Annotated in this window: 59 protein-coding genes, 1 tRNA gene and 1 pseudogene (2 of these 61 running past the window's edge); 20 read left to right on the top strand and 41 right to left on the bottom strand. The window is 64.5% G+C overall.

What is annotated here, in order from left to right; all coding sequences use genetic code 11:
• Positions 1-25: the final stretch of an MFS transporter gene (locus tag HYG81_RS25920; protein ID WP_180842532.1), read on the top strand. 1184 nt of this gene lie to the left of the window's left edge; the window shows 25 of its 1209 coding nt (coding positions 1185-1209); its start codon lies off the left edge, out of view; the stop codon is at positions 23-25.
• Between the two features lie 42 nt (positions 26-67).
• Here HYG81_RS25920 and HYG81_RS25925 read toward each other — a convergent pair whose 3' ends face one another.
• Together HYG81_RS25925 and HYG81_RS25930 are read right to left on the bottom strand one after the other, a co-directional pair.
• A complete protein-coding gene (locus HYG81_RS25925) occupies positions 68-442 on the bottom strand; it encodes a VOC family protein (protein WP_180842533.1) in 375 nt (124 codons plus the stop codon).
• Between the two features lie 79 nt (positions 443-521).
• Positions 522-1184, bottom strand: a complete 663-nt coding sequence (locus HYG81_RS25930) for a helix-turn-helix domain-containing protein (protein WP_180842534.1) — start codon at positions 1182-1184, stop codon at positions 522-524.
• 213 nt (positions 1185-1397) lie between these two features.
• Between HYG81_RS25930 and HYG81_RS25935 the strand changes: the two genes are divergently transcribed.
• Positions 1398-1592, top strand: coding sequence for a cold-shock protein (locus HYG81_RS25935; RefSeq protein WP_180842535.1), 195 nt, complete (start codon positions 1398-1400; stop codon positions 1590-1592).
• Between the two features lie 276 nt (positions 1593-1868).
• Here the strand turns inward: HYG81_RS25935 and HYG81_RS25940 are convergent, their stop codons facing one another.
• The gene (locus HYG81_RS25940) at positions 1869-2231 is read right to left on the bottom strand and encodes a cell division protein SepF (RefSeq protein ID WP_180842536.1); all 363 of its coding nucleotides are present in this window, start codon (positions 2229-2231) and stop codon (positions 1869-1871) included.
• Positions 2232-2457: 226 nt separating this feature from the next.
• Positions 2458-2937 carry an RNA-binding protein gene (locus HYG81_RS25945; RefSeq protein ID WP_180842537.1) on the bottom strand — a complete coding sequence of 160 codons (480 nt, stop codon included), beginning with the start codon at positions 2935-2937 and terminating at the stop codon, positions 2458-2460.
• A gap of 166 nt (positions 2938-3103) precedes the next feature.
• Here HYG81_RS25945 and HYG81_RS25950 point away from each other — a divergent pair, with 166 nt between their 5' ends.
• Positions 3104-4540 carry a metallophosphoesterase gene (locus HYG81_RS25950; RefSeq protein WP_226376044.1) on the top strand — a complete coding sequence of 479 codons (1437 nt, stop codon included), beginning with the start codon at positions 3104-3106 and terminating at the stop codon, positions 4538-4540.
• A gap of 75 nt (positions 4541-4615) precedes the next feature.
• A complete protein-coding gene (locus HYG81_RS25955) occupies positions 4616-4909 on the top strand; it encodes a DUF7562 family protein (RefSeq protein WP_180842538.1) in 294 nt (97 codons plus the stop codon).
• Between the two features lie 47 nt (positions 4910-4956).
• On the opposite strand, the gene HYG81_RS25960 is transcribed toward HYG81_RS25955, so the two are convergent.
• The gene (locus tag HYG81_RS25960) at positions 4957-6981 is read right to left on the bottom strand and encodes a sensor histidine kinase (RefSeq protein WP_233289914.1); all 2025 of its coding nucleotides are present in this window, start codon (positions 6979-6981) and stop codon (positions 4957-4959) included.
• A 289-nt stretch (positions 6982-7270) separates the two neighbouring features.
• On the opposite strand from HYG81_RS25960, the gene HYG81_RS25965 reads away from it, so the two are divergent.
• Positions 7271-8569 (top strand): RNB domain-containing ribonuclease, encoded by a 1299-nt coding sequence (locus HYG81_RS25965; protein WP_180842540.1) that lies wholly within the window; start codon positions 7271-7273, stop codon positions 8567-8569.
• Between the two features lie 683 nt (positions 8570-9252).
• On the opposite strand, the gene HYG81_RS25970 is transcribed toward HYG81_RS25965, so the two are convergent.
• The 5 genes from HYG81_RS25970 to kdgK1 all read right to left on the bottom strand — a co-directional run bounded on the left by HYG81_RS25970 (position 9253) and on the right by kdgK1 (position 13239).
• Positions 9253-9822 carry a GNAT family N-acetyltransferase gene (locus HYG81_RS25970; RefSeq protein WP_180842541.1) on the bottom strand — a complete coding sequence of 190 codons (570 nt, stop codon included), beginning with the start codon at positions 9820-9822 and terminating at the stop codon, positions 9253-9255.
• A 126-nt stretch (positions 9823-9948) separates the two neighbouring features.
• Positions 9949-10287 (bottom strand): DMT family transporter, encoded by a 339-nt coding sequence (locus HYG81_RS25975; protein WP_180842542.1) that lies wholly within the window; start codon positions 10285-10287, stop codon positions 9949-9951.
• A 130-nt stretch (positions 10288-10417) separates the two neighbouring features.
• A complete protein-coding gene (locus tag HYG81_RS25980) occupies positions 10418-11920 on the bottom strand; it encodes a dihydrolipoyl dehydrogenase family protein (protein ID WP_180842543.1) in 1503 nt (500 codons plus the stop codon).
• 89 nt (positions 11921-12009) lie between these two features.
• Complete coding sequence (locus HYG81_RS25985) at positions 12010-12153, bottom strand: PGF-CTERM sorting domain-containing protein (RefSeq protein WP_226376045.1); 144 nt, start codon at positions 12151-12153, stop codon at positions 12010-12012.
• Between the two features lie 132 nt (positions 12154-12285).
• On the bottom strand, positions 12286-13239 hold the full coding sequence (gene kdgK1 / locus HYG81_RS25990) for a bifunctional 2-dehydro-3-deoxygluconokinase/2-dehydro-3-deoxygalactonokinase (protein WP_180842545.1): 954 nt from the start codon (positions 13237-13239) through the stop codon (positions 12286-12288).
• A 374-nt stretch (positions 13240-13613) separates the two neighbouring features.
• On the opposite strand from kdgK1, the gene HYG81_RS25995 reads away from it, so the two are divergent.
• Positions 13614-13862 carry a hypothetical protein gene (locus tag HYG81_RS25995; RefSeq protein WP_180842546.1) on the top strand — a complete coding sequence of 83 codons (249 nt, stop codon included), beginning with the start codon at positions 13614-13616 and terminating at the stop codon, positions 13860-13862.
• A 16-nt stretch (positions 13863-13878) separates the two neighbouring features.
• Here HYG81_RS25995 and rtcA read toward each other — a convergent pair whose 3' ends face one another.
• Positions 13879-14955, bottom strand: coding sequence for an RNA 3'-terminal phosphate cyclase (rtcA, locus tag HYG81_RS26000; RefSeq protein ID WP_180842547.1), 1077 nt, complete (start codon positions 14953-14955; stop codon positions 13879-13881).
• 360 nt (positions 14956-15315) lie between these two features.
• Positions 15316-17550, bottom strand: coding sequence for a DNA mismatch repair endonuclease MutL (gene mutL, locus HYG81_RS26005; RefSeq protein ID WP_180842548.1), 2235 nt, complete (start codon positions 17548-17550; stop codon positions 15316-15318).
• A 294-nt stretch (positions 17551-17844) separates the two neighbouring features.
• Between mutL and HYG81_RS26010 the strand changes: the two genes are divergently transcribed.
• Both HYG81_RS26010 and sugE read left to right on the top strand, forming a co-directional pair.
• Positions 17845-18675 carry a YihY/virulence factor BrkB family protein gene (locus HYG81_RS26010; RefSeq protein ID WP_180842549.1) on the top strand — a complete coding sequence of 277 codons (831 nt, stop codon included), beginning with the start codon at positions 17845-17847 and terminating at the stop codon, positions 18673-18675.
• Positions 18676-18798: 123 nt separating this feature from the next.
• Positions 18799-19122: a quaternary ammonium compound efflux SMR transporter SugE gene (gene sugE, locus HYG81_RS26015; RefSeq protein ID WP_180842550.1), complete on the top strand. Its 324-nt coding sequence runs from the start codon at positions 18799-18801 to the stop codon at positions 19120-19122.
• A gap of 63 nt (positions 19123-19185) precedes the next feature.
• Here the strand turns inward: sugE and mutS are convergent, their stop codons facing one another.
• Positions 19186-21906 (bottom strand): DNA mismatch repair protein MutS, encoded by a 2721-nt coding sequence (gene mutS / locus HYG81_RS26020; protein ID WP_180842551.1) that lies wholly within the window; start codon positions 21904-21906, stop codon positions 19186-19188.
• Positions 21907-22316: 410 nt separating this feature from the next.
• Here mutS and HYG81_RS26025 point away from each other — a divergent pair, with 410 nt between their 5' ends.
• The gene (locus HYG81_RS26025) at positions 22317-22760 is read left to right on the top strand and encodes a DUF6653 family protein (RefSeq protein ID WP_219628718.1); all 444 of its coding nucleotides are present in this window, start codon (positions 22317-22319) and stop codon (positions 22758-22760) included.
• Positions 22761-22820: 60 nt separating this feature from the next.
• Here HYG81_RS26025 and HYG81_RS26030 read toward each other — a convergent pair whose 3' ends face one another.
• The 5 genes from HYG81_RS26030 to HYG81_RS26050 form a co-directional block, all read right to left on the bottom strand.
• Positions 22821-23822: a TIGR03560 family F420-dependent LLM class oxidoreductase gene (locus tag HYG81_RS26030; protein ID WP_180842552.1), complete on the bottom strand. Its 1002-nt coding sequence runs from the start codon at positions 23820-23822 to the stop codon at positions 22821-22823.
• Complete coding sequence (gene thiD, locus HYG81_RS26035) at positions 23819-25180, bottom strand: bifunctional hydroxymethylpyrimidine kinase/phosphomethylpyrimidine kinase (RefSeq protein WP_180842553.1); 1362 nt, start codon at positions 25178-25180, stop codon at positions 23819-23821. The genes HYG81_RS26030 and thiD overlap by 4 nt, the downstream gene beginning before the upstream one ends.
• Before the next feature lie 101 nt (positions 25181-25281).
• Entirely contained in the window at positions 25282-25482 is a 201-nt protein-coding gene (locus HYG81_RS26040) for a hypothetical protein (protein ID WP_180842554.1), read from the bottom strand.
• Positions 25483-25577: 95 nt separating this feature from the next.
• Complete coding sequence (locus HYG81_RS26045; RefSeq protein WP_180842555.1) at positions 25578-26606, bottom strand: AIR synthase family protein; 1029 nt, start codon at positions 26604-26606, stop codon at positions 25578-25580.
• 91 nt (positions 26607-26697) lie between these two features.
• Positions 26698-27213 (bottom strand): GNAT family N-acetyltransferase, encoded by a 516-nt coding sequence (locus HYG81_RS26050; RefSeq protein WP_180842556.1) that lies wholly within the window; start codon positions 27211-27213, stop codon positions 26698-26700.
• 98 nt (positions 27214-27311) lie between these two features.
• On the opposite strand from HYG81_RS26050, the gene HYG81_RS26055 reads away from it, so the two are divergent.
• From HYG81_RS26055 to HYG81_RS26070, 4 genes are all read left to right on the top strand, one after another.
• On the top strand, positions 27312-28193 hold the full coding sequence (locus HYG81_RS26055; protein ID WP_180842557.1) for a dihydrodipicolinate synthase family protein: 882 nt from the start codon (positions 27312-27314) through the stop codon (positions 28191-28193).
• A gap of 119 nt (positions 28194-28312) precedes the next feature.
• Positions 28313-29416, top strand: a complete 1104-nt coding sequence (locus HYG81_RS26060) for a putative sulfate/molybdate transporter (protein WP_180842558.1) — start codon at positions 28313-28315, stop codon at positions 29414-29416.
• A 167-nt stretch (positions 29417-29583) separates the two neighbouring features.
• On the top strand, positions 29584-30063 hold the full coding sequence (locus HYG81_RS26065; protein ID WP_180842559.1) for a DUF7384 family protein: 480 nt from the start codon (positions 29584-29586) through the stop codon (positions 30061-30063).
• Positions 30064-30230: 167 nt separating this feature from the next.
• Positions 30231-30833 carry an HTH domain-containing protein gene (locus HYG81_RS26070; RefSeq protein WP_180842560.1) on the top strand — a complete coding sequence of 201 codons (603 nt, stop codon included), beginning with the start codon at positions 30231-30233 and terminating at the stop codon, positions 30831-30833.
• A 72-nt stretch (positions 30834-30905) separates the two neighbouring features.
• Here HYG81_RS26070 and HYG81_RS26075 read toward each other — a convergent pair whose 3' ends face one another.
• From HYG81_RS26075 to HYG81_RS26105, 7 genes are all read right to left on the bottom strand, one after another.
• Positions 30906-31460, bottom strand: coding sequence for an XTP/dITP diphosphatase (locus HYG81_RS26075; RefSeq protein WP_180842561.1), 555 nt, complete (start codon positions 31458-31460; stop codon positions 30906-30908).
• A gap of 155 nt (positions 31461-31615) precedes the next feature.
• Positions 31616-31900: a DUF5808 domain-containing protein gene (locus HYG81_RS26080; protein WP_180842562.1), complete on the bottom strand. Its 285-nt coding sequence runs from the start codon at positions 31898-31900 to the stop codon at positions 31616-31618.
• A gap of 100 nt (positions 31901-32000) precedes the next feature.
• Positions 32001-33698, bottom strand: a complete 1698-nt coding sequence (locus HYG81_RS26085; RefSeq protein WP_180842563.1) for a bifunctional N(6)-L-threonylcarbamoyladenine synthase/serine/threonine protein kinase — start codon at positions 33696-33698, stop codon at positions 32001-32003.
• 126 nt (positions 33699-33824) lie between these two features.
• Positions 33825-33959: a 30S ribosomal protein S27ae gene (locus tag HYG81_RS26090; RefSeq protein WP_180842564.1), complete on the bottom strand. Its 135-nt coding sequence runs from the start codon at positions 33957-33959 to the stop codon at positions 33825-33827.
• A complete protein-coding gene (locus HYG81_RS26095; protein ID WP_180842565.1) occupies positions 33960-34280 on the bottom strand; it encodes a 30S ribosomal protein S24e in 321 nt (106 codons plus the stop codon). It lies immediately after the preceding gene.
• 232 nt (positions 34281-34512) lie between these two features.
• Positions 34513-35583, bottom strand: coding sequence for a WD40/YVTN/BNR-like repeat-containing protein (locus tag HYG81_RS26100; RefSeq protein ID WP_180842566.1), 1071 nt, complete (start codon positions 35581-35583; stop codon positions 34513-34515).
• Positions 35584-35733: 150 nt separating this feature from the next.
• Positions 35734-36849: a lipid II:glycine glycyltransferase FemX gene (locus HYG81_RS26105; RefSeq protein ID WP_180842567.1), complete on the bottom strand. Its 1116-nt coding sequence runs from the start codon at positions 36847-36849 to the stop codon at positions 35734-35736.
• A 119-nt stretch (positions 36850-36968) separates the two neighbouring features.
• On the opposite strand from HYG81_RS26105, the pseudogene HYG81_RS45740 reads away from it, so the two are divergent.
• From HYG81_RS45740 to HYG81_RS26115, 3 genes and pseudogenes are all read left to right on the top strand, one after another.
• Positions 36969-37166: pseudogene (locus HYG81_RS45740) on the top strand (hypothetical protein); the annotation flags it as partial.
• 36 nt (positions 37167-37202) lie between these two features.
• Positions 37203-37586 (top strand): PD-(D/E)XK family putative nuclease, encoded by a 384-nt coding sequence (locus HYG81_RS26110; RefSeq protein ID WP_180842568.1) that lies wholly within the window; start codon positions 37203-37205, stop codon positions 37584-37586.
• Between the two features lie 168 nt (positions 37587-37754).
• Entirely contained in the window at positions 37755-38102 is a 348-nt protein-coding gene (locus tag HYG81_RS26115; protein ID WP_180842569.1) for a DUF7344 domain-containing protein, read from the top strand.
• Between the two features lie 75 nt (positions 38103-38177).
• Here HYG81_RS26115 and HYG81_RS26120 read toward each other — a convergent pair whose 3' ends face one another.
• From HYG81_RS26120 to HYG81_RS26165, 10 genes are all read right to left on the bottom strand, one after another.
• On the bottom strand, positions 38178-38411 hold the full coding sequence (locus HYG81_RS26120; protein ID WP_180843074.1) for a hypothetical protein: 234 nt from the start codon (positions 38409-38411) through the stop codon (positions 38178-38180).
• 417 nt (positions 38412-38828) lie between these two features.
• Positions 38829-38900, bottom strand: a tRNA-Ala gene (locus tag HYG81_RS26125).
• A 181-nt stretch (positions 38901-39081) separates the two neighbouring features.
• Positions 39082-39786, bottom strand: coding sequence for a rhomboid family intramembrane serine protease (locus tag HYG81_RS26130; protein WP_180842570.1), 705 nt, complete (start codon positions 39784-39786; stop codon positions 39082-39084).
• A gap of 242 nt (positions 39787-40028) precedes the next feature.
• Entirely contained in the window at positions 40029-40337 is a 309-nt protein-coding gene (gene rpsJ / locus HYG81_RS26135) for a 30S ribosomal protein S10 (protein WP_008160457.1), read from the bottom strand.
• The gene (gene tuf, locus HYG81_RS26140; RefSeq protein ID WP_180842571.1) at positions 40338-41603 is read right to left on the bottom strand and encodes a translation elongation factor EF-1 subunit alpha; all 1266 of its coding nucleotides are present in this window, start codon (positions 41601-41603) and stop codon (positions 40338-40340) included. It abuts the gene before it with no gap.
• A gap of 232 nt (positions 41604-41835) precedes the next feature.
• Positions 41836-42783: a homoserine dehydrogenase gene (locus HYG81_RS26145; RefSeq protein WP_180842572.1), complete on the bottom strand. Its 948-nt coding sequence runs from the start codon at positions 42781-42783 to the stop codon at positions 41836-41838.
• Positions 42783-43352 (bottom strand): amino acid-binding protein, encoded by a 570-nt coding sequence (locus HYG81_RS26150; RefSeq protein WP_180842573.1) that lies wholly within the window; start codon positions 43350-43352, stop codon positions 42783-42785. Before HYG81_RS26150 ends, HYG81_RS26145 begins: the two co-directional genes overlap by 1 nt.
• 203 nt (positions 43353-43555) lie before the next feature.
• On the bottom strand, positions 43556-43921 hold the full coding sequence (locus HYG81_RS26155) for a NifU family protein (RefSeq protein ID WP_180842574.1): 366 nt from the start codon (positions 43919-43921) through the stop codon (positions 43556-43558).
• A gap of 60 nt (positions 43922-43981) precedes the next feature.
• Positions 43982-45319 carry an LVIVD repeat-containing protein gene (locus HYG81_RS26160; RefSeq protein ID WP_180842575.1) on the bottom strand — a complete coding sequence of 446 codons (1338 nt, stop codon included), beginning with the start codon at positions 45317-45319 and terminating at the stop codon, positions 43982-43984.
• A 102-nt stretch (positions 45320-45421) separates the two neighbouring features.
• A complete protein-coding gene (locus HYG81_RS26165) occupies positions 45422-46399 on the bottom strand; it encodes an ROK family protein (RefSeq protein ID WP_180842576.1) in 978 nt (325 codons plus the stop codon).
• 274 nt (positions 46400-46673) lie between these two features.
• Between HYG81_RS26165 and HYG81_RS26170 the strand changes: the two genes are divergently transcribed.
• Entirely contained in the window at positions 46674-47108 is a 435-nt protein-coding gene (locus HYG81_RS26170; protein ID WP_180842577.1) for a hypothetical protein, read from the top strand.
• 97 nt (positions 47109-47205) lie between these two features.
• Here the strand turns inward: HYG81_RS26170 and HYG81_RS26175 are convergent, their stop codons facing one another.
• A complete protein-coding gene (locus tag HYG81_RS26175; protein WP_180842578.1) occupies positions 47206-47670 on the bottom strand; it encodes a universal stress protein in 465 nt (154 codons plus the stop codon).
• A gap of 146 nt (positions 47671-47816) precedes the next feature.
• Entirely contained in the window at positions 47817-48266 is a 450-nt protein-coding gene (locus tag HYG81_RS26180) for a universal stress protein (RefSeq protein WP_180842579.1), read from the bottom strand.
• A gap of 123 nt (positions 48267-48389) precedes the next feature.
• On the opposite strand from HYG81_RS26180, the gene HYG81_RS26185 reads away from it, so the two are divergent.
• Complete coding sequence (locus tag HYG81_RS26185) at positions 48390-49130, top strand: SDR family NAD(P)-dependent oxidoreductase (protein ID WP_180842580.1); 741 nt, start codon at positions 48390-48392, stop codon at positions 49128-49130.
• A 622-nt stretch (positions 49131-49752) separates the two neighbouring features.
• Here the strand turns inward: HYG81_RS26185 and HYG81_RS26190 are convergent.
• Entirely contained in the window at positions 49753-50445 is a 693-nt protein-coding gene (locus HYG81_RS26190; protein ID WP_180842581.1) for a hypothetical protein, read from the bottom strand.
• Positions 50446-50657: 212 nt separating this feature from the next.
• Here HYG81_RS26190 and HYG81_RS26195 point away from each other — a divergent pair, with 212 nt between their 5' ends.
• The gene (locus tag HYG81_RS26195; protein WP_180842582.1) at positions 50658-51125 is read left to right on the top strand and encodes a phosphopantetheine adenylyltransferase; all 468 of its coding nucleotides are present in this window, start codon (positions 50658-50660) and stop codon (positions 51123-51125) included.
• 43 nt (positions 51126-51168) lie between these two features.
• Here HYG81_RS26195 and HYG81_RS26200 read toward each other — a convergent pair whose 3' ends face one another.
• The 3 genes from HYG81_RS26200 to HYG81_RS26210 form a co-directional block, all read right to left on the bottom strand.
• Positions 51169-51966, bottom strand: a complete 798-nt coding sequence (locus HYG81_RS26200; protein ID WP_180842583.1) for a ZIP family metal transporter — start codon at positions 51964-51966, stop codon at positions 51169-51171.
• Positions 51967-52077: 111 nt separating this feature from the next.
• On the bottom strand, positions 52078-53331 hold the full coding sequence (locus HYG81_RS26205; protein ID WP_180842584.1) for a digeranylgeranylglycerophospholipid reductase: 1254 nt from the start codon (positions 53329-53331) through the stop codon (positions 52078-52080).
• A gap of 197 nt (positions 53332-53528) precedes the next feature.
• Entirely contained in the window at positions 53529-54059 is a 531-nt protein-coding gene (locus HYG81_RS26210; RefSeq protein ID WP_180842585.1) for a hypothetical protein, read from the bottom strand.
• A 273-nt stretch (positions 54060-54332) separates the two neighbouring features.
• On the opposite strand from HYG81_RS26210, the gene HYG81_RS26215 reads away from it, so the two are divergent.
• Positions 54333-54670: the start of an SDR family oxidoreductase gene (locus HYG81_RS26215; RefSeq protein WP_180842586.1), read on the top strand. It continues 682 nt past the right edge of the window; only the first 338 of its 1020 coding nucleotides appear in the window; its start codon is at positions 54333-54335; its stop codon lies beyond the right edge, outside the window.

Here is a 54670-nt window from a genome sequence, read left to right on the forward strand (position 1 = left end):
CGCGGCCGACGTCCCCGAGAAGTAGTCGCTCGAGCGGGACGAGCGCCCCATCGCGGCGCTCGCGTTCTCACTCGAGTTCTTCGACCAGTTCGACGACGTAGCCGTCCGGATCCTCGACGAACGCGACGCGGACGCCGATATCGCTCATCGTCGTCGGCTCCGTCTGGACGGTCGGCCCCTCCCGTTCGACCAATCGCTCGAAGGTCTCGTCGGTGCTGTCGACGCCGACCGCGACGTGTGCCATCGTCCCCGAATCGATTTCCGGTCCGCCCGCGGGGTCGTACTTGAACTGGAACTCCCCGTTCTCGCCGCCGATGTAGACGTTTTCGACGCCGTCGTCGGCTGTAAACGACCAGTTCTCCTCGAGTCCGAGCCCGTCGACGTAGAACTCGCGTGTCCGCTCGAGATCCGATACCCAGAGGGCCGTGTGAATAACGTCCATAGCTGCGAGAACGGGACGGGATGTCAAAGGGTTACTGGGACGGGGCGAGAGGGACCGGCAACGATTTCCTGCAGCGGCGTCACTGCTGACGATGGTCCGTCTCGAGGATCGCATCCATCAGCTTCGTCTGGGCCGCCGCGAGGTGTTCGGTGAGGGTCGATCGGGCGACGCCGAGTTCGTCGGCGACGTCGGTCGCGTTCGCGCCCTTGGGATAGTCGAAGTACCCCAGTTCGTGGGCTGTCTCGAGGATCTCTCGCTGTCTGGTCGTGAGCCGATCCCGGTCGACGACGATAGGATCGCCGGAGACGTCCTCGTGGTCCTGCGAGAGTTCCTCGACGACGACGCCGTCGAAATACGCGCGCAGTTCGTCGACGATCGCGGTGATTTCGGACAGCTCCACGGTCCGAAAGGAGAGGAGCAGCGCGCCGTCTTGGCCGCGGACCGACGAGACCGGCGTTCCCGTTCGCTCGATAACTTCGCAGGCACAGTTGGCGGCACTGTCCCGTTCGAATCGGTAGATGGCCTCCCGATCGTTGGACTGGATCGGCGTCAACTCGACGTCGTGGTCCCCGTCGACCGAGGCGTCCGCCGCGACACCGAACTCCTCGACGATCGTTCCCTCGGCCGTCGGCTGCGACGATCGGGAGACGGAGTCGACCGGTTCGTCGGTAGTTGCGGAGACGGTGGCGACCGGACAGTCCCCCGGACTGTGGACGACGACCGTTGCGCGAAATCCCGTCATACTCCGTGGTACGTCCGTTCGGGGAAAACCGGGATCGGGAATTCCCACCGGGTGAAAATTACTCGAGCGCCCGCAGTCAGACATCTTGACCAGTTTGAGGGCAGGCTGCCAGCAATCGTCGAACAGCACTAGCCGGTATTCGCGCGAAATGATGGTCGTGATACCACGACCCTCGCAAGTGTTATCCCTGATCCGGCTCTACGTATGGTTGTAATGGCAGAAGGTAAGGTCGATTTCTTCAACGACACAGGCGGCTACGGTTTCATTGAGACGGACGACGCGGACGACGACGTTTTCTTCCACATGGAGGATGTTGGCGGTCCGGATCTCGAAGAAGGCACAGAGATTGAATTCGATATCGAGCAGGCCCCCAAGGGCCCGCGCGCGACGAACGTCAAGCGCACGTAAACTCGACTTCAGTTCGTCGCGTCGAGCGACACTACACTAAATTTCATTTTATCGACGACCCAGATCGGTAGTGCGATCGCTGTCCTCACGAACGCTCACGAGAGACTCCTAGCGAAGCAACTGAGCCATGGCGACCGCCGAGAACTAACTGAGCGACGGCGACCTCCTTAAAGTAACTCAGCGACGGCAACTGCGGAGAAAGCGAACGAGTGGCTTCGACTCGAGCGTAGTTACAGTGCCGAAGCCGGGACGAGACTCGTCGTCCAGTGACCGACGCTAGAGCTTCTGGCCCAGTTTTTCGCGGCTGATGTGGACGCCCGTCGGCGTGATGATCATCTGATCGTCACCCTTCCGGACGATGTCGCCGTTGACCTCCTGGGCGACCTGCCGCAGTTCGTCGACGATGTGTTCGACGGTGCTATCCTCGGTCCGCAGGCGCGTGATATCCGCGATAACGATATCGCCGTCGTAGACGGCGTCTTTGATATCGATCGCATCGGCCTTCGTGCCGACCTCCGCGATATGTACCTGCATCGTCGCCTCGGCCGATCCCATGGAGGCGTCCTCGAGGTCCAGTTCGGCGTAGTCCTCGACGGTTCGGGACTGGTTCCCGCCGAGAATTTTGCTCATCAATCCCATACCGGAGAGAGTCCGGCGCTGTCTGTATAGTTCTTACGTCAGACGGGAGTGATCCCGTGACTGAAATACACTGTCAGCGGTTATTCTCCCTTCAGAGAGTGTCTTCATTTCTAAAAAGTAGTCGCGTGATCAGAGACGGTCGGCACGCTGCGTTACAGAGAGGAAACCGAAAGCCAACGAATACAACCGAGCGGTGGGACGAGACGTGGCGAAGGCGACGGATCGACTACCCGGTGAACTCGTAGAGTTCGTCGCCGACGTGGTGGAGCGAGTCCACTACTTTCCCCTCGTTGCCGACCATGTCCGCGCCGTCGACGCGGGCGCGGCCGACTGCAAGCACTTTTCCGTGAGACTCCTCGGCGATGACGACCAGATCGTCCGGCGAGACGTCGTCGGTCGCCTTGGTGATCCCGGGGCGCATCACGTCCGCACCGTCGCTGACGAACGAGACGGCCCCTGCGTCGACGGTGACCAGTCGCTTCTCGGGTTCGTATGCGTTTGCGCCGCGGACCGTCAGGAACGGCTCCTCGTCGAAGTACGCAACCCGCGGCTCGCCGTCGATGAGGACGACCTCCCAGTCGGTCTCCTCGAACTCGACGCGCTCGTAGTCGTCACCCTCGGGCGAGACGCCGAGTTGCTCCTCGAGCGTCTCCTCGAGCTCGGACACGGCGTCGCTCCGGAGGTGATGTCGCGATTTGACCTGCATACTCGTGCTACCGCCCGGACGCATTTAATAGATGAGATTCGATGTCGCGGATCGGGAGACCGGATGAGACAGGCGAATATGCCGTATAGAGAACTCGATCGGACGGACCATCGGGGACGGGGAAACCACTATCCCAGCCGGTCTGGTAGTACCCCGGACCCGTCCGATGGCCAGCGAGTACGTCTTCATCAGCGATCTCCACATGGGCGGCGACGAACAGCTAACGGCACTCGACTTCGAGGCGGAGCTCCTCGACTTTCTCGCGGGCCTCGAGGAGCGCGGTGGCGACATCGAGCTGATCATCAACGGCGACGCGTTCGGGCTCTGGGAGTACGCCGAGGTGACGGGGCCGGCGAAACTCGAGCGGGTCATCGACGATCACCCGCGCGTGTTCGAGCAGCTCTGCGCGACCGGTGCGGAGATCGACATCACGCTCATCCCGGGCAACCACGATTACGACCTCGCCTGTTACGACTCCCACGTCGATCGCCTCGAGGAGTTCAACGTCGCCCTCGAGCAGGAAATAGCGATCATTCGCGAGGTCGGCGACGGGGAGATCTGGATCGAACACGGCCAGCAACGCGACGCGAACAACCGGCTGCCGGACTGGGGAAGTCCCGACGCGCTCCCGGTTGGCTACTTCGTCGTCCAGCGGATCGTCGCCGCCGCCGGCCGCTACTCCGGCCAGGCGAGAGGCGACTGGCTGCGCGACATCCAGTCGGTCGCCCCGATGGAAGAGATCCCGCGCTGGCTCCTCTCGAACTACTTCTACCGGGAGATGAGCCCGTTCCTCCGCGCGATCGTCGTCCCACTGTTGGTGTTTTTCAACCTCACGCTCCTCTACCTGTTCGGCACCGTCCTCGAGACGGTCGGCCTCCTCCCGGCGCGGTTTTTCACCGACAATCCCGTCGTCCACGCGCTGGGCGTCGCCGCGATCGTCCTCGAACTCATCGTCGCCGTTAATCTCGTGATCATCGCCGTTCTGGCGTTGGTCGCGGTCCCCCTGTGGCTGTTCAGACGCGATCTCAAACGTACGCTCGAGCGCTTCGGCGTCGTCCTCTCAGGCGTTCGCGTCGGGCAGGGCGACGAGCCCTTCCTGAACGCGGCCAGGGAAGTCTTCGAGTCGAATCCTGACATCGCCGTCTTCGTCTACGGGCACACTCACCGCGCGTCGCTCACCCGCTGGGGCGATCGAGTCGTCGTCAACACGGGGACTTGGCTGAAGAAACTCCAGCACGTCGAGACATGGTTCTCGCGGCTGCCGGGGGTGTACTACCCCTCGTTCCGGTTGAATTACGTCCGTATCTTCGCCGAGGGAGATCGGATCGTCGTCGAGTACGAGGAGATCGAGACTGAGCAGTCGGTGGATCTTACCCGCATTCAACGGCTGGTCGCGCGCCGTCCGCCGCAACCGGAGCCGATCCCGGCGCGAACGGTAATCGATCCCAACGGGCGACTCGAGCTCCCCGAGGTGGAGTCGGATTCCGACCTCGATCGCGACGTCAGCGCTGACGCTGGGTCGCGGTCCCCATCCGTCGACGAAGGCGTCAAACGTGCGGACGAGGGCGGTCGCGTTGACGAGGAGCGCGAGCGACCCCGGTAGATCGGTTGCCCTGACCGTCAGGACGGGGTGACCAGTGTGCCAATCGCTAAGTGGGCCCACGCCGTCAGGTCGAGTATGTGGCCCTCTCGGACCCGCACGGAGACGGTGACCTGTCTCGCCTGTGGCACCGAGCGCCCGCGCGAGGAGGCCCGCGAGTACGACAAACACGGTGACCGCTGGGACCGCGACGACAAGACGTTCGAACACCTCTGTAAACCCTGTCACAGCGACCTCTGTCACCACCCGCGCGACGAACTCGAGGCGCTCCTGGTCGACCTCGAGGCCGGCGAGCGGGAGCGCGACGCGTTTCTCGCGAGCTATCTGTCGACGGTCGAAGAGCGATATGGCACGCTCGAAGAGGAATCCTGAGGGCGGTGCTCGGTGGTCCCGACAGTGCCAGCTCGGTCCGCGATGCGCTACCGACGCTCTCGCGGTCGGCGTCTATCATCGCCCCCTCGTTCCTCGTCGATTGTTTCCCGTTCCGCCGCAGCTGACCGGGACGCGCCGTCGGTGTCGAACTCGAACCGAGCACCGCCGTCGGCGCTCTCGGTAACCCGGATCTCCCAGCCGTGACCGTCGACGATCTGCCTGACGATCGCGAGACCGAGTCCGGACCCCGATGCCGCCGTGGTGTGGCCGTACTCGAGAACGGCCTCCCGCTCGTCGGCGGGAATCCCCGGCCCGTCGTCTTCGACGAAAAATCCGTCGGGGGTCGTGCTAACCCGGACGTTGACGGCGCTGCCGCCGTGTTCCACAGCGTTTCGGAACAGGTTCTCGAACAGGTGTAACAACCGGTCTCCGTCGGCAACGATCGCGCGATCACTCGAGACCGAAAGCGTCGCCGCGGCGGTATCGACGTTTGCCCACGCGCGGTCGACGAGCCGCTCGAGGTCGATCCGCTCGGTGTCGCCGATCGGTCGCCCTTCGCGAGCCAGAAGCAACACTTCCTCGATGATCGTCTCCATCCGATCGTGGGCGATCGCGATGTCATCGTGAGACGCACAGTCGACGGACTCTCTGGCGATCTCGAGATATCCCTGCGCGACGTTCAGCGGATTGCGGAGGTCGTGGCTGACGACGCTCGCGAACTGCTCCAGTTGCTCGTTCGCCCGGCGGATCTCGCGTTCGCGTTTCTTGCGTTCGGTACTGTCGCGAGTGTTCAAGACGACGCCTTCGACGAACGGGTCGTCGAGCAGGTTGCTGCCGATGGTTTCGACGTCTCGCCACTCGCCGTCGGCGGTCCGAAGCCGGTACTCCGCTCGGTCGACGACGATCGATTCGTCGAGTCCGGTTTGAAATTGCTCGAGGAGCCGCTCCCGATCGTCCGGGTGGACGAACTCGAACGCCGACTGTCCCACCATCGTCGACGGTTCGATTCCCAGAACGCTCCGACTCGAGGGGCTCTGGTAGCGGATTATCCCGCGGTCGTCGACCATGGTGATGAGATCGGACGAGTTCTCGATAAAGGACTGATATCGCTGTTCGACGGCGTGTTGCTGGGTGACGTCTCGCAGGAGGAGCAACCGAATCCCGTCGGCGTTCGAGAGACGTTGCACCTGCACGTCGAAGAACCGGCGGCCGTCGTCGGCGTCGACGACAATCTCGGTCTGCCCCGTCGACGCCTCGTTGCTAACGATCTGAGCGATCTCGGGGAAGACCTCGGTTACATTCCGGCCGACGAGAGGGGTGGAGCCGCCGCTCGAGACGCTGTGCCGAACGGCCGCGTTGGCGTCCCGAATGCGGTTGGTTTCGTCGATCACGAGAAAGCCGTCGCGCATATCCTCGACGACCGCAGTGCGGGCGATCGGGGCGATATCCAGCAGGTGATGTCGATAGATCGCGACGGCGAACGCGAGTCCGGAGACGGTGAAGGCGATCGGTGTCAGATCGAGGTCTCCCGTGGGCCCCAGACCGAGAAACCACACGATATTGGCGACCAGCGGAACGAGAATGGCGAACAGCACCGCGAGCGCCTGCTCCCGGTAGACGTGTTGTGATTCGTACACCGTCTTGAGCAGGAATCCGGCACCGACGACGAGGAGGCTGTACAGGAACAGGACGTGAATGATCGCCATCGGTCCGAACGTTCGATCCAGGACGACGAGGTCGCCGGCGACGACGGTCTCGAGCGGTTGCTCGTACAGGTGACGGTACTGTGTCGCGTACAGGACGAACGCGACGATAGGTTCAACCGCGAGAATGCAAAGCGTCCGCCAGGAGAGCCACTCCTCGTTGCCCGAGTACGCGACCGCAAAGGAGAAACAGGAGAGTGAGACCAGGACGGCACCGACGAAGGCGACGCCCAACCAGACGCGTTTCGTTTGGACGTCGACGCTCAGCAACTGCAGCGCGTACGCGCCCGACCAGAGTGCACACCCGACGTTCAGGCCGACGAACGCACGGACGCTCGGCTCGTCCAGCGCATCCGTCCGTTCGACCACGGTATAGACGGCTAATGCGGCCGAAATAAGCATCGCTGAAAAGAGAACCCCGATAAACGGAAGGAGCTGAGTAGTGTACTGCCAGGCCATAGTGTCGAACGACTCGTCTATTGCTCTCGACCATTATACCGGTTCTGGCTGGGTCACTGCTACCCCCTGACCGTCGGATCGCCACCTCACGATCCTGGGATCCCGTTCCAGACCGGGCTCACCCAGATATCGACCGAACGTCCACTGTCCGCGTTCCAATCCCGACACGACTTTCACCCTTACGTCCGTAGCCCTCGCTATGAGTGACGACGCACAGGCCGAGGCCGGAACGGTGGAAGGCCAGGGCCCTGTCGAAGTCTCGGAGGAGCTCGCGCGCCATCTCGAGAACAAGCGCGAGGAACTCTTCGAGAAGTTCGAGCTTCGCGACGAGTTCCCGCCCGAGGTCCTAGAGGAAGCCGAAGCCCGAACGGAGGGCGTGACGGCGGAGATACAGGACGAGATCGACGAACGGCAGGATCTACGCGATCTGACGACCTGGACGACGGACCCGATCGACGCCCAGGACTTCGACGACGCCATCTCGATCGAGGAGCGAGACGACGAGTATGTCCTCTGGGTGCACATCGCCGACGTGACCCACTACGTCAACCCCGATACGGCGATGTGGGACGAGGCCGTCGAGCGCGGGAACACGGTCTATCTCCCCGGCTACACGGTTCACATGCTGCCGCCGGTGCTGGCCGAGACGGTCTGCTCACTGGTGCCCAACGAGGACCGTCTGGCCCACACCGTCGAGATGCACCTCGACAAGGAGAACCTCTCCTACGAGAACATCGAGATCTACAAGTCGGTCATCGAATCCAACGAGCGACTCACCTACGCGGAGGCCGAGAGTCGACTCGAGGACCCCGACGCGCCGCTGCACGACGAGAACGCGCTGGTCTACGACCTCGCCGAGCAGATGCACGAACAGCGCAAGGAAGACGGCTCGCTCGTCCTCAACCCCGCCCGCGACCGCGCCCACACCATCATCGAGGAGTGCATGCTGAAGGCCAACAAGGCCGTCACGCATGTGCTCATGTGGGACCGCGGGGTCTCGGCCATGTACCGGGTTCACCCCCAGCCGAGCCCCGACGAGTGGTCCGAGGCCCTCCGGGAGATTCAGGACCTGGACGGCGTCTCGATCCCCGGCAGTACGTGGGACGACCCCCGAAAGGCCGTCAACGCGACGCTCGAGGACGCGCCGGACCGCCAGCTGGACAAGATCCAGTGGGCGGTGATGAAGGTGATGCCTCGAGCGCGGTACATGAACGACCCCTTCGGCGGCCACCACGCGCTGAACTTCGAGATCTACGGCCACTTCACGAGCCCCATTCGGCGGCTCAGCGACCTGATCAACCACTGGATCGTCTACCAGAACGACGTCCCCGAGAACCTCGTCGAACTCTGCGACCGGGCCAGCAACAAACAGAAAGACGCCGAGCAGTGCGAGCGCGAGTACAAGACCTTCCTCCAGGAGGTCGGCCTCGATCCGATGGCGGTCAACAACCGCGGGATCGAAGTCGTGGACGAAGAAGAAGCCGACAAGACGCTGTAAGCGAGCTCGAGTGAGCAACGCGAACGAGGCCTCGAGAGACGAGCGGCGAAGCCGCGAGGTGAGCGCAGCCTCGAACAAACGAACGATGAACGGAGTAAGCCGTAAGCAGAGCGAGGCTACCAAGACGCTGCGGGCAGACTCGTTTTTCTGTACAACCTACTCATGGGCACTCGCGCTCGAGGAACCGGCGTCGCTACGAGTATCGTCCCGACTGCAACGAGTGAAACACTGATTAGACTCTGTTGAAAGCCTTAGAACTTGATGGGTTTAGCATCCTCTGCGGTAAGTACAGGTGAAGGACATATCGAGTTACTCGGCTTTCAGCGGTCCGAGATGCGCTTCGTAACCCACCACGGTATGTCAAGCACGATAGCAAGTATAATTGCCATACCCAATCCTGCGAGAAATCCGTCTGTGATACGCAGTGAGATGTATATGGATAGTCCAGCCGCAATAACTCTGGAAACTCGGGCCACGTCCCAATCGAATAGTGCAGATCGAAGAGCAGACATTACTTCAAAAGTAGACCACTTTAAGCATGAATATGCTGACTGAATCGACACTACTGGAATCTACACCAAATAGTCAGTTCGCACATATAGTGAGCGTGCTTATCACGCTAAAATACATCTGAAGAATTGGATTTCAACAGAGCCACCGTTCGATCGAGCGTGCAGTAATGGTCAGCGATTGTGAGAGCCGTCCGAATTCGATAGCCGCCGTTCGTACACGTGTTCCTCGAGGTCCGCCGCCAGATCGGACGGTCGCGTCCCGATTCGATCGAAGCCGCGCGATTCGTAGAACGAGAGGCCGATATCGTTGGCGGCGAGGACGGCCAGCCGAATCCGGTCGAACTCCGCCGAGAGATCGACCTCGAGGCGCTCGAGCAACGCGGTTCCGGTCCCCTCGTTCCAGCTGTCGGGACGGACGTACAGGCGAGCGAGAAACGCCACAGCGGAGTCTTCCGGCCACGGGACGGCGTGGGCGAAGCCACGCGGATCGGATCGGCGCTCGGACCCGTCAGCGGATGGCTGTCCCGGCGCTCGCTCGGCGACGAGAAACGCGGCGTCCTCGCGGCCACTGGTGTCCGTGATCGCGGCCTCGAGATCGCCGATCGCGTACCAGTCGTCGACGACGTCGTCGACAGTTTCGGGGCCGAGTACGTCGTCGTAGGCGGCGTGCCAGCTTTCCCGTGCGATCTCGTGGATGGCCCAGATGTCATCGATCGTCGCCCGTCGAACGACTCGAGTCACGACGGTAGCTATCACGGCAGCCGCCAAAAAGCGGTGGCCGACCGCCATCGATCCGTTACCGTCGCCGTCCGCAACGAATCGAGCACGTACCGGTCTCCCGCAGTCGTTTCGAACGGACGGGATGGACTAATGTGCCGGGGAGTACGTTCCGGAGAGCACGTTGAGACAGATGACGCCGCCGATGATGAGTGCGACGCCGATCAGACCGGCGATATCGACGGTTTCGTCGAACAGAACGACGCCGATGAGAACGGCAGCGACGATTCCGAGCGCGGACCACGTGGCGTACACGAGTCCGATCGGGAACGCCTGGAGCGTAAGACTCAGGAAATAAAAGGAGCCGATGTATCCCGCAATAACGACGATAGTGGGGACGACGTTAGTGAACCCGTCCGAGAATTTTAGCGCCGTCGTGCCGGTCACTTCGGCCGCGATCGCGATTCCCAAGTAGAGATACTCTCTCATATCTGATTGGTGTTAGAAAATTAATGTAAATTCTCCGTTCTGCCGCAGATGTTCGTTGTCGTCACTCGAGTCAGCGACGAAACGGGACTAGCGACGTTCTCGAGTGACTCGGTTGCGGACGGTGGCGTGACTAGGGAATCATATCCTGTGAATCGGTCTCCGCCACGCAGTCCTCGCGCTCCGCCAGTTCCGCACACGCCGCTCGGAAGAGTCCGTCGAGGATTTCGGGCGTCGTCGGGTGGTAGGCCCGCTTCGGGACCTCGCGGACGTCCAGTCCCATCTCAACGACGACCTGCATCGTCTTGGCCATCACGTCGGCGTGACGGTGCAACCCCTGAAATCCCAGCACGGTGCCGTCGTCAGCGCTGACGATCAACGTCGCTCGCCCCTCGGAATGGCCTTTCGTCTCGAAGACGCCGTCCGACGACGCCTCGCGGGTGACGACGATCTCGTCCATGTGCGTCGCCGCCGCGGTCGCCGGCGTGTGCCCGATGCGGGCGAACGGGTAGACGCCCAGCCCCGAGAAGATCACGTGATGGGGAACGCTCGCGTACGGTTCGCACTCCGTCTCCCGCCAGTGGTTGACGATGTTCTCGCCGGCCGCGAAGCCCTGTTCCTTGGCGACGTGCAGGATCGGCTCGCGGCCGTTGGCGTCGCCGACAACGAACACGCGCTCGTCGTCGCGGGCCTGCATCGTGGACGTGACCCAGCCGTCCCCGGGCTCGAGTCGGGTGTTCTCCAGTCCCAGCCCGTCGAGGTTCGGTCGGCGGCCGGTAAAGCAGTAGAGTTCGTCGGCTTCAACGATTATCTCATCGCCGTCGCCCGCACCCTCGCTGTCCCCCTCCCATTCACCGTCGCCCGCCCGTTCGGCGACCAGCCGGAAACCACCGTCATCAGTCCGCTCGAGACGCTTCTCGTCCGTGTTCGTCAGCACCTCGATCCCGAAGTGATCGCGGTAGATGTCGAGAAGGGCGTCGCCGTATTCAGGTTCCATTTCCTCGAGCGGCCGTTCGTCGTGCTCGATCACGGTGAGATCGACATCGCCGACTTCGCTGAGGTAGGGCCCGAGTTCGAGGCTGATGTAGCCGTTGCCCAGCACGATCCCCGAGTCCGGAAACTCGGTCGTGTCGAGGACATCCGCACTGGTTCGAGTAGGGACCTCGTCGATCCCCGGCAGCTCGGGGATGTTCGGCACGGAACCGGTCGCGACGACGACGTAGTCGGGCTCGAGCCGCCGTCCCCCGACGTCGAGCACGCGGTCGTCGACGAAACGGGCGGTGTCGCGGACGAGTTCAACGCCCGCCTGATCGGCCAGGTCGTGGACGTGACTCCGGCGGTGTTCGGCGAAGTTCGAGACGTGCTCGTCCTTGCGGGCGACGATTCGCTCGGGATCCGCCTCGGGGACGCCCTCGAGTCGATCGTCGTGACGCGCCAGATACCGGTGTTCACCGGCCGAAAGGACGTCCTTGCTCGGCATACAGCCGCGGAGAATACAGAGCCCGCCGCCGGGATCCCCGTCGTCGATCAGCGTTAACTCGAGGTCGTCGGAGAGTTCGTCGCGGCGTTCGAGAAGTTCGTCGGCGACGGCAACACCCGCGCTGCCGTAGGCCCCGACGATCGCAACGTGTACCATAGCGGTCGTTCGGGGTCGACACAAAAAGACGTTTGTTCGGACTGTCCGTTCTGTAGCGATCGAAAAGGCAGAAAACCAGGGACGGCTCGTTATTGGCGGATCCGGGACGCGGCACCGATCAGCAGAGCGACCAGCGCAGCGCCGGCACCGAAGCCGGGCACGCTATCGTCGCTGTCGTCGCTGTCGTCACCGTCTGAATCGTCAGCGTCACCGTTAGCGCTCCGGATCGCCACTGCTCGCTTGCAGTGGGTGATAGCGAAATTTCTGACAGAGCCTTCCAACTGTCGTGCGCATCAAGTCGCGCCGAAACGTCGCGAGCCGCCAGCCGATACCCATCTGCAGTCCTCAGCCGTGGCACTGAGATCCTATCGCGAAATCTCTTCGCCGCCCTCTTTGACGAGGCGCTCGACCTCGTCGGCGGTGACGAGCGCGACGTCGCCGGGGATCGTCCGCTTGAGCGCCGCCGTTGCTGCAGCGTACTCGAGGGCGGTCGGCACGTCGTCGCCCTCGAGCCGGCGGGCGATGAAGGCACCCGTGAATGCGTCGCCGGTGCCGATCGGGTCGACGGTGTCGGTCTCGTAGGCGTCGTGGTCGTGGACGACGCTGTCGTGCCAGCCGACCGCGCCCTCCGCACCGCGGGTGACGACGACGGTCGTGAAGTCGTACTGGGAGCCGAGTTTGTGCGCGAGCTGGCGCGGGTCACCCTCGAATCCGAGGACGGTCCGCGCGTCTCGAGCGGCGATCACGAGGATGTCGATCCCCGGGAACAGCCGGGTCAGCGTCTCTCTGGCCTCGTCGGGCGACCAGAGCTTGCGCCGGTAGTTGAAGTCGAAGGCGGTCGACGTCCCGCCTTTGCGGGCCGCTTTGAGCAGGTTCAACGTCGTGTCTCGGAGCGTCGAGGAGAGCGCGGGCGTGATCCCGGTCGTGAAGAAGATCCGGGCGTCCTGAATCCGATCGATGTCGAATTCGCGGGCCTCCGCCGTCGCGATGGCGGTGTTTTCCCGGTCGTAGACTACGTTCGTTCCGCGCGGTTTGCCCGCTTGCTCGAGGTAGTAGGTCCCCTGCCGACCGCGGTGGCTCCAGACGACGTCCGTCTCGATTCCGTAACCGCTGAGTTCGTTGACGACGCGGCGGCCGAGCGCCGTTTCGGGGACCTTCGAGAGCCAGGTCGCGTCGGCACCCAGCCGGTTGGCCGCGATGGCGACGTTGCTCTCGGCGCCGGCGGCGCGAACCTCGAACTCGTTTGCGTTCTCGAGGCGTTCGTTCCCCGGCGGCGACAGCCGGAGCATCGTTTCGCCGAACGTGACGATGTCGCTCACGGGTCGACCCTCCGGCTCGCACGGCCGCGAACGGCGGCGTGTCCCTCGGTCATACCCCAGCCAACGGACGGGGCGGATATAAGTTGTGGCGGTGTTCCGACGATCGAAACCGTGTATTGCTCCCAGACGGACGCCCGACGTGCGGTGGCGCACTGTCCGCGAAGCACATCTAGTACGAGATCCTTGGTTCCACGCCAGATCGACCGCCGAAACGGTCGGATTCCACTCAGTGAACGACGACTACTCGAGCCCCAATCGCGAACCGACCAGCCGGTTGATCCCCGAAGATCGAGAGCGAATCGGACTGGGACTCGAGCGGACGGGTCCTACTGTGACGAAATAGATAAACAGTTGGATCTTCAATACTTTTCCAGATGGTATCGTCAGAGGGGCTCAAAACGTGGTTCGACTACCAACTCCTCTTTGTGGGGATCGCTATCGCGTTCATGGTCGTCATCGTTGCGTGGAGCCGACTCGTGACGTATCTGGGGACGCTTCCGCTCGCGGACTCGGGCTTTGATCCCGCAGACCCGACGTTCGCGCTCGCGGTCACAGGGGGCGGTATTCTCGTGATTTTCCTGCTGGTCGTGCTGGTAGGACTGCTGAATCGAGAGCGGCAGTAAATCCAGAAGCAACGAACTACTGACCTACGTCCAGCGACGGCGCGACCGACACCACCGTCGTCTCAGCTTCCCGCTCGAGCCCCACGTCGACCCCGAACGCCTCGAGCAGGTCACACCGCGTCTCGACGTGGTCAGTGACCGCGGGCACGCGCACTCGGCCGCCTGCGAGCGCGAGAAAGACGAGTAGTTGGTCGGCCATGTGCCGGTCGACCGGCGCGGAGCCCTCGAGAAACCGATTCGCCGCGTCGGCAGCGTCTTCGCCGACGCGCTCGGCCGGTTTGCCGCGCTCGCCGAGGGCCGAAAAGCCGGCAACACCGGTCCCGTGATCGACGCGGAGGACCAGCGCGGAGCCGGGCGAGGGACTCGCCGCGGTCGTCTCGCAGCGCTCCGTGAGTTCGAGGTCGGGATCTCGTTCCAGTCGCTCGAGCGCTCCCTCGGCCTGCCGGTAGGCCACGTCGCGGTCCGCAAGCGATTCCGACTCGGTCGAGTAGAGGCGAAGCCCCTCGAGCGAGCCCCGCTCGAGGAGGTCGATCCGCTCGAGGCTCGAGGGCGCGAGCCGGAGCGTTACTTCGCCGCCACCGTCGGGATAGAACCCCCGACGGTCGACTTCGCAGGTGGCCTCGAGGCCGAACCGCCGACACAGCGGCAGTGTCACGTATCGGAGGTAATCCAGCGGCGGCGACCACGCCACGTCCGTCCCGCCGGTGACCGTCACCGACAGCGGCGACTCGAGGATCGTCGCCAGCGGCAACAGGGCGTTGCACAGCAGTGTGGCGCTGCCCGCGGTGCCGATATCGACGGCGTAGCTGCCGCCCTCGAGTCGCTGGCGGCCCGCTGGATCGGTCCCGCCTTCGAGTCCCGGCTCGAACTCGATCGTCTCCGCGCCGTGCTCGTTGCCGGACACGTCGGCATCACACAGTTCGGCCATCGTCTCGAGCACCGCCAGATGCTGGTGGCCCAATCCGGGCGTCGACCGGTCGCCGCGGACGTGCTCGAGGCGGACCGGCTCGTTCTCGAGGACCGACACCGCGAGCGCCGTTCGGAGGAACTGGCCGCCGGCGCTCGAGCCGTCGAGTTCGAGAGGGGTCGTCATGGGGTGGGGTAGTGCCTCGAGTCACCTACCAGTGCCGACGTGGGACCGTATCGACGGCATCGGTTCGGCTGCGACGTGACAAACGTATCGTTCAATAGACGTGTTCGTCGAGTGGAACATTCAGGCGAGAGTAGATGCAATGAAATGTTCTGCTATCGTGGCAACAGGGAATCGCCACGTCCTCCCCAGCCGATTCGCTCACTCCCCGCGGTCGTTCGCTCATCCCTCGCACGAAGTCATCGGCCGACCTCGCTCTCGCTCGGCCGGCCGACAGCGTGCGCCACCGCGACCGGTTGGCTGGGTCGGAACGGCACGTATACTCCCCGCTACTGCTCGTCCGAAACCCGACTCGAGCGAAATCTACCCGCCGTGGCCGGGATAATCCCGCTCGAACCGGTCCTCGATCTCCGCCTCGTCGAACTGGACGATCACCGGTCGGCCGTGCGGACAGGCGTAGGGGTTCTCGCAGTCGTCGAGGGCTGCCAGCAGGTCGACGACCGATCCCTCGGTTAGCGATGTGTTCCCCGTGATCGACGGATAACAGGCCAGATCGCCGAGGAACTCGTCGGCTAACGCGTCGACCGTCTCGGCACCCGCCTCGCGGTCGCCCGCGACGAACGACGCGAGGACGTCCCGCAGCCGATCGGGCTCAAGGGCCTTCTCGAGCACCGCGGGCACGGTCGTCACGGCGACCGTCCGGTCGCCGATCCGATCGGCGTAGAAGCCCAGCCGCGAGAGCGCCTCGCGGTAGTGCTCGAAGGCTTCCGCCTCCGCCGCGGTCAACTCGAGTTCGACGGGTTCTGCGAGCGCCTGCGCGGTCGGATCGTCGGCGAAGGCCGCCTGCAAGCACTCGTAATTGACGCGCTCGTCGGCCGCGTGCTGGTCGATCAGGACGAGCCCGTCGGGCGTCTCGCAGACCAGATAGGTGTCGCGGAGCTGGCCGAGCACCCGCAGCGACGGCAGCGAGTCGAACTCGGCTCGCTCGTCCGCCGCGACCTCGCCGGTCAGCGTCCGCTGGTCGGTGGCGGCGTCGAACTTGCGCGCTGCGTCGGAATCGGTGCCGCGATCTCGATCCGCTGTGGAGCCGTGACCCTGATCCGAATTCGGCCGGCTCGAGCCGGAATCCGGTTTCGTCGAACCGGACCCCGTTTTCGCCAAGTCGGACGTGGCACTCCCGCCCGCGTCGGAAACTGGGTCCGCGCTCGTCTCCGTCGGGTTTGTCGCTATGTCCGCCGAGTTACTCGAGTGCGACTGCGCCTGCGGCGCGTCGACGGCGACATCGACGTCCGAATCGCTCGAGTCGGTCCCCGAACCGGCCCTCGCGGAACCGTCAGCCGACGATGCGTCGTCCGTTTCGGAGTTCGGATTCGAGGCTGCGGATTGACTCCCGCCGTCGTCCGATTCCGCTGCAGTCGACGCGGTCTCGGCACTGCGCTCGAGCGTTGTCGACTCGGTAGCAGACGTGCCGGACTCGGCAGCGCGATCACTGCCGGGATCGACTCGCGCCTCGCCGGGTGCCGACCGGCCGCGAGGTGCGCCGGATCGGAGGAGACCGTGCTCGAGCAAGGCACTCTCCACGGCGGCGTCGACCTGCCGGCGGACCGCGTCGTCGTCGTCGAAGCGCACCTCCCGCTTTCTGGGGTGGACGTTCACGTCGACCGCACCGCCGGGAACCTCGAGGAAGAGCGTGACGAAGGGGTAGCGGTCGCCGCCCAGTTGCGTGCCGTAGGCGCCCATGATCCCCTCGCGGACGGCGTCGGCGGTCACGGCACGACCGTTGACGTACGTCGCGAGGTAGTCCCGACTCGAGCGGTTCGTTTCGGGATGGGAGACGAGGCCGGAAACGGACTCGAGCGGACCTGGCGGGAGTTCGTCGCCGTCGGCGTCGACGGGGATCATCGCAGCAGCCACCTCGCGGCCGTAGACGGAGAGAACTGCAGCCTGCAGGTCTCCCTGCCCGGTCGTCGAGAACACCTCGCGGCCGTCGTGGGTCAGCGTGACCGCCACGTCCGGATTCGCGAGCGCGTAGCGCGTCACGACGCGGTTGACGTGGGCGAACTCCGTCGCCGTCGTCTTGAGGAACTTTCTCCGGGCGGGCGTATTGTAAAAGAGGTCGTCGACCTCGACGGTCGTTCCCTCGGGACAGCCCGTCGGCTCGACGCTGGTCACGTCGCCGCCCTCGTAGACGAGTTCCGTCCCCGCGCCGTCCGCGCCGCGGGGTCGCGAGCGGATGGTCAGCCGCGACACCGAGCCGATGGTGTGCAGGGCCTCGCCCCTGAATCCCAGCGTGGCGACGCCGGACTCGAGGTCCTCGAGCCCGTCGATCTTGCTCGTCGTGTGCTCGCGGACGGCCGCGCGGACGTCCGCCTCGGACATCCCCCGTCCGTCGTCGGCGACGCGAATTAGTTCGGTACCGCCCTCCTCGACGGTGATATCGACGCTGTTCGCGTCGGCGTCGAGACTGTTCTCGACGAGTTCCTTGACGGCGCTGGCGGGGCGTTCGACGACCTCGCCGGCGGCGATTCGGGCGACGGTGTCCTCGTCTAACTGGTGGATGTCCGTCTCGGTTCGGGATCGTGTGCTCTCGTCACTCATGATGATGTGGCGTCGGCACGGCGAGCAGTTCCGACGCGCCTGCTGTGGCTGAATACAGGTACGGAATGGGGCTGGTTAGGTCTTACGTCCCGCTGAGCGCCGTCGGGCTGTCAGGGGCCAGTGCACCGATATTCGGACGTGGTATCCGGTACTCGAGCGGATCGTCGCCAGTACTCGTTTCGGGCCGACACTGGTCGCGTCACCGGTGCTCGTTTCGAGCCGGCACTCGTCGCGCCGTCGGCGGATGGCGAGTGCCTGCGCCGTCCTTTTCGTGACCGCAGTCCTCCGTTCGGTATGGACCTGCGACGGATTCGATCCGTCGCTCGAGACGTGATCGCAGTGGTTCGCGAGCACAATGTGACGTTCATGGCGGGGAGCATCGCCCACGCCGCGTTCCTCTCCTTGCTGCCGCTCTTGCTCCTGTTGTTGATCGTCACCGGTGCGGTCGGCAACGAGTACCTGACCGAGCAGATCGTCTCGGTGGCTCGAGACCACCTCAGCCCCGCCGGCCAAGGGCTGGTGTATGAGGCGCTGACGCACGCGTCCGAGCGCGCCGGGGCGTCGCTCATCGGGATCGTCTCGCTTCTGTGGGGCATGTTTCGCATCTTCCGAGGGTTGACCACCGCGTTCGACGAGCTGTACGAGGACGGGGAGAGCTCACTCCGCGGGACCCTCATCGACGGCCTCGTCGTCTTCGTCGTCATCCTGATCGCGACCGTCGGGGTCGGGATCTCGACCGCGATACTGGCAACGGTCGATCATCCCGTCGTCGTCGCGCTGACCCCGCTCGTGCTGTTCTTCGGGTTAGCCGTCGCGTTCTTTCCAGTCTACTACGTCTTCCCGGAGCCGGACGTTTCGGTGCGCGAGGCCCTGCCCGGGACCGTCATCGCCGCTGCCGGCTGGGTCGTCCTCGAGGCGCTGTTCGGAATCTACGCGGACCTCGTGAACACCGTCGGAACCTACGACACGTTCGGTGCGATCATTCTCTTGCTCGTCTGGCTCTACGGCACCGCGTTCGTCCTGCTGGTCGGCGCGTCGGTGAACGTCGTGATCGGCGAGTACCACCCAGAGGGTAGCGCCGGTCCCAGCGACGGACGGGACGCGACCGGCTCCGTCCGCGGGTAGCCGGCACGAGAGAAGCGATACTCGCACCACGCTCCGCATGTCTTTCGATCGGAGAGTGGATCTGCGACGGTTCGGTGCATAACGGAATCTATAGCCGGCCTGCGCCGATACCTCGGAGTGAAAATGTCGTGGTATCTCCTGTTCGTCGCGGGCCTGTTCGAAATCTGCTGGGCGATCGGCCTCCAGTACTCCGACGGGCTCTCGAAACCGGTTCCGACGGTCGCCACAGTCGTCGCCCTCGGTATCAGTATGGTGTTACTGGCGCGAGCCATCGAAGACCTTCCCGTGGGCACGGCCTACGCGGTCTGGACCGGTATCGGAGCCGTCGGAACGGCCTCGCTCGGAATCGTCCTGTTCGACGAGCCGGCCACCCTCGCTCGGGTCGCGTTCATCGGCGTCATCGTCGTCGGTATCGTCGGCCTCCACCTCGTCTCCGGCGGCCACTAACCAGAAGCCGCTCGCTGCCTTCGATCCGATCATCGGACACGCGCGCACTGGGTGTTTTCCCGCTCACTCCTCGAGTCGCTCCTGTAGCTCCTGGACTTTCGAGACGAGTTCGATCGGCGGCGTCGTGTTCACGTCGATCGACTCGAGGTCCTCGAGGACGGCCTCGGTGTCGGGATCGATCGGGCTGGTATCGGATTCGGCATCTGTCGGTTGCGTGTCGGAATCGGCCCCCATCGGACCGCCATCAGTGGACGCCGCGTGGGCTTGAGACTGCCCGGTCGCCTGCGTTTGCATCGTCCCGCTTCCCAGATCGAAGACGGCCTGCACGGGCTCGCTCGAGGAACCGCCTTTGGCCTCGATGGCCTTCTCCTCGCGCAGCCGATCGAGGACGTCTCGCGAGCGGTCGACGACCGGTTCGGGAACGCCGGCGAGGTCGGCGACGTGGACGCCGTACGAGCGGTCGGTCGGCCCGTCTCGAACGGTGCGAAGGAACGTCACCTCGCCGTCCCGCTCGTCCGCCGCGACGTGGACGTTGGCGACGCGAGGGAGATTCTCTGCGAGCCCGGTCAGTTCGTGGTAGTGGGTCGCGAAGAGCGTCTTCGCCTTGACCTCGTTGTGCAGATACTCCGTCGCGGCCCACGCGATCGAGATGCCGTCGTAGGTCGCGGTTCCCCGCCCGACCTCGTCCAAAATGACCAGCGACTCCTCGGTCGCCGTGTGGAGGATGTTCGAGAGCTCGCTCATCTCGACCATGAACGTCGAGCGGCCCTGCGCGAGTTCGTCCAGCGCGCCGACGCGGGTGAAGATGCCGTCGACCAGGCCGATATCGGCCTCCTTCGCCGGGACGAAGCTTCCGATCTGGGCCAGCAGGACGATACAGGCGACCTGTCGCATGTACGTTGACTTGCCGGACATGTTGGGTCCGGTCACCACGAGGAAGCCGCGATCCTCGTCCAGCCGCACGTCGTTGGGAACGAACTCCGTCGTCTGCTCGACGACCGGATGGCGGCCCTGCTCGAGCGCGAGTCGGTCGCCCTGATGCAGGTCGGGCTGAACCCACCGGTTCTCGGCCGCGTGGGTCGCCAGACTCGCGAGCGCGTCGACCGTCGCCAGCGCTCGCCCGACGTCCTGCAGCAGTTCGGCCCGCGCCGCGACCTCGTCGCGGAGTTCCTCGAAGAGTTCGTACTCGAGGTCGCCGCGTCGCTCCTCGAGCCGAAGGATCTCGCGTTCCTTCTCCTCGAGTTCGTCGGTCGTAAAGCGCTTCGAGTTCTTCAGCGTCTTGAGCTCCTCGTAGTGGTCGGGGACGCCGTCGGCGGCGGACTTGCCGACCTGGATGTAGTAGCCGTCGGTCTTGTTCCGGTCGACGGTGACGTGCGAGAGGCCGTACTGACCCTTCTCGCGGTCGGCGAGCGTGTCGAGCCACTCCTTGATCGCCTCGTGGCGGTCGATCACCTCGTCGAGGTCGTCGTCGTATCCCCGCTGGAGGAGTTCCCCCTGCGTCACCGTCGACGGCGGCTCGTCGGCGATGGCCTCCGCGAGCGTCTCCCGAAGTTCCCGCGCAGCGTCCCGATCCGGCCGATCAACGATCTCCGAGAGGGGAGAGTCGGCGAGGTCCGGATTCGACGCGATGGCGTCGGCCAGCGCCGGGAGAACCGCGAGCGTCTCCTGAACCGCGAGCAGGTCCCGCGCGTCCGCGCTGCCGTGAGTGGCCTTCGAGGCGAGGCGCGCCAGATCGTAGGCCTCGCCGAGCGCGTCCTGCAGTTCGTCGCGGGCGAGCGCCGCCGTCGAGAGCGCGGCAACGCTTTCCTGTCGTTCCTCGAGGGTCGCGAGCGAGCGCCGGGGTCGCTGGAGCCACTCCTTCAACAGGCGACCGCCGGCGCTGGTCCGCGTGTGATCGATCGTCGCGAACAGCGACCCGTCGCGCTCGCCCTGCATGGTCTCGGTGAGCTCGAGGTTGCGCTGGGTGGTCGCGTCCAGCGTGACGTGATCGTCGCCGTGGTGGGCCTGAATGCGAGTCATCGAGGCGAGCACGCCCGCGCCGGTCTCCTCGACGTAGGACAGGATCGCGCCCGCGGCCGCGAGCGTCGGCTCACCGACTGACAGTCGATCGACCGTCTCCGTACCGAACTGTTCGCGAACCGTGTGGCTGGCGCGCTTCGGGGCGAACGCCTCTGTTTCGTGGAGCGTGAGTGTCGTGTCGGTCCGCTCGCGGACGGTATTCAACAACTCGTCGTCGGTCCGTACGCCCGGTCCCGGCAGGATTTCGACCGGATCGAACCGGTACAGTTCCGTCAGCGCGTCGTCCGCGTCCGCGGCGTCCGCAACGAGAAACCGGCCGGTCGTCACGTCCGCGAACGCGAGGCCGTACGCGTTCTCGCTTCCGCTCCCGCTCGAGCCACCGGCGCTCCCGCCGTCGACGACCGCCGCGAGATACTGGGCGTCGGCGTCGCTGGTCTCGAGTAAGGTGCCGGGCGTCACGACGCGGACGATCTCCCGTGCGTGGCCGGAGTCGGTCTCGTACTGGTCGGCGACGGCGACGCGGTAGCCGCGTTCGACTAAAGCCTTGAGATAGGGCGTGAGATCGTCGACCGGTACGCCGGCCATGGGATAAGACGACCCGTGCGAGGATTTCTGGGAGACTTTGAGATCGAGTTCCTCGCTGACTGTCTCCGCGTCTTCGCCGAAAAATTCGTAGAAATCACCGCACTGCATCGCCACTAATTCGGCGTCGGTTTCCTCTTTGAGGGAGAAGAACTCCCCGACGATCCCCGTCGCCTCGGTCATATCCGGAGACTATCCTTCCACCGCAAAAACCCTGCGGGATCCGCGGTGAAAGTGATCGACTCGTCGCTCGAGCGTGTGAAGCCGTGTTCGACGCAGTTTCGCTCACCAGCGGGACGCCATTTCAGTTTCACTGCGGTTGGATCGGGTATATGTCGATTCATCCGCTACGACTGGAGTAGCGCGACACCGATCTCATGATACTCGGATGCTTCAATCAGCTGGCGTCTTTGGTTACAGGGACGGATATCATCTACGAGTGCCGACACTGCGGGGTCAGCGTCGACGAACAGACCCTCACCTGCCCGGAATGCGGATCGGAAGAGATCGCTCAGTATCCGCTCTCCTGAACCCATCGGTGCTGAGCCCCGCCAGATCCCCAGCTATATGCGGTGAAACAGAGAAATCCGCGTATGACGAGGCTCGAGGCGGCCACGGACACGTTCTGGATGCGGCACTCGAACCCGAAAAGCGGCTGGAGTCGAATGCTCGTGCTTCCCGCACTGCTGTACGCGGTCTATCGCCGAGAGTGGCGAGTAGCGGCCGTCGCCGTCGCGTTCACGATACTCAACCCGATCTTGTTCTCCCCACCGGCGGACGACGACGCGTGGATGACTCGTGTGGTATACGCCGAACGGTGGTGGACGACGGACGAAGCGCGAGGCGTCCTCGATCTCTCGTATCCGAACGTCCTCAACGTACTCAATATCCCCGCATCGGGGTATGCGTTCCTCACCGCCTATCGGCGACAACCGTTTCGGGCAGTTCTCGCCGGACTCGTCTCGATGGCGTTGAAGCTGTGGTACGTCGGCGTGCTCGTCCGCAGATACGACGCTGAGAAATCACGGTCCTCGTGAGCTGTTCGCTACGGAAACGGCGTCACGATTGCCGGACACTGCCGGAATCGCCGGTTCGATTCAGTTAGTACTCGAGTCGGCCGATTCGTCGGCCAACAGTGCTAGACTGTCGTCCCCGTCGTCGGCCGCGTCCGGAATCGCGAGCATAACCTCCTCGATCCCGGCGTCGGCGTACGCCGCGAGCCGCTCGCGGACCGCCGTCGGCGTTCCGGCGGGAGCCGTCTCGAGGTACGCCGAGAGGAAGAACTCGCGGGGCTCGCTCGGCTCGTCGGAGAGCATTTCGTCGGCGAACGCCTCGCGCTTTCGTTCGGCCGCCTCGGTCGTCTCACCGACGAAAACGAATAGCTCGGCGGATTTCCGGATCTCATCGTACCGATCCTCGCTCTCGCAGTGCTCGCGCAACACGTCGAGCTTCTCCGCGAAGCCCTCGGGCTCGAGCGTGCCGTAGTTCCAGCCGTCGGCGAGTTCCGCGGTGTAGCGCAGCGTGAACTCCTCGCCGCCGCCACCGATCCAGATCGGCGGGTGGGGATCCTGGGCGGGCTGGGGCTCGCAGAAGGCGTCCTCGAGGTCGATCTCGAGGTGTTCGCCCTCGTGGCTGTACGTCTCGTTGGTCCACAGCCCCTGCAGGATTTCGACGGTCTCGGCGAGTCGCCGGAGCCGTTCCGCCGGCGGTTCCCGAAACTCGTAGCCGAAGCGGTCGTACTCGGCCTCGTACCAGCCCCCGCCTAGCCCGAGTTCGAGCCGGCCGTCGCTGACCCGATCGACCGTCGCCGCCATCTTCGCGAGCAGCGCCGGATGGCGGTAGGACTGGCTGGTGACGAGCGTTCCCAATCGGACGCTGTCAGTCGCCTCGGCGACCGCACTCAGCGTCGTCCAGCACTCGTGGGTGTTCCGGCGCGGGTCGCCGATCCACGACTGGAAGTGATCCTCGAGCCAGACCGCGTCGTAGCCGAGCGATTCGGCTTCGAGCGCGGCGTCCCGAACCGCGTCGATATCGGTGCCGTACTGCGGGAGGATGTAGCCGACCTCGAGGTCAGCTACGTCGGAGTCGCTCGCGCTCATTCGGTCACCTCTCGATCGAGGGCCAGCGTCCGATCGGCGAGCGTCTCGGGATCGGCGGCGACGAGTTTGACGAGCGCTTCCTTACCGACCGAACCGCGGTCGATAACGGCAACGGGAGACTCGTCGCGGTCCGCGAACGCCTGCTGGGCACCCCAGCCCATCGTGCTTCCCTCGATCTCTTTGACTGCGTCCGGTTGTGTGTCGCGATCGTACTCGGCGACCGGCCACTCGAGGGACTCGAGCGCCGCCTCCACGTCCGCGTCGAACCGACAGTTTACTGCGAAACGCAGGTCGGGGACGAACTCCCGCGCCGAAAGGAGGAAGCGGGCGACGTGGCTCGAGGCACCGAACCGAACCCCGCGGTTCGGCCGGGCGCCCGAGAAGGTTTTCGTAATGCGACCCTCGACCGCGGCCGTTTCGGCAATTGACTCGGCATAGGGCGTCGCGCCGACGACGTTCATCCCGACTTCGGGAACCAGCGCAGAGACATCGGCGTCGACGAACCGATCGACGATCGCCTGGACTTCCTCGGCAGTGGGTTCTCGAGCGGCTTCGTTTCGCAGCGGGACCATGTGGTTGACCGCGCCGTGGCCCTCGCCCACGTCGGAGTAGTAGCGCACCGCGCGGGCGAGGAAGTCGGTCGCGCCCGCCACTGCGGGCTCGAGGGCCTCTCCCTTGGCGAGGCGGGCCGCGATCGCGGCGGCGAGCGCGCAGCCGGAACCGTGGGTCGCGTCGGTGCCGACGCGGGGGTGTTCGAACGCTCGAACGGTGTCGTCAGTGACGAGCACGTCCTGCACCCGCTCGCCGGGGACGTGGCCGCCCTTGACGAGGACCGCATCGACGCCCGTCTCGAGGATCGCCTTCCCGGCTTCGCGAGCGCTCTCCCCGTCGATCACGGTGACATCGGTCAGCACCTCGGCCTCATCGACGTTGGGCGTCACCAGCGTCGCCTCGCCGAGGAGATCCTCGTAGGCGCGTTCGGCTTCGGGCTCAAGCAGGCGATCGCCGGACGTCGCGACCATCACGGGATCGACCACGAGCGGGAAGTCGAACTCGCTTGCGCGGTCGGCGACGGTCCGGACGATTTCCGCGGTCGCGAGCATTCCCGTCTTCGCCGCGCCGACCGCGAAGTCGTCGGTGACGGCCTCGAGTTGGGCCTCGATCTCCTCGAGCGGGAGGACGTGCGAGGACTCGACGCCGCGGGTGTTCTGGGCGGTGACGGCGGTGATCGCCGACGTGCCGAAGACGCCGTGGGCGGCCATCGTCGCGAGGTCGGCCTGGATCCCCGCGCCGCCACCGGAGTCACTACCCGCGATTGTCAGCGCGACTGGCCGGCTATCGGGTGCTGGTGTTCTCATAGGAGACCGTATTCTCGGATTATACTAAGCGGTGATGGTCAGCGAACGGGAGTGTCGTTCTCTGTCCCAACTGTAGCGGACCTGTCGGGATTCGGAGCGACTCACCCGTCAGTAGCGAGTGCGAAGTACCCCTGTTCGTGTTCGATTACACCCGACTCGTGGAGCGCTGAAATCGCTTGACTGACGGCTTCCTCGCTGCAATCGTGCTCGGCCGAAACCGTCTGCCTGAGCGACTTGTGGGTGTGTCGATCCCGCTCGAGTACGTCGATGATCGCCGCTTTCAGCTGTTCGTCATCACTCATCGGTCTCAGCGTTGGTAGGACGCCGAGACGGGTACTCCTTGCCCCTTCGGGCGTGCCTTAGTGAGACACCCTCGCACCGAAGAGATGGAATCGCTCTAGTCGGTCGTCTCTCCTGCCAGTGCAGCGTACGCTGCCCACGACGGATCGGTGTTCGGGTGCTCGAGCCGATCCCCGTTCACGAACACCTCACTGCCCTCGTTCCCAGCGGCTTCGACCCGGCCGATTTCGGCCACTGGCGTGTCCCGAGCCTCGAGCGCCGCATGCACCGCATCGACGCCGTCGGGATCGACCGCGAGCAGGAGCGAGCCGCAACTGGTCGCGGCCCAGGGATCGAACTCGAGCTGGTCGCAGACTTCGCGGACACCGGGGCGCATCGGGACGGCCGCGCGGTCAATTGCGAACCGGACGCCCGCGCCGTCGGCCATCTCGTTGCATGCACCGGCGAGTCCCCCTTCGGTGACATCGTGCATCGCCGTCACCGGTCCCGCGGCGGCCGCGGTGAGAGCGTCGCGGACCGAAAACACCTCCTCGAGGCGTTCCTGTGCGTCCACGATTACGTCGTCCGGAAGATCGATGCGATCGCCGAAGAGGGTGCTCAGCAGGCCGACCGACTCCACGGCGGGGCCGTTCGTCAGGAGGAGCTGATCGCCCGGGCGGGCCCCGTCGGGGCGGACGATATCTTCGTGATCGCCGACGCCCATCGCGGTGGCGGCGCCGACCCACGGGTGCGAGATGTCCCCGTAGCGGGCCGTGTGACCGGTCACGACCGAGACGCCGAGATCGACACACTCCGCGTGAATCGTCTCCCAGACGGTCGCGAACTCGTCATCGGTCATCCCCTCCGGGAGCGTGAAACAGATCGAGAGATGGGAGGGGGCGACGCCGCTGACGGCCACGTCCGCGAGCACGAGGTCGAGTGCGAAGCGCGCCGCTCGCTCGAGGCCCAGCGCGGGGAGGATCGACAGCGGATCCGTAGCGGTGACCAGCGCCCGGCCGCCGATATCGAGGACGCCGAAGTCGACGCCGTGGGTGGGACCGACGGCGACGTCGTCGCGGTCGGCACCGAGGTTCGGTGCGATGTGGTGGTCGAAGAACGCCCGATCGATTTTTCCGAGGTCGCTCACGGCCGACAGGTCCCACCGAGCGGTCTTAGCGATGGTGATCTGAACTGACGGCAGTCCCCGTAACAGATCGTTGAGTACCGGTTCGATCCGGTCACAGCTCGAGCGTATAGATCGCGGTCGGATACAGCTCGCCACCGATTTCGAACGCGGCCGATCCCGTCCGCTCGAAGCCGCGAGCATCGTAGAACCGGTGGGCGACGTCGTTGCCCTCGAGGGTCTCGAGTCGCACACGGTCGACGTGCGACGGGAGCCGCTCGAGGCCGCGCTCGAGCAGCGCCGTCCCGAGACCGTTCCCCCAGTAGTCGGGCTCGACGTAGAGTTCCTTGAGTCCGGCCTCGGTCTCGCCGACGAACGACTTCGTCTCCTCACCCCACCGGACGTAACAGTACCCGCGGACGGCGCCGTCGGCAGTCGCCACGAAGACGCCGGAGCGGTCGTCACGCAGTCGGTCGGCGAACTCGCGGACCCGTTCGTCGGGTGGATCGGGATCCCTATTGGCGAGTAGTTCGTCGGGCAGCAGGTCGTCGTAGGCCTCGCGCCACGCCAGCGCGTTGACGCGGGCGACGGCGCGCGCGTCGGCCTCCCCCTCGAAGCGACGGATTTCCATACAGACATCTCTGCGCGAATATACAAATAGTCATCAGGAGACGAACCACTCGCGATGTGATCCATCCGTTTCTTGGATATCCAGCCGTAGGAACGGGCATGCACGGCACTGGCGTTCCGCTCGCGACACCGTTCGACGATTCCGGCTCCGTCGATCACGACCGCCTTCGAGCCCTCGTCGACTGGTTCGAGGCGAGCGGCGTCGACTTTCTCGTCCCCTGTGGCTCCTCTGGCGAGGCACCGCTGCTGACGGCCGACGAACGGATTCGAGTCATCGAGACGGTCGCCGCGGCGACCGACCTCCCGGTGCTCGCGGGCACCGGCCACGAGGGGTACGAGCCGACGCTCGAGACCACCGAACGCGCCGCCGCGGCCGGTGCGGACGCCGCGCTCGTCGTCACGCCCTCGTACTACGGCCCGGACGGCGAGGCGCTGGCCGACTACTACCGTGATCTCGCCGACGACTCGCCGATCCCGATCTACCTGTACAGCGTCCCGAAGTTCACCGATCACGCGCTCTCGCCGCGCACCGTCGCGTCGCTCGCGGGCCACGAAAATATCGCGGGCATCAAGGACTCGAGCGGGAGCCTCGAGTCGCTCCAGCGGCTCGTCCGTCTCACTGACGACGACTCCTTCGCGGTGCTGGTCGGCAGCGGAAGCGTCTACGCGGCCGGCCTCGCGACGGGTGCCGAGGGCGGCGTGCTCGCGATGGCGAACGTCGTTCCCGAACGGGCCAGCGAGATCGACCGGCTGCACGACGGCGGCGAGGGCGACGCGGCACGAGCCCGCAACGCCGACCTCGTCGAACTCAACCGCGCCGTGACAGCCGAGTACGGCGTGCCCGGAATCAAGACGGCCCTCTCGTTGCGGGACCAACCCGTCGGACTGCCGCGACGTCCCCTCCGATCGCTGGATACCGATTCGAAACGCGACCTCGAGGCCACGCTCGCGGCTGCGCTCGAGGCGACAGCCGAAACGTAATCGAACGCGTGTGCCGGACTCGCAGCCGCCGTAACCACATTCCCGCTCATCTACGACGATACGAAACTGATACGGATTACTGGCAAGAGTGAAGGTTCTGCCTCGGCTACCGGGGATAGATGGCGTACTCGTTCCGGTCACGGGCCGATAGCGACCTCGAGTTCTCCGCGAGCGAACTCGCGGGTGCGCTAGGTGATTCGGTTACGGTCCTGCCGCTGTTAGTCGCGCTCGGTGCGACGACGAGCGTCTCGCTTCCTCACGTCCTCGTCGGCTTCGGCGTCTTTCAGATCGTCTGGGGCGTCTACTACGGACTGCCGCTCTCGGTCGAGCCGATGAAGGCGCTGGTCGGGCTGGCGATCGTCGGGGCGCTCACGTACGCCGAACTCGCCGCCGCCGGGTTGCTCGCCGGCGGTGTCCTGCTGACGGTCGGACGGCTCGGACTCGTCGGTCGGCTCCAGCGGGTCGTCGGTGAACCCGTCATCCGCGGCGTCCAGTTGGCCGTCGCGCTCCTCCTGCTCGAAGCCGCCGTCGACCTCTCGCTGGGGAACCTGCCAGTGGCAGCGGGCGGGATCGCTGTCGTCGGCCTGCTGGCGCTCGTCGGCTACCGAGGGGCGAGCGTGCTCGTCGTCCTCGGGCTCGGCGGGATCGCGGCCGTCGCGACGACGGGGCTCCCGACGCCGACGATCCCGGAACTCGCGGTCTTCCCCGCCGGGTCGCCGCGGGTCAGCGCGGCCGCACTCGAGGGGACCGTCGCCCAACTCGGCATGACGGTGGGGAACGCGGCCATCGCGACCGCCCTGCTCTGTGGCGACCTCTACGACCGGGATATCTCGGCGGACGCGCTCTCGCGGAGCATGGGCGTCACCTGTCTCGCGGCGATTCCGCTGGGCGGCGTCCCGATGTGTCACGGCAGCGGCGGCCTCGCCGGGAAGTACGCATTCGGCGCACGAACCGGCGGGGCGAACGTCCTCCTCGGAGTCGGCTACCTCGCGCTCGCGCTGGTCGCCGCCGGCGCCCTCCTCGCCGCCTTCCCGATGGCGATCCTCGGCGTGTTGCTCGTCGTCGTGGCGCTCGAGCTGGCTCGAGCGGCGTTCGCACCCGTCGACGATCTCCGGGCGCTCGCGCTCGTCGCGGGGGTCGGCGTCGTCGGCCTCGCGGGCAACATCGGCGTCGCGTTCGTCCTCGGGACTGTCGCGTTCTGGCTGCTCTCGAGAAAGTCGTGAGCAGCTGGGCGGTCGCCGGGAGACGCGAGCCGGACGACCTTTGATTCCGTAGCGCCAACCGCCGCCAATGGCTACGAGCTGGGCCGACCTGTTCGACCGCGGGGCGGAGTACGAAGGTGATCTCGAGGCGATACGAACCGAACTCGAGTCGCTCCGGGAGGAGAGCGATGCCTGAGCGCGACGAACCGAACCCCGCCCGCGTCGTCGCGGACGCCGACGTGCTCGCGGCGGACCTCCTCGTCGGTGGCGACGCGCGCGAGGCGCTGGATCACGTCCGCCGTCACTCGTGGGTCGAACTGGTCGCGAGCGACCCGCTGCTCGAGGAGACGGAACGGCTCGTGGCGAACCTCACCAACACCGAACTCGCCGCTGAGCATCGGGAACGGCTCGAGGTCGAGCGCGTCGCGGTCGATCAGCCCGAGGGCGACCATCCCGGACTGGCGTCGGCCTATCGAGGCGAGGCGGCGCACCTGCTTTCCTCCGACGAGCGCCTCCGCTCGGCGAAAGCCGGGCTCACGCTCCAGCCGCGCGTGTCCGTCAGCGTCCGTCCGCCCGACGCGTTCGCCCGCCTGTTCGACCCCGAGAGCCTGTACGCGGTCGTCGAGGACGGCGACTATCCAGGACCGGATCGGGACCCTCGAGCCTGACATTGCGGACTTCCGCCGATGGATACCGCGTGCGAATCGAATAGTCGAATCGGTTCACTCGGACCGGCATATCCGAGTCACAGAGACAGTGCAGCCATATTGTAAAAATTCTTATTTATGCTTCCGCTGTACGCCGCATACTTCCCGGCTGCGGGAGGTGGCGTCCAATGAATATTCATACCGAAGAGTTGACCGTAGAGGCATATATCCGGTCACGACAGCCGCCGGAACCGATCGACACCAACGTTGAGACGTTACATCGGCTCGAATCGGCGAGCGTCATCGACGACCTATCGCTACACGCGTGGCCAGATACGATCGCGCTCTCGGAACGAACGCCCCACAGCAGGGCGGTCGACGCGTTCGAGCGGATGCAGATGTGGGCCGACGAACACGAGTTCAGTATCCGACCGCCGTTCAGCGTTCGGACGACGACGTCTACCTATACGGACGAAACGCGGACCACGCTCAGAACTCCGGTGATGTGTCTGGCCGTATACGCCGACGAACGGTTGGCCAACGTCTTCCCGCATTCGTGGGGCGACGAACGGGACAGTGTCGCGGACGGGATCGCCGCCCTCGAAACGGCGGACCTTGAGGCGTTCACGTCTACCCCGACGCCGTCGGCATCGCCCCCGGATCGGTGCCCTGCGTGCGATAGCGGGTTGACGATCGTCCAGGGAATCGGTGTCTGCCAGGGCTGCGACCGAATCGAACTCGGCAACGCGCCGAATCGCGATCGCGGTCAGCGCTCTCACGTCACGCACTGAAGCTGAACTGAGACCGCCAGTCGTCCTACGGTTCGCTTCTGTACTCGAGTGGGAACGACTCGCAGTGAACGGCTATCGCTCTCGCTGATCCGCATACCACTCCGTAAACTCGGCCAACGCGCGACCGCGATGGGAGATTGCGTTCTTTTCCGCAGTACTCATCTCGGCCATCGTCTGCCCGTTGTACTCGAAGATAGGGTCGTAGCCGAAGCCGCCCTCGCCACGGGGGGCGACGAGCGTTCCAGCGACCGAACCGTCGAACGTCTCGGTACCGGTTTCGTCGGCGTAGGCCAGAACCGTCCGGAACCGCGCGCGGCGGTTCTCCTCGGCGTTCGCGAGCCGCCAGAGCCGTTCGACGCCGACGGTGTCCTCGACGTACGCCGAGTACGGGCCGGGAAAGCCGCCCAGCGCGTCGACGAACAGGCCCGCATCATCGACGAGTACCGGTTCGTCGCGTCCCAGTTCCTCGAAGGCCTCGCGGGCACCGTGGGCCGCGATCTCCTCGAGTGAGTCGCTCTGGATCTCAGTGTAGTCGTACTCGACCTGCTCGACGGACTCTACGTCCGCGAGGTAGTCCCGCGCCTCGCGGACCTTCCCCTCGTTGCCGGTGACGAATCGAATGGCCATGTCCGAGTCGGCGTCCGCAGACGGAAAATAGGCGTCGGTTGTCCGGCTCGAGTCACGGCGGCGAGCTGGCGGCTCCGGTCCCGGTCGCGGGTCGCGTCGCTTTTCGGCTGATCTGCGTCAGCACCGAACTTCGAAAAACGCGTCAGTGAGCGCCCTCAGTCGTCGGTATCGTCGACGATGACCTCGACGGGCTCGTCGACGCGGTCCTCGCTCTCGTCGGAAGCGCCGCTCTCCTGTTGCCACAGGAGGCCGCCGGCGACGAGGACGACGATCCACGACCGCCAGTTGGCGAGGTTGAGGGTGTAGCCGACGCCGAACGGTTTCTCGACGAGCATCCCCTCGCCGGGCTGCCAGTACGAGGCGAGCATGCGACTGATGCTCGGTCGTTCGAAATTGTACGGTACCCCGAGAATCTCACCGGAAGTCGGCTTCTCTGCCATGGCGGGTGATACGTCCTCCCCTATTAAGAGTATTGTGTGCTGCGACGATCGGTGCGACCGGTCGATTGCAGCCGGCTGTGAGTCCCCGTGAGTCCACGCGTTACGCATCCGACTGGTACCGGCCGCGCCCCTCGACGTCTCGGAGGCGCTCGAGCACGCGCTCCTCGCCGACCGCTCGATACCCCTCCCGGACCGCCTCGCGGAGCGGTTCGGGGTCGTCGGCGGTGCCGACGAGGCTCTGGTCGAAGACGTGCAGGTCCATCGCGTAGTCCTCGATGTGATCGGTGTGGTAGCCGAGGCCGAAGTCGATGAGGGACGTCCGGTCGGCGTCGCGCTCGCGGCCGTCGGCCGCTCGCTCGTCCGGTGAGCCGTCGCGTCCCGCACGCCCCACCCTGACGTTCCGCGTCGTCGGATCCCCGTGAACGAATCCGGACTCGTGGAGCCGCGCGAGGTGACGGCCGACGTCGCGGACGCTCGCCGGCGACAGCGCGTCCCGAAGGTCCCGCTCGCCGACGTACTCGAGTTCGAGGCGCGCCTCGAGAGGATCGACGTCCGAGAGGACGGGCGTCGGTACCCCCTCGCGGCGGGCCAGACTGGTCAACCGGGCCTCGAGCGTCGTGCGCTCCCTGCGGAGGCGGTCGTCGAGGTCGGGGTGGCGGTAGGTCTTGGCCTCGCGGTGCTTGGTGACGCGGCCGACCTCGGGCTCGAGGGTGACGAGCGCTTCGGCCCCGCGGACCCGCTGCTCGCCTTCGTCTGCCTCGCCGCGGCCGAGCGCCAGTTCGGGTTCGCCTGATCGCCACGTAACAGCCACTTGATCCGGTCGAAAATCGGGGTCGACGCGCGAGTCCTCGAGCGCGATCGTATCGCCCGCGGCGTACATCTTCGCGCCGAGGACGGCGATCATCCCCGCGTTGTCCCGCAGGAATCGGGGCTCGGGCGCGTGGAACTCGGCCCCGCGCTGGGCGCACATTTCCTCGAGCATCTCGCGAAGGCGGGCGTTTTGCCCGACGCCGCCGCCGAGGACGAGTTCGTCGCTGCCGGTCAGCGAGAGCGCGCGTTCGGAGACCTCGGTCAGCATCCCGAAGACGTTCTCCTGGAGGGAGTAGCAGATGTCCTCGACCGGCGTGCCCGCGTCGGCGGCCTGCTTCGCAGCGCTCATGATCCCCGAAAAGGAGAAGTCCATTCCCTTGACCACGTAGGGGAGGTCGATGTACTCGCCGTCTCTGGCCGCTTCCTCGACCTTCGGCCCGCCCGGGTGGGACCAGCCGACGTGGCGCGTGAACTTGTCGATCGCGTTGCCGACGCCGGTGTCCATCGTCTCCCCAAGGACGCGATACCGGCCGTTGCGGTAGGCAAGCAGGTGCGCGTTCGCCCCGCTCGCGTTGAGACACACCGGCGAGTCGAAGCCGGAGCTGTGGCGGCCGATCTCGAGGTGGGCAACCATGTGATTGACGCCGATCAGGGGTACCTCGAGCGCCTGACTCAGCGCTCGAGCGGCGGTGCCAACGATGCGCAGACAGGGGCCGAGACCGGGACCGCGGGAGAAGGCGATAGCGTCGACGGGGGGTACCGTCGCGGGCCCGCTATGAGTTTCGCGAGCGTGCTCGAGGGCCCGTTCGACGACGCGCGGAATCGCATCGTGCATGTGTTCGGCCGCCTCGCGGGGGTGAATGCCGCCGCTCTCGGGCTGGTAGGGATCGCTCTCGATGAACACGTCGTCGGTCTCGGCGTCGAAGACCGCTGCGCTGGCGGCCCAGGCGGTGCCTTCGATTCCGAGGATGCGGACGGTATCAGTCACGGCTGAAAAACGGCCGGTGGCCGCGTTCGAGTCATCGGTCGCTGTTCGAGTCGGTCGCCCGCTCGCGGGTCGGTCTCCACCCCGCGCGCGTATCGATGTGCCTCGCTGACGCTCGGCACATCGCAGTTACTCCCACTCGGTGTAGCTGCACTTCCCGCAGTGTTTGCGGTCGCCGTGGTCGGCGAGGAAGGCGTCACCGCAGCGGGGACAGAGTTCCCCGTCGGTGCTGCCGTCGTCGCCGTAGAGCTCGTAGTGTGCCATTTAGGCCTCCTCCGGTTCGGCTTCGGCCTCGGCCTCTTCGTCCGCGCCGATCTTGTTTCGCTCGAGCATGTGGTCCTGCTCGACGTCGCGGGCGTAGTCGGCCGTGTCGTAGACTTTCGCCTGGCCGACAGTCTTGCGCATCCCGAACTTGGTGTCGAGTTTGCGGATGACGACCTCGCCGGCGTCCTTGTTCAGCTTCGCCGCGAGGCTGTCCCGAACCTGCAGGCGTTCGGGCGTCGCGTCCTCGTGGGAGAGTTCGAAGGTCACGTCAGTTCGATGCAACATGGGGTTCTCCGTTTCGGAGATGATGTCGACGTCCATGATATCACTCAGTTACCCTACTATCCCCGTGTAGCGCCTAAAAGGATTTCGAAGCGCCCACCCGTATGCCGGTGACCGGGTCGATTCGCGCCGTCACTGATTGGACCGAATCCTCGCACTCGAGAGCTGTTTCGGCCTCGTTGCATGGTATCTCGAACGCGCCGGTCGAAGTGACAGCGGCAGACGATCTGGGTGTCGAGGACGGACGAGCGAGACGACGGCTGCCGACAGCTTACGGCAGCGCGACTAGGCCACGCGGCGTCCGATCCTCGAGTCCGTCGGGCCAGTCGATCCCTACTCGACCCCACGAGTCGCCGAAGTCTCTGGTCAGGAAGAGTCCCCGGTTGTTCACCGCGAAGACGACACCCGGCTCCCCGGGGGTCGCGAACACCGCTCGGACGACGCCCTCGCCGGTCGGCAGGCTCCGTCCCTCGAGGCGTTCCCACGACGAATCGGCGCCGTCTCTGCGATAGACGTGCGAATCCGCTCTGCTCGTGGTGTGGGCGGTCGACGCGCTCCGTGCGCTCGAGACCATAACGCGGTCGGGATCGCCGGGGTCAGGGACGACCGACCAGCAGTACCGGTGCTCGAGGCCCGCCTGGGGTCGCCGCCAGGATTCGCCGCCGTCGTCGCTCTCGGCGTAGCCGTCGCCGGCCGCGGCATAGAGTCGGCCCTCGCGATCGGGGTGGGCTGCGAGACTGTGATTGTCCCGCCGTGCGCCTTCCGGCCGTTCGTGCCACGTGTCGCCACCGTCAGGGGTGTAGACGAACGCGCCGGCCTCGATCCCCACGTAGAGGCGGTCGGGATCGAACGGATCGACCTCGAGCCAGCGTACGTGATGGGTGTCCGGCCGCGGCGGGAAGTACCACTCGTCGGACGAGGGGAGGTCGACCAGCCCCGAAAGACGGGCCCAGGAGTCGCCACCGTCGCGCGAGCGGTAGACGCGGCTCGGTTCGGTGCCGGCGTAGACGACCTGCGGATCGTGCGGGCTGACCGTCACCGACATCACGGGATCGCTCTCATGGCCGGTAGTCCCATCGCCCGTTTTTCCGTGAGCGGCTGCCGGTTCCTCGGCCACGAACTCGGTCTCGAGGCGGTCGAACGTCTCGCCGCCGTCGGTGCTTCGGAACACGCCGTCGCCGAACGTCCCCACGACGATACGGGTCGGTGCGTCGGGGTTTGCCGCAACGCACTCGAGGGCCATATTCTCGAGTCGCGTCTTCGTACTCCAATCGTCGGAATCGGTTCCATCGCCGCGACAGACGAGCGATCGGTCTCGGAGTGCGACGAGTACCGTCGTCATACGGGAGTCAACGGGCTGGCCGGACATATACTGCCGGCTGGAACCGGTCGGTGATGTCGATCGGCCGGTGCATCGATCGGTCGGTGGTGTCGATCGGATTGACCTCCGGTCCGCAACGTGGCACTGCCGAACGCGACCCCCTCGAGGTTGTTAGACGTAGTACGGCCAGTACAGCGATCGGCCCGCCTTTACCAGCGGCCAGAGCGGGCTACAGCCCCGCTCCCAGACGAGGACCGGGACGGGTCGGCCGCCGAACCCCTCCTTGAACCGAAAGACGCCGTCTTCGAAGTTCGCGTTCGTGCTCCCGAAGTCGTAGCGCTCGTAGCCGTGCTCGATTCCCCACTGGAAGACGTGATCGTAGAGGAGTTCCGACGCGTGATCGTCGAAGTACTCCCGGGGTATCGCAGCGAAAAATCCGTGGACCGTGTCGTGCTCGTCGTCGAGCACCTCGAGCATCCCGCCGGCGTACTCGCCGTCGATCCGGATCGTCAGTAACAGCAGGCGATCGTCCATCGACTGCAGCGCTTCGAAAAACGAGCGGGGGTAGACCTCCCCGCCGACGCGATCCATGACGCGTTCGTAGGTCCGGTAGAACCGCCGCAGGTTCTCCCGCGTGATCTCCTCCTCGACGATCTCGTAATCGACGCCCCGCCCGCGTTCGATCCCCCGCCGTCGGGTCCGGCTCATGTCCGCGAGGATCTCGTCGTAGTCCCTGGTGAGATCGAGCAGGAACCGGCACTCCCGACGGTAGGGCCGGTAGCCGTGGGACTGCAAGGCGTCGTTGTACCGCAGATAGCTCATGTCGAGTCCCCGGATCTGGTGGACGATCGTGGATCCGTGACAGAGCTGCGGGATCGCTTCGACCACGTGCTCGAGGGAGTCCGCCGTATCCGTCGGGAGCAACGGCCCGCCGAAGCCGGGATAGAGCGACGACAACCGATCGAACGGCGTCTTCTCTATCTCGACGACGAAATTCGGCATGCCGCCGATCGTGTTCCCGTCCTTGGAGACCACCAGGTGTCGCGGCGTATACCCCAACCCCGTCTCGATCGCCTCGAGCCACTCGTAGCGATGGAAGACGCTCCCGCGGCTCGAGCGCTCGACGATCCCGTTCCACTGCGCTTTCCGCATGTCCTGCACCGTGTCGACGACGTCCACCTCGAGACTCGACGTCTCGGTCCCCGCGGATCGCCCGTACCGATTCGCGAACAGCGACCCGAGTCGATGGAATCTCGATCGAGCATCGCCGCCGGTCTGTTGTGCCATTACCTGATGTCAACAGGGGTACCCTATTTGGTAGTCCGTCCATTATTCGGTTTCTGATAAGAGTAACGACTCCCAACCGGTCGCGCAGTCCTCTCGCGGTTCAGTAGTCACTTCATACCCGCCCGCTCGAGCGGACGAACCGATGGGTCCGTGACGACGGCTCGGTAGAAGACGGCTGGATTCCGAACTATCCGCTCCTCGGGGAATGGGTCAGTCAGGACGGCGATCCCGTCGAGAACCCGCAGCAGCCGAAGCTATTCATCGGCGACGAGTTCTCGACGAACGCGAGCGATGGGCGCGCGGCTCGAGGCCAGCGGAGGAGTGTATATCGGCGCGCGACGCGCGTGGTCCGCGTGAACCGGTCGAAACGGGCGAACCACTTTGGGACTGCCGTCGAGAAACGGATGGCTGAGAATCGTCGATTCGATCTCGAGCGGGCCAGCTGGCACGATTCGAGATTCGGGAACGGAACGCCGGTCGAGATTACGTCGACGATGCACGAGCATTCTGACGGACAGCCCGATAACTGGAAGGTCTACCGGGAGTCCCTCGAGAAGCTCCGGCGGCACGACGGCTGGTACTGTTTCGTCGTCTACCGGCCACATGGGCGATCGGGTTGTACGATTCTTTGTGATAAGATGGTCCGCTCGAGCGATCTCCAGCCGCTCCGGTGGCACGGTGGCGGTGATCACCGTGGAACCGAGCAGGCGAAGATCCCAATTATTTCTATTTTTTAGATTGAAATCCCATATTGCACTCCCGTCTGTTACTATAATTTTAATCAGACCACTCAATATAGTAGTGGATAGTCTAATTACCAGTATGTTCTAATTATTATTTACATGGTAGCGTACGGATATTGCGGACGGTAATTCTATATCAGAGTATCTCAAAATGAGGTCTGTATGCTCAACAACATCAAGCATCCAACTGAAAACAAGCAAATATCAGATACTATTCTATTTGACGTCCTTTCACATGAACGGCGACAATATGCTCTCTACTGCCTCAACGAATATCAAACTCCGATGCCACTCGAAGACTTAACTGATGAAGTCGCCCAGTTAGAATTTGATGTGCAGAATGTCGGAGAAGTGCCAGAAGAAGACATCAAAGAAGTACACGTCGATTTATGTCACTGTCATATCCCAAAAATGGAGAACACAGGTATCCTCGAGTATTCGCAAGAACAGAATTCAGTGATTTTTCAATGGGATATATCGGAGTTAGATTTAGATGAAATAATACGTTAGGAGCTGAGAAGGTCTAACCATATATTACACACTTGTGTGAACCAACCCGCATGTAGCTCTTGGAGGTGATCTTCTCTAATCTGTGCTGACGATGATATCCGATTCGACTTCGAACGTCACTGCTCTCGTCGAGAGCATCTCAGCGATCTCCCGGCGCTGCTCGAGCGTGAGGTCGTCGCGCTCGGGAACTCGTAGCGGCCCCTCCCACGCGTCACGAACGATGCGTGTACAGTCCGGGCACAGCCGGCGAAACGCGCCGATGCGGTCACCGCATCGTTCGCACTCGTCGGACTCGACGAGACGATTCATCGCGAACCACCGTCCTCGCGATCAGTGTCCGGCTGTAGTGATCGATCGGCATGGTCTCAACGAATGGGGTTCTCGAGCCGGTATCTTATTGAGAGACACTGCTCGAGTACGAGTATGATCGGTACGGGGACGCTGATTATCGCAGTTACGTTCGTTACCGCGATGGTGCTGACGCTCGGTATTCTCCTTCGGCTGCTGAAGAACGCCGACGGACTGTGATGATTTCACATCTCTGATACAGAATAATTCCGCGTCAGTCGCTAAGCTAGCGACTATCGAAACAATTCGAGACGTTACAACAATCCGATGGACTCGCTGGGATTTGAACCCAGTGTGAGACGGTCGCCTCACAGGGCTTCAAATTCCCGCTTCGACGACGATTTGCGCCGCTCACAAATTGCTCGCGGCGCAAAATAGTGGACTCGCTGGGATTTGAACCCAGGGCCTCTTCCTTGCGAAGGAAGCGATCTACCACTGATCTACGAGCCCTCGAACGTTCATACCCTCGGTTTCTATTTGAGGCTTGTGTTTCGGGGACGGAACGGGACGCGGCACCACGGTAGGGCTTCGACTGACTGTGTCGTGAGTCTTCTAGCTCATTGCGACGGAGTACCCACTCGAATCCAGCCGAGCATCCTGCACTCGAGACAATTCGTCCCTAGTCGAACACTCAGCGCCTCGAGGAGTTCGACCGACCACGTGTCCCAACGGCGAGCACGCGAGCGCGCCCGGCGACCATCCCGACCAGGAATCCCGCGAAGTGAGCGAGCAGCGCCACGCCGGGCGAGGCGGTGGCGAGGGTGACCGCGATCGCGAGCCCGATGAAAACGAGGATCGACAGCCACTGCGGAACGTCGACGAACGAGGCCAGCCCGCTCGAGAGCCGATTCGACGCGACGAGATAGCCCAGCAGGGCGAAGACGGCACCGCTGGCACCGAGGACGCCCGGCGTCGGCGCGATGGGAACGAACGGCAGCGCTGCGAGCCCACCTGTGAGGACGATCTGGGCGACCCCTGCAATGGCACCCGTGATCGCGAAGAAGGCGTGAAAGCGGAGCCGCGTCGTGGCCCGCGCGACCGGCCAGCCGAAGACGAGCAATGCGAGGGTGTTCGAGAGGAGGTGGCCCAGCCCGCTGTGGGCGTAGACGCTCGTCACGATCGTCCACGGATTGGTCGTCAGCGGCGGTGCGAGAACGAAAAACGCGCCCATCACGCCCGCGAACGCGGTGAGTCCCTGCACGAGAAAGACGACGACGAAGACGACGATGATCTCGAGGAGCGGGCTGCTCGAGCCGGGCTCGGACCCGTCATCCCCACCGGAATCGGATTGCCGGTAGGTCGCCGACTGTGATCGTGACCGCGAGCGCCTCGCCATAGGGACGGCTGCCACGGCGAACGACAAAAGTCCCGGCGTTTACTGGGTCGGAGCGACTCCTACCGAGGGCTCGAGTGGAGTACAATACGGCCCGAACGGAGAGCGCTGCCGAGGCTCGAGCGGGAACGAAATGCTCGTGACCGTCCGGCTTCGCTCAGCTGCCGCTCGCTGACTCGTGTTCGACGGCCGCAAAAACGGTAAAATCTCGTATTCGAGCCGATCAGAACGGCCTCGATGAGCGATTAGTCTTCGAGGACGATCTCGATCGAGACGTCGTTCGGCACCTGGATGCGCATGAGCTGGCGGAGTGCGCGTTCGTCGGCGTCCAGATCGATCAGGCGCTTGTGGACGCGCATCTCCCAGTGCTCCCACGTGGCGGTCCCTTCGCCGTCAGGCGACTTCCGGGTCGGAACCTCGAGGGTCTTCGTCGGCAGCGGGATCGGACCGCTCAGGTTGACGCCGGTGTTGTTCGCGATCTCGCGGACGTCGTCACAGATGTTGTCGAGGTCGTCTGGACTCGTGCCCGCGAGTCGAACGCGTGCTTGCTGCATTTATTCTTTCTCGTGAACTTCGAGGACCTTTCCGGCGGCGATGGTCTGACCCATGTCGCGGATGGCGAAGCTCCCGAGTTCGGGGATCTCGCTGGATGGCTCGATGCTGAGCGGTTTTTGCGGTCGGATGGTGACCACAGCAGCGTCACCCGACTGGATGAAGTCGGGGTTCTCCTCGGCGACCTCGCCGCTTGCGGGGTCCATCTTCTTGTCGATGGACTCGATCGTACAGGCGACCTGTGCCGTGTGGGCGTGGAAGACCGGGGTGTAGCCGGCCGTGATCACGCTTGGGTGCTGCATGACGACGATCTGCGCCTGGAACGTCTCGGCGACGCTCGGCGGGTCGTCGGCTGGGCCACAGACGTCACCGCGGCGGATGTCGTCCTTGCCGATGCCGCGGACGTTGAATCCGACGTTGTCACCGGGCTCGGCCTTGGGGACTTCCTCGTGGTGCATCTCGATCGTCTTCACTTCGCCGCCCACGTCGCTGGGCTGGAAGGAGACGTTGTTGCCGGTATTCAGGACACCGGTCTCGATACGTCCGACCGGGACGGTACCGATGCCGGAGATGGTGTAGACGTCCTGAATCGGGAGTCGGAGCGGCGCGTCCGTCGGTGGCTCCGGCTCCGGCAGGCTGTTCAGGGCCTCGAGCAGGATTTCGCCGTCGTACCACGGCGTGTTGTCGGACTCCTCGGCGATGTTGTCGCCCTCGAACGCCGAGATCGGGATGAACGAGGCGTCGTCGGTGTTGAACTGAACCTGCTTGAGCAGTTGCTCAACTTCCTCGACGACCTCGTTGTACGTCGACTCCTCGTAGTCGACGATGTCCATCTTGTTGATGCCGATGATGAGTTCGTCGATACCGAGGGTACGAGCCAGGAAGACGTGCTCCTGGGTCTGGGGCGCGACACCGTCGTCAGCCGCGACGACGAGGACGGCGTTGTCCGCCTGGGATGCGCCCGTAATCATGTTCTTCACGAAGTCACGGTGGCCAGGACAGTCGACGATGGTGAAGTCGTACTCGTCGGTCGAGAACTCCTGGTGGGCGATGTCGATGGTGACACCGCGCTCTCGCTCTTCTGCGAGGTTGTCCATGACGTAGGCGAACTCGAAGCCACCCTTGCCCTTCTCTTCTGCTTCTTCGCGGTGCTGTTCGATGACGTGCTCGGGTACGCTCCCCGTCTCGTAGAGGAGTCGTCCCACGAGCGTACTCTTCCCGTGGTCAACGTGACCGATAATGGCCAGGTTCTGGTGTTGGTCGCTCATTGTTATAGCTCACGCGCAGAGGCGCTTATATCGGTCTCTTTGGCACGTTGCGGTTAAAACCATTTCGAAAGCGTATTCAGCCGATCCCGGCGCCGTCTTGCGGTTTGTGTCACATACACACGGTCTAACCGAACGGCTGCAGTCCGTCTCATCGGTCGATTTCACCGATCGTCGAACAAAGTCGATGGCGAGCCTGGCGAATCGATGACGGCGAGTTGATAATAGAGCGCGTCTACAGCGGGGGGAGCCGGCCGACGTCCGAGAGCACTGCCGTCGCCGTCTCCGGTCCGCCCGCACCGCGCCCACTCGAGTGCAGCGAGCCCGCATTGCGGGTCTCGATCTGTACGATGTTTCGCGTACCAGTCACCGCGAGCGCGCCGTTTTCGGGGACGAGCCGCGGGCCGACGCGGATGCCGTCGCGCGTCGCCTCACCGATGAGTCGGATCGTGCGGCCGTCCTCGGCGGCGAGATCGAGCGCGCTGCCCGGAATGTCCTGAATTCCCGTGACCGTTGCGTCCTCGAGCGCGAAGCCGCCGTCTCCCAGCACGTTCGCGAGGATGACGAATTTGAGCGCGGCGTCGGTGCCGTCGACGTCGAACGTCGGGTCGGCCTCCGCTACACCGAGGTCCTGGGCCTCCGCGAGGACGTGCTCGTAGTCGAGCCCCTCGGCGGCCATCCGGGTGAGGATGAAATTCGCGGTGCCGTTGAGCACGCCCCGGACCGCGGTGACGGCCTGTGGCGTGCAGTCCTCGATCGTCGACAGAACGGGAATCGCGCCGCCGACGGTCGCCTCGAACCGGATCGAGCCGGCGCTCTCGGCCTCGAGCGCGCGCAACTCCTCGTAGCGTTCGGCGACCGGTCCCTTGTTCGCCAGCACCACGTGGCGGTCAGCCTCGAGTGCACGTTTCACGTGCGCGAAGCCGGGCTCGGCGTCGCCGAGCGTCGTCGGCGTCACTTCGACGAGCACGTCGTAGTCCGTCTCGAAGACGTCCTCGGGATCGTCCGTACCGATGGCCTCGCCGCTGACCTTGCGTTCGAGGACCGCATCGACGGCGATCCCGTCGGGATCGACCGCGGCGCTGGTGGAGTCGGCGAGCGCGACGACCTCGTGGCCGTACTCGCCGGCGAGATTGGCCACGGAGCGGCCGACGTCACCCGCGCCGAGAATCGCGAGCTCCATCAGGCCTCACCTCCGAGCAGCGGTTCGACGACGGTTAGCTCCTTGTCCGTCCCGATCGCGCGGATGGCTGCGAGCGCCTCCGTGGACCGGCCGGAGTTGATCGCGAGACGGGCTCGAGCGCTCGCGACGCTCTCGGTTCCGTCGGGCGCGGCCAGCGAGAGGTCCTGCACGACGGCGTCGGCCTCGTCCTCGATTCGCGAGAGCGTGTTCGAGAGATCGGTTTCCACGAGGTGGCCGATCAGGATGACGTTCATCTCCTCGCCGTAGTGCTCTTCGCCGGCCTGGATGACGTTGACGCCGGCGTCGCGCAACGCCTCGACGATGCCGTCGAACCGGTCGGGGGGACACTCGATGTCGACCTCGACGGGGATGTGCCCGCGAGGCGTGATGTTGCCGCGTTCGTGGTGGATACTCAGCAGATTGCCGCCGTTGTTGGCGATCGGCGAGAGCGCGCGAAGCAACTCGCCGGGTTCGTCGACGAGTTCGAGCCGGACGGTATAGGCGCGGACGCCGCCGTCGGTTTCGGCGTCGGGTTCGTCCTCGTCGCTGGACTCGGGTGGGTTACCCATCGCCGACACCTCCTGCTTGCGGGCATCTACTTGTCATGGTGTATGCACCGTAATGGGCGCGTAAAAGGGTATAGGACTTCCCAAAACTCTCCGTCCCTGTCAACGATGGCCACAGGCGAGCGAGGAGCGGCGGAAGGGGAGACCACGGATTGGCAGCTACGACCATCCACGCGGGTCCGGATCGGGTCCGTCGGTTCCGCAACTCAGAGGTGGTCTTTGCCCGGATTCGACGAGCCCCAGTCGCCGCGGCCGCCCTCGGTCCGGTCGACGCCCATGATCGACTCGGGCTGGTCGGGGCCGCCGAGGCTGTCGCGCGCGTCGGGCACCCGAATCGTCACCTCGCTGATCTCGGGCCACGTGATGAGTTCGGCCTCGATGTTGCCCGACGTCACGTCGCTGACCGAACAGCCCTTGCAGCCGCCGCCGAGTTCGATGATGACCTCGCCGGTCTCGGGATCGGCCGCGCGGACCGCGCTGGTCCCGCCGTGCATCTGGATGATCGGCATCTCGCGCGCCATCCACTTCTCGACGCGTTCCTGGAGCGACGGTTCGTCCTCGGAGTCAGTCATGCGTCATGCTAGGATCTCGAACGGTGAATAAGTTGGGTCGCGCCGCCGAAATCCGGCGAATTAATCCTGAACGTTTCCGCGCCGGCGCAACCACTCGAGCGCGACCCCACCACTGACGAGGCCGGCGAGGCCGGTAAAGCCGGGGATCGGACTGCTCCCGTCCGTCTCGCTCCGACCGTCGGGTTCAGCCGGGAACGTGTAGAGCGCCCCCTCGAGCGACGTATTCGGGATCGCCTCGGTACTGCTCGCGATGAACGTCTCGCCGGGCTCGAGGACGCGAGCCGTCCAGAACCCCGTTTCCTCGGCGTTTCGCCACTCGGCGAGCAGTTCGGGAGCCGCGGGATCGGACACGTCGTGGATCTTCACGCCGGCTCGGTACCACGACGAGTATAGCCGACCGTCGCGAAGCTCGAAGTTGTGCGCGGTCGTCCACATGCCGCCGCCGTTAGATTCATCGTCCGCCCGCGGGGCATCGATCGACCCCTGATGGACGGGGTCAGCGGCATCACTCACGTCGTAGAGGTCGATTCCACCCGGTCGATCCGGTTCCGCACCGCCGGTCGCCCAGGCCTCCCGTCCGACCGCCAGCAGGTCACCGGTGTCGTCGACCGCCGCGTAGTGATCGTTGCCGGGCAAGCCGTAGGCGGCCTCTCGCCAGCTGTCGATCGCGCGCTCCGCCTCGAGCGTGGTGTCCTGTACGTGGGAGATGTACGCCGGCTCGGTCGGCTCGCTGACGTCGAGCAGATAGGTGCCGGCGTTCCAGCAGGGAAGATAGGCGATCCCGTCCTGGACGTAGACGTCGTGGATGTAGCGGGCGAGCCAGTGGACGTCGCGCCAGCCGGGTTCGTGTTCCAGCAGCGACCAATAGCCGACCTGCGTAATCTCGTCACCGCCGACGTCGAAGATGGCGAGTCGATTCGTCTCTTCCGCGTTCTCGACGACGTACAGCAACTCATCCACGAGATAGCAGTTGTGGATGTGGTAGCCGGTCCGGTGTTCGCCGACCGGATCGGGGTTTTCGGGGTCGCTGACGTCGTAACAGCGGAACCCGGCGACGCTGGATCTCCGGTTGGCCGGTCCCGCGATGACCAGCAGACCACCGTCGACGGAGACGTCGAGGATTTCGGTCATCGTCTCGCCCTCGAGTTGGACGTCACGCTCCACCGCGAGGAGCGTCGGCTCGGCGGGATCGCTCACGTCGACGGTCGCGAACCCGGTCGTGGCGGCGACGTAGGCGGTCTCGCCGTCGTCCCCGGCGACGGCTTCCGCAGCGCCGGTGATGGGGACCTGACCGAGCGGCTCGATCGTCGCCTGCCCTCGAGCGGTCCCGACGACTCCCGGGGCGGACAGGCTGAGACCCACAACGCCACTCGTTCGCAGGATCGCTCGCCGCTTCATGGCTATAACAGGGAGGTACAGCTACATAGAAGGTAGTCACTCGAGCGCGCAAGCAGAAACAGATGCGTCCGTGAGTTCAGAAAGCAGCCGTCCGCGAGCGACTCAGCGGCGCAGCCGTCGCCGGTCGCCGGTCCCTTCGGTCATGGCGCTGGCGAGCGCCCCTTCGACGACGACGTCATCGCCGAGATCGGTGACGCGGATCTCGGGAACGTTCGTCATCACCATCTCCGAGACGCGCTCGCGGATGGGGTCGACGACCAGTTCCTCGTTGTGTAACGCGACCGCACCGCCGACGGAGACGACGATCGGTGCGAACGCGTGGACCACGTTCGTCACGCCGATCGCGTTCCAGTGGGCGAGCTGTTCGATGACGTAATCTGCCAGCTCGTCCTCGCCGGCGAGGTCGAAGACATCCTTCGCCGTGAACTCCGGCCCCTCAAGCGGGAGATCGGTCGAGATCGTCGGATCGTCGTCGGCGAGCAGTCGGGCGTAGTCGGGGATGGCGTTGCCGGAGCAGTAGGCCTCCCAGTGGCCGTCGCGGCCACAGCCACAGGTCAGTCGACCGCGGGGGTCGATGACGTAGTGGCCGACCTCGCCGGCGTTGCCGTCCCAGCCGCTCGCGATCCGGCCGTCGGAGCAGACGCCGGCACCGATCCCCGAGGAGATGGTGATATAGACCATGTCGTCCGGGTTGCTGGCGGCGTGAAACCGCTCGCCGATGACGCCCGCGGCGGTGTCGTTGTGGAGGTAGACGTCCTCGCTGTCGATCAGCTTCGCGATCGGTCCCGTCAGGGGGATCCGGTCGATCGAGTCCGGCAAGTTGGCCGGATCGATCACCGTCCCCTCCGCGAGATCGAACGGGCCGATCGAGCCGATCCCGGCGGCGGCAATCCGTTCGGGATCGACCGCGGCCTCTCCACAGGCGTCGCGAAGCGTTCGGAGAACTCCTTCAGTCACGTCGATACCTGTCGGCCCGCGCGGCGTCGATCGGCGGCTCGCACCGATCGTCGTCCCGTCGGCCTCGGCGACGACGGCCCGGACGTTGGTCGCGCCGAGGTCGACGCCCGCATAGTAGACCATGCTGTCCTAGGGACGACCGCGGCCGTACTTAACTACCCAGATTATACTCGACAACGAGTAGCGATTTCGATAGGTTTCAGCGTCGATACCGAGCGCCGCGGCTGCCGGCAACGACGGCGATGACGGTGATAACAGCGATGACAGTACCAATAGCACGACGGTGACGACTGTGACGACGGAGACAGTCACGACAGCGACGACGACAGCGATGACGACCGCTCCCCATCAGCGATCTGGCAACATATGTATGCCACTCCATGACATAGTTCGTCGTATGGCCACCGACGACACAGCTCCGGAAGCAGCGGCCGAATCGGACCCGGCAACGGCGCTATCCGAAACGGAACTCGAGGCCCTCCACGAGGTCGAGTTGGGGCTCGAGTGGGCCCAGCGCGCACAGGGCTGTCTGCTCGAGTTCCATCACGCGACGGGTCACGGCATGGATCACCTCTCCCAGGCGGAGGAGTTGCTCAGGGCGGCCGGCCGCGACGATCTCGCCGACGCGATCCGCACCGACCTCCTCCCTCACGGCGTCGTCGACGAGGACCGGTGGTCCTACGACGTCCTCGAGAACTTCCAGGAGAGCCTGCTGGCCGAGACGCGGTCGCTCGAGCGGCGTGTTCGACGGGAACTGGCCGACGGGGAGCGCCACGTCCGCGAGCGGCGTCAGGAACGAGAGTGGAAGCGACGCGCCGACGAGCCGTACTGAGGGAACCGAAGAGAGCAGATGAAGCAGTAACTGAGGGGATCAAACAAAGCGAATAAAAGCGGCGAACGGAATCGGCGGGAGCGTCGGCGCGTCGTCGCTACTCCATCACGTCGAGGTCGCGGAAGTAGGTGACTGGGCAGGGTGCCTGCAGAATGATTTCCTGGGAGACGGAGCCGAGAACGGCCTTTTCGGCCGGCGAGCGACGTCGACCGCCGACGATCATTCGATCCGCGTCGACGTCGATCGCCATGTCGACGACCTGGGAGCTGACCTCCCCGAGTGCACCTTTGATTTCGTAGTCGACACCGGCCTCCTCGAAGCGTTCGGCGAGTTGGGGGACCGGTGCGCGCCGAGCGGCGACCTCGTCGGGGTCGACGTCCTCGACGCGGGCATTGAGGCCGAGGTCATCGTGGACGTCCTCGTACTCGTCTTCCGTGAAGGCGTGGCCGATCACGACCGTGGCACCGAGGGGGTCGGCGATCTCGAGAGCCGTTTGGGCGAGTTCCGGTGCGCGTACTGTGTCCATCGGTCCGACTGCGAGGAGTATCGTCTCGATTGCCATACCGGCACACTGGTCGGGCCATCCGCTTAAGTATTCTCGTCGTTGCAGTATTCGAGAAAACGACGCACGAGTGGCCGGGAACCACCGTTCTCCGTTGACGTGCTGTCGATCGACAAGAGGTCGACAGCGATCGATCAGTCCTCGAATTACTCGCTCCGGACGAAGGTGACGGGGCACGGCGCCGAGAGGAGCACTTCCTGGGCCGTCGAGCCGAAGACGGCCTTCCCCGTCGGCGACCGACGCCGTCCACCGACGACGACTCGGTCGGCACCGGCACTCGAGGCCAGATCGACGATCGACGGCCCGTGTTCTCCGACTGCGCCGCGGATCTCGTAGTCGATCTCGTGCTCGTCCAAAATGGCCTGCAGATCGTGGATCGTCGAGTGACGCGACGCGACCGCGTCGGGGTCGATCTCGTCGACAGTTCGGTCGAAATCGAGGCGATCGAGCACCTCGTCGTACTCGGTGCTGGTAAAGACGTGTGCGAGGACGACGGTCGCACCGGCGGGTTTCGCGATCTCGAGGACCGCTTCGGCCAGCTGATTGCTGCGGTCTGCGTCTCCGGGCCCGACTGCGAGCAACACTGTCTCTAACATGAACGGCGGATTACTCGCACACCACCGTAAATCCGCGGGTGGCAACCCGTGGGATCCACCGCTGTCGCGGGCGAGTGAGCGGCGGTCGGACAGTTTTTCCACGCCCTCGCCGACTACGGACGTATGGAGGGACCAGACCTTGCGGAGCAAACGGTACTCGTCACGGGGAGCGCGAAAGGCGTCGGTCGCGAACTACTGCTGGCGACGGCCGAGCGCGGTGCGGCGACGGCGGTCCACTACCACACCAGCGCCGACGCGGCCCGCGACGTGGCCGACGCGGCCCGCGATCGCGGCGCGTCCGCGGCGATGACGGTTCAGGGCGACGTCACCGATCCCGAGAGCGTCGACGGCCTCTTCGCGGCCGTCGAAGCCGAACTCGGAAGCGTCGACGTGCTGGTGAACAACGTCGGTGACTTCGCGCCCGCCCACTGGGCCGACCTCGAGTTCGAGACCTGGAACCGCGTCCTCGAGACCAATCTCAACGGAACGTACCTCTGTTCGAAGCGAGCGCTACCCGGGATGCGAGAGACCGAGTACGGCCGGATCGTGAATATCGGCTACGCCTCGAGCGAGCAGGGGCTCGTCAGTCCGAAGAACTTCCCCTATTTCGTCGCGAAGAAGGGCGTGTTGATGTTCACGCGCATGCTCGCGGCGGACACACAGGACGACGGAATTACGGTCAACGCCATCTCGCCGTACGTCGTCGAGAACTCCGCGGAGTTTCCCGAGGACCTGCCCCGCGACCGGCCCGCGAGCTTCGAGGACCTGATCGCACCGCTGTACTTCTTCCTCGATCCGGAGAGCGGCTACGTTAGCGGGGAGAACCTCGAGGTCGACGGCGGCTGGTTGCCTGAAACGGTGTGATCGGTCGTTCCGGTGAGAATCGTATACGAGTGCAGAGGAAGGCGGATCAGAGGCGTGATTTATCCTTCAGAAGATTTTCATGTACCGGAAAAGGAATTAGTCCTATGGGAACGAGAGTAGTTGAGATACTTTTAAGCAGCGTCGTTATTTTCATCGCTGGTTTCGTCCTCTGGCCACCTCGCGATACCATTTGGCAGTGGTGGACAGTGATAGCCGAAGGGCCGGAAAGGGGTCTGATAGCGCTAGTCGTATTGATTGGACTATCTGCGGCAACTGGCCTCGGGCTGTCAACGGTAGGTGACGTTCGCCCTTCTAGTTTACTTACCGGCGGTATTCTGACTTTCATTGCCGGGATGACACTGATAAGTCTCATCATTTCGCCGGACAGTCCGTCTCATTTCCTCCTGTATGGATTTATTCTCGGACTCGTTTTTCTCGGTGCCGCCATCGGATACGTAGTTAGTTCCATCAACAAATCACAGTCGAGTAACCGGACTGGCTCCGCCTAACGGCTTTTGTCAGGACGGATCTTTTTCCTCTGTCGATGTCGACGCAACGCGATCGAATCTTCACTGCCGGTTGGCGACAAGCGCCGTCAAGTAACCGGTCACAGTCGAGGCGTTCAACCGACCGTTCTGAGAATATTTCGGAGGGTCGCGGGACCGTTCCGCACGAGCGCTCGCGGAAATCGTCTCCGAGGCGACCTGAGCGCCGCCCGGAGGACGGCGCTCCCGTTCTCCGTAATCCCCGTCCCGTGCCCGACGAGGACGCGTTCCGGCTCGAGATCGTTCAATTCGAGCGGTGGCCTGAGCCGACGCAACAGCTGCAAGCCGAGTTGCTCCTCACCGACCAGGAACGAATCGATCGTCCCCAGCGAATCGGGAACGATGAGGGTTCCGCTGGGCTCGTGAGAGAGGACGGCCTCGTCCCAGACGGAAAACGGTCGACTGGGAATCGCGCGAATACTCGACGCCGGAAACGAGCCACTGTACCGCTCGAGCGGTGCGTCGATGCGCTGTTCGACGCGTCCCATCCAGTCGGGAACGGAGACGGGGACATCGTAGCGGTCTGCGAACACGTCGGCGTCACGGGAGTGCCAGCACGAGAGGACGGCGATGCCGGCGACCGCACCGAAATCCGCCAGCGCGCGATCGATATCGGGAGCATCTAACGGATCGAGAAGCCAGACCCCGTCAGGCGTTCGAATCGCGTGGCTCACGCGCTGGCCGCCTTCTTCGGGATGGGCCATCCAACTCACCCCGTCGGACCAGTCGTTGCAGATCTTCGCGCCCGCCGATTCGCCGCGATCGAACATTGCTATCGGCCCCTTTCGGTGCCGCGTTCATAGTTGCTCCCACCGGAGCCCACTTCCGAGGTGAACAATCCGAGATGGGAGACACCCGACAGGAATAATTCTCATCTCCCGTGTGCAGGGGAATAGCAGCCGGTTCTGAAAGCGACGGGGTGCGAGATGACGCGGGCAGCGTTCCGCACACAGTTATAGGGACTCTGGCCCTCGAGTCGGGTATGCGAATCGCAGTCGCCGGCACGTTCGGGCCGCTCCACGACGGGCATCGCACCCTGTTCGAGCACGCGCTGCGCTTCGGCGAGGACGGCGTCGTCGTCGCACTGACCAGCGACGACCTGGCGATCGAGACGCGCCACGAGCCTCGTCCGATCCCATCGCTCGAGGAGCGAACGCGAGCCGTGACCGACGCGATCCGCGACCTCGACGAGTGGGACCGCGACGTCGAAATCCGAACGCTCGAGAGCGAGTACGGCATCGCGACCGACGAGCCCTCGATCGATGCGCTGGTGGTCTCCCCCGAGACGGCTCCCGAACTCGAGGCGATCAACGGATTGCGGCGCGAGCGAGGATTCGACCCACTGTCTGGGATCGTCGCGCCCTACGTCTACGCTGACGACGGCGAGCGGATTTCCTCGACCCGAATCGTCGCGGGGGAGATCGACGAGCACGGACGCGTGCTCGAGTAGGTGTGACGACGGCTACAGCAGCCGACGACGGCCACAGCAGCCGTTACACGAACGCGAGCGGCACCATGACCAGAATCCCGACGGCGATGCCGCCCGCCAGCTCCGGCTTGCCGCCCCGCGGCAGCCGGTCGCCGATCTCGAGCGCCTCGGGGACGAACTCGGTGAGCACGAGGTAGATCATTGCGCCGGCGGCGAAGCCGAAGCCGTAGGGCAGGAACTCGCGGGCGTAGCGGACGAATCCGAACGCGAGGACGGCCCCGATCGGCTGTGGAAGACTCGAGAAGACGGCCCACCAGACCAGCTTCCAGTTCGCGACGTCCATCGACCGCAGCGGGATCGAGATCGCGGTCCCCTCTGGAATATTGTGGATCGAGATCGCGACCGTCATGAAGACCGCCAGCACCGGGATCGTAAAGCCGAGGAACTGGGTGCCGCCCTCGAGACCGAGATCGGCGAAGGAGACGCCGATGGCCACTCCTTCAGGGAAACTGTGGACGGTCAGGATCCCGAGAATGAGGACGAGCTTCTTGAAATCGGCTTCCTCGTACTGGTGGGGATCGATCTCAGTGTCCATCAGCACGTCGTGGGCGAGGACAACGAGCGCGACCCCGGCCGCCATCCCGATCGCGATCTCGAGGGGCGTCCCCTCGGCCAGTCCCTCCTCGACGAGGCCGAACAGCGACGCCGAGACCATGATTCCCGACGAGAGTCCCCAGAGAACCACGTTTCGCCGATCGCTGATCCCCTCGAAGAAGAAAAACGGGAGCGCGCCGAGCCCGGTCGCCAGCGCCGTGATCAGCCCGGCGACGAACACCAGCACGAGGTTCTCGAGGAGCGCCATCTGTCGAACGATCGGAACGGACGCGTAAATCGACGGCGAAGGCGGCGTTCGTAGCCGTTTTCAGGAGTGATCCCGTTCGTCTTTCGAACGAGAGAGCGACCGCAAGCCTGTCTACGAAAGCATCGATCCGAGATCGAGATCCAACTGCTGTTTCGCGAATCGGGCGAGCAACGGCACGTCCTCGAGTTCGATCAGGTTCGCGATGGCGCGGACGTCCCCCTTGTTCGCCTTGGCCAGCGTGTCGTCGTCGAGTTGCTGGAGATCCCGCATGAGCGTGTCGTAGCGCTCGTTCGATGCGAGATAGAGGAGTTGGGTCATCAGTAGCCGGCTCTTCGCGTTGGGTGCGACGTCGCGGTGCCAGAGAGTGTCGTATACCTCGAGGTTCTCGGCGGTCGGCTCGATACCGTCGTGTTTGAGGACGCTATCGGCGGTGGCGGCGGCCGCGCGACCGGACTGCATGCACTTGTTGATCCCCTCGCCCCAGAGCGGATCGAGGCTCGGCACGGTGTCGCCGATGGCCATGAACCGATCGGTGTGGAGTTTCCCCGGCGCCTGAATGTGGGCCGAGCCGCGGTGCTGTTTGCCCTCGATCGGTTCGGCGTCTCGGAACCGCGGGTCGGTCTCGAGCCAGTGAGAGAGGTAGTCGTCGATAGTGAAATTGTCGCGGCTGTACTGGTCGTGGCTGCCGTTCTGGATGTAACAGAGGCCGACCTTCGCGGTGTCCTCGCCGGTGTGGAAGATCCAGGAGTAGCCGCCGGGTGCGATGTTGTGATCGAGCCGCAACATCATTGCGTCGTGGAGATCCGCGAAGCCAGGGCGGTCGATGTCGATCCCCTCGAACTCGTACTCGATACCGATGGCGTGGTTTTCCCGTTCGAGATCGACGATGTCGAGTTTCTTCGCGAGGGGCGCGCTCGGCCCCGTCGCGTCGATCATAATATCACCGTAGACCTCCTCGTCGCCGTTGTAGGTGACGCCGACGATCTCGCCGTTCTCCATGATCGGTGCGGTGACGCGAGCGTCGAAGCGGTACTCGGCGCCGTCGTCACGGCTGTCTTTCACCAGATAGCGCTTGAAGTCCGCGAACTCCAGGACTGCACCGGTCTGGTCGCGAACGTAGTGCTCCGTCGGCGACTCGAGGACGACGCTGTCGGTGTACTGCATCACGACGTCGTCCGGAATGCCGAAGGCGGCCATCATGGAGTGGAAGGTCCCCGCGGTGGACTTGTTGCTCTGGCGCGGGAACTCGTCCTCGGCTTCGGTCTCGAGGACGACGACGTCGTACCCTCTGGCGACGAGATCGCGGGCACACTGTGCGCCGGCGGGACCGGCACCGGCGATGACTACGTCGTAGCGGTCGTTCATGTAATCCAGACTGTGGTGGACCTTAATTAGTTTGTCCAGTTACGATCGCTAGTACGAAATGGACTCCCTTGAGCGTTAACCCGGCAGAGACGGCTGAACGAGGGGAATTCAGGAAAACGAATGGAAGCGTGCATCGCATCATCGTGGCCGTGAGTACCACGGATTGTCAAATCGAAGCCGGACGGCATCGCAGTCGGTTACTCGGAACCAGTGGTTACGTTGATTACATTTGCGAAGAGGAATCCGAGCGTTGCGCCGAAGATCAGATGACCGAACAGGCTTTCGACGGTCGCTGTCGGAAAATCAGCACTGGCACCGCCAGCGACGGATACCCAGACCGGCAGCGCAACGAGCGGAATACTGATCCAGATGAGTAGTCCGTAGACCGTTCCAGCGAACGTGACTCGCACACTCGGTCCGTAGCGCGCGAGAACGCTCGTCTCGGTGTCGAGGATGAACGTGCGGAGGACCGACTCACGGGTGACGAGAAAGCCGAAGAGGACGCCGAGCACGAGCCCATGCAGTAGATGCAGGGTCCACCCTGTACTGCGACCGGGCGTCATCCCGTATAACGAGGGAATCGTCACGGAGACGATATCCGGATTGAGGAGCCCGAGGACAGCACCGAACGCCATCGCACCGGCGACACCGCTGATCGCACCGCTGATGATCCAATTCAATCGTCCCCTGAAACCGTAATCGATTGGACTGGTCTGCTGATCGCTCATCGTAGTCGACTGTACACCGGTGACGGGGAAAGATCCGTGGACGAATCGGTCTCCGAGAAACGTAGTCCGACTGAAACGAAGACGGAGATTCCGAACGGCGGCCAGTGGCCATGCCAATACAGGCATCACATAGCAACGTGTCGTGGCCCTTCCCTCGAGTGTCGACGACGATCGACGCGGAGCCGCGAGCGAGCGACGACAGCGACCGATCCGGTCGCTCGCGGCGTCCGACACGATCGGTTCCGCCGATATCCGAAACCGAGGACACAATCCATGACACCGAATCTGAAACCACTCGAGGAGCAAGTGATCGTGATCACCGGCGCGTCGTCGGGGATCGGACTGACCACAGCGCGAATGGCCGCCGACCGCGGAGCGCGAGTCGTCTTGGCCGCCCGAAGCGAGGACGCGTTACGCGAAGCGGTCGAGGAGATCGAGGCAGACGGTGGCGACGCCGAGTACGTCGTCGCCGACGTGAGCGATCGTGACGACGTCCGCGAGATCGCGGAGACTGCGCGGGAGACCTACGGCGGCTTCGATACGTGGGTCAACGGGGCTGCGATCTCCATCTTCGGTGAGCTCGAGGACGTTCCGGTCGAGGAGATGCGCCG

The sequence above is a fragment of the Natrinema zhouii genome (assembly GCF_013456555.2).
Taxonomy (GTDB): Archaea; Halobacteriota; Halobacteria; order Halobacteriales; family Natrialbaceae; genus Natrinema; species Natrinema zhouii.

Bases quoted from the DNA above. Each gene is read 5' to 3' on its own strand.
- HYG81_RS25955 (WP_180842538.1), top strand. From the start codon at position 4,616: ATGTGGCCCTCTCGGACCCGCACGGAGACGGTGACCTGTCTCGCCTGT.
- HYG81_RS26130 (WP_180842570.1), bottom strand. From the start codon at position 39,786: ATGGCGAGGCGCTCGCGGTCACGATCACAGTCGGCGACCTACCGGCAA.
- HYG81_RS25950 (WP_226376044.1), top strand. From the start codon at position 3,104: ATGGCCAGCGAGTACGTCTTCATCAGCGATCTCCACATGGGCGGCGAC.
- mutL (WP_180842548.1), bottom strand. From the start codon at position 17,550: ATGAGTGACGAGAGCACACGATCCCGAACCGAGACGGACATCCACCAG.
- HYG81_RS26105 (WP_180842567.1), bottom strand. From the start codon at position 36,849: ATGGCACAACAGACCGGCGGCGATGCTCGATCGAGATTCCATCGACTC.
- HYG81_RS26205 (WP_180842584.1), bottom strand. From the start codon at position 53,331: ATGAACGACCGCTACGACGTAGTCATCGCCGGTGCCGGTCCCGCCGGC.
- HYG81_RS25945 (WP_180842537.1), bottom strand. From the start codon at position 2,937: ATGCAGGTCAAATCGCGACATCACCTCCGGAGCGACGCCGTGTCCGAG.
- HYG81_RS25935 (WP_180842535.1), top strand. From the start codon at position 1,398: ATGGCAGAAGGTAAGGTCGATTTCTTCAACGACACAGGCGGCTACGGT.
- HYG81_RS26055 (WP_180842557.1), top strand. From the start codon at position 27,312: ATGCACGGCACTGGCGTTCCGCTCGCGACACCGTTCGACGATTCCGGC.
- HYG81_RS26095 (WP_180842565.1), bottom strand. From the start codon at position 34,280: ATGGACGTCGACATCATCTCCGAAACGGAGAACCCCATGTTGCATCGA.
- HYG81_RS25975 (WP_180842542.1), bottom strand. From the start codon at position 10,287: ATGAGAGAGTATCTCTACTTGGGAATCGCGATCGCGGCCGAAGTGACC.
- HYG81_RS26170 (WP_180842577.1), top strand. From the start codon at position 46,674: ATGGCCACCGACGACACAGCTCCGGAAGCAGCGGCCGAATCGGACCCG.
- HYG81_RS26190 (WP_180842581.1), bottom strand. From the start codon at position 50,445: ATGTTCGATCGCGGCGAATCGGCGGGCGCGAAGATCTGCAACGACTGG.
- HYG81_RS25995 (WP_180842546.1), top strand. From the start codon at position 13,614: ATGGTATCGTCAGAGGGGCTCAAAACGTGGTTCGACTACCAACTCCTC.
- HYG81_RS26070 (WP_180842560.1), top strand. From the start codon at position 30,231: ATGAATATTCATACCGAAGAGTTGACCGTAGAGGCATATATCCGGTCA.
- HYG81_RS26080 (WP_180842562.1), bottom strand. From the start codon at position 31,900: ATGGCAGAGAAGCCGACTTCCGGTGAGATTCTCGGGGTACCGTACAAT.
- HYG81_RS26180 (WP_180842579.1), bottom strand. From the start codon at position 48,266: ATGTTAGAGACAGTGTTGCTCGCAGTCGGGCCCGGAGACGCAGACCGC.
- HYG81_RS25930 (WP_180842534.1), bottom strand. From the start codon at position 1,184: ATGACGGGATTTCGCGCAACGGTCGTCGTCCACAGTCCGGGGGACTGT.
- HYG81_RS25940 (WP_180842536.1), bottom strand. From the start codon at position 2,231: ATGGGATTGATGAGCAAAATTCTCGGCGGGAACCAGTCCCGAACCGTC.
- HYG81_RS26165 (WP_180842576.1), bottom strand. From the start codon at position 46,399: ATGGTCTACTATGCGGGCGTCGACCTCGGCGCGACCAACGTCCGGGCC.
- rpsJ (WP_008160457.1), bottom strand. From the start codon at position 40,337: ATGCAGCAAGCACGCGTTCGACTCGCGGGCACGAGTCCAGACGACCTC.
- HYG81_RS26100 (WP_180842566.1), bottom strand. From the start codon at position 35,583: ATGACGACGGTACTCGTCGCACTCCGAGACCGATCGCTCGTCTGTCGC.
- rtcA (WP_180842547.1), bottom strand. From the start codon at position 14,955: ATGACGACCCCTCTCGAACTCGACGGCTCGAGCGCCGGCGGCCAGTTC.
- HYG81_RS26010 (WP_180842549.1), top strand. From the start codon at position 17,845: ATGGACCTGCGACGGATTCGATCCGTCGCTCGAGACGTGATCGCAGTG.
- HYG81_RS26030 (WP_180842552.1), bottom strand. From the start codon at position 23,822: ATGAGCGCGAGCGACTCCGACGTAGCTGACCTCGAGGTCGGCTACATC.
- HYG81_RS25965 (WP_180842540.1), top strand. From the start codon at position 7,271: ATGAGTGACGACGCACAGGCCGAGGCCGGAACGGTGGAAGGCCAGGGC.
- HYG81_RS26175 (WP_180842578.1), bottom strand. From the start codon at position 47,670: ATGGCAATCGAGACGATACTCCTCGCAGTCGGACCGATGGACACAGTA.
- HYG81_RS26160 (WP_180842575.1), bottom strand. From the start codon at position 45,319: ATGAAGCGGCGAGCGATCCTGCGAACGAGTGGCGTTGTGGGTCTCAGC.
- HYG81_RS26210 (WP_180842585.1), bottom strand. From the start codon at position 54,059: ATGAGCGATCAGCAGACCAGTCCAATCGATTACGGTTTCAGGGGACGA.
- HYG81_RS26150 (WP_180842573.1), bottom strand. From the start codon at position 43,352: ATGGGTAACCCACCCGAGTCCAGCGACGAGGACGAACCCGACGCCGAA.
- HYG81_RS26090 (WP_180842564.1), bottom strand. From the start codon at position 33,959: ATGGCACACTACGAGCTCTACGGCGACGACGGCAGCACCGACGGGGAA.
- tuf (WP_180842571.1), bottom strand. From the start codon at position 41,603: ATGAGCGACCAACACCAGAACCTGGCCATTATCGGTCACGTTGACCAC.
- HYG81_RS26200 (WP_180842583.1), bottom strand. From the start codon at position 51,966: ATGGCGCTCCTCGAGAACCTCGTGCTGGTGTTCGTCGCCGGGCTGATC.
- HYG81_RS26195 (WP_180842582.1), top strand. From the start codon at position 50,658: ATGCGAATCGCAGTCGCCGGCACGTTCGGGCCGCTCCACGACGGGCAT.
- HYG81_RS26050 (WP_180842556.1), bottom strand. From the start codon at position 27,213: ATGGAAATCCGTCGCTTCGAGGGGGAGGCCGACGCGCGCGCCGTCGCC.
- HYG81_RS26065 (WP_180842559.1), top strand. From the start codon at position 29,584: ATGCCTGAGCGCGACGAACCGAACCCCGCCCGCGTCGTCGCGGACGCC.
- thiD (WP_180842553.1), bottom strand. From the start codon at position 25,180: ATGAGAACACCAGCACCCGATAGCCGGCCAGTCGCGCTGACAATCGCG.
- sugE (WP_180842550.1), top strand. From the start codon at position 18,799: ATGTCGTGGTATCTCCTGTTCGTCGCGGGCCTGTTCGAAATCTGCTGG.
- HYG81_RS26115 (WP_180842569.1), top strand. From the start codon at position 37,755: ATGCTCAACAACATCAAGCATCCAACTGAAAACAAGCAAATATCAGAT.
- HYG81_RS26145 (WP_180842572.1), bottom strand. From the start codon at position 42,783: ATGGAGCTCGCGATTCTCGGCGCGGGTGACGTCGGCCGCTCCGTGGCC.
- HYG81_RS26040 (WP_180842554.1), bottom strand. From the start codon at position 25,482: ATGAGTGATGACGAACAGCTGAAAGCGGCGATCATCGACGTACTCGAG.
- HYG81_RS25980 (WP_180842543.1), bottom strand. From the start codon at position 11,920: ATGGTACACGTTGCGATCGTCGGGGCCTACGGCAGCGCGGGTGTTGCC.
- HYG81_RS26060 (WP_180842558.1), top strand. From the start codon at position 28,313: ATGGCGTACTCGTTCCGGTCACGGGCCGATAGCGACCTCGAGTTCTCC.
- HYG81_RS26155 (WP_180842574.1), bottom strand. From the start codon at position 43,921: ATGACTGACTCCGAGGACGAACCGTCGCTCCAGGAACGCGTCGAGAAG.
- HYG81_RS25925 (WP_180842533.1), bottom strand. From the start codon at position 442: ATGGACGTTATTCACACGGCCCTCTGGGTATCGGATCTCGAGCGGACA.
- mutS (WP_180842551.1), bottom strand. From the start codon at position 21,906: ATGACCGAGGCGACGGGGATCGTCGGGGAGTTCTTCTCCCTCAAAGAG.
- HYG81_RS26025 (WP_219628718.1), top strand. From the start codon at position 22,317: ATGACGAGGCTCGAGGCGGCCACGGACACGTTCTGGATGCGGCACTCG.
- HYG81_RS26120 (WP_180843074.1), bottom strand. From the start codon at position 38,411: ATGAATCGTCTCGTCGAGTCCGACGAGTGCGAACGATGCGGTGACCGC.
- HYG81_RS26185 (WP_180842580.1), top strand. From the start codon at position 48,390: ATGGAGGGACCAGACCTTGCGGAGCAAACGGTACTCGTCACGGGGAGC.
- HYG81_RS26075 (WP_180842561.1), bottom strand. From the start codon at position 31,460: ATGGCCATTCGATTCGTCACCGGCAACGAGGGGAAGGTCCGCGAGGCG.